This window comes from Streptomyces sp. NPDC001351 (genome assembly GCF_042896045.1).
Classification (GTDB): domain Bacteria; phylum Actinomycetota; class Actinomycetes; order Streptomycetales; family Streptomycetaceae; genus Streptomyces.
Genome location: NZ_JBIAWS010000009.1, coordinates 399,130 through 455,074 on the forward strand (window position 1 = coordinate 399,130; position 55,945 = coordinate 455,074).

Below are 55,945 nucleotides of genomic sequence, written 5' to 3' on the forward strand. Positions count from 1 at the left end.
ACAACGGCTGGTTCCTGCTTCTGACTCCCCTGGTGATGATCGCGTCCGGCTTCCTGGCCGCCGCGTGGGCCAAGTGGGTGCGCAGGTCGCCGTACTTCCGCACGGGCGACGGCACGGACGCGGACGCGCCGCAGCTGCTCGCCACCCCCAACTGACCCCCATCAGGAACGGAACATGCACGCAGATCTCCTCTTCACCGGCGGTCCGGTGCTCACTCCCGAGGGCCCCACCGCCACCGCCGTGGCCGTCACGGGCGACCGCATCACCGCCGTCGGGCACGACGAGGTCCACGATCTCGCCGGGCCGCGGACCGAGGTGGTCGACCTGGCCGGGCGGTTGCTGCTGCCGGGCTTCCAGGACGCGCACATCCATCCGATCCCGGCGGGGCTGGAACTGAGCCAGTGCGATCTGACCGGGGCACGGACGGCGCACGAGACGCTCGCCGCGGTCCGCGCGTATGCCGACGCGCATCCCGAGCGGGAGTGGATCCTCGGCGGCGGCTGGTCCATGGAGGCCTTCGAGGGCGGTACGCCGACGAAGGAGCTCCTGGATGCCGTCGTCCCCGACCGGCCGGTCTACCTGCCCAACCGTGACCATCACGGCGCCTGGGTCAACAGCCGTGCCCTCCAGCTGGCGGGCGTCGGCCGCGGCACTCCGGACCCGGCCGACGGACGCATCGAGCGGGACGCGGCGGGCGAGCCGAGCGGCACCCTGCAGGAGGGGGCGATGCAGCTCGTCGGGCGGTTCACTCCCCCGGCCACCGCGGCCGACCGGCTGACGGCGCTGCTGCACGCACAGCGCCATCTGCACGCGCTCGGCATCACGGCCTGGCAGGACGCGCTGGTCGGGGACTTCCTCGGCATGGACGATCCCTCGGGTGCGTATCTGGCGGCCGCTCGGGACGGTTCACTGACCGCTCGTGTGGTGGGTGCGCTGTGGTGGGACCGCGAGCGCGGGGCCGAGCAGATTCCCGAACTCGTCGAGAAGCGGACCGCGTTGAGCCACGGCCGGTTCCGTGCCGGCACCGTGAAGCTGATGCTGGACGGGGTCGCCGAGAACGGTACGGCCGCCCTGCTCGATCCCTATCTGGACAAGTGCGGCTGCGCCACCGCCAATCGCGGCAAGAGTTTCATCGACCGCGGTCAACTGCCCAAGTACGTGACCGAATTGGACGCCCTCGGCTTCCAGTGCCACTTCCACGCACTGGGCGACCGGGCCGTACGCGACGCCCTGGACGCGATCGAGGCCGCGCGCACGGCGAACGGGCCCAGCGACACCCGGCCGCATCTGGCACACCTTCAGGTCGTGCACCCCGACGACGTGGCGCGCTTCGCCCGGCTCGACGCGACGGCGAACATCCAGCCGTTGTGGGCCGCGCACGAACCGCAGATGGACGAGCTGACCATTCCCTTCCTGGGGGCCGAACGGGCCGCGTGGCAGTACCCGTTCGGCGCGCTGCTGCGCTCCGGGGCCCGGCTCGCGGCCGGCAGCGACTGGCCGGTCAGCAGCCCCGACCCGCTCCAGGGGATCCATGTCGCGGTCAACCGCGTGACACCCGGCGCCGACGACGCCCCGGTGTTCCTGCCGGGTGAACGCCTCGGACTCGCCGAGGCGTTGACCGCGTACACCGCGGGATCGGCCCATGTGAACCACCTCGACGACACCGGCCGGATCCGGGTGGGCGCGCTGGCCGATCTGGTGGTCCTGGACCGTGACCCGTTCGACGGGCCGAGCGAGGCGATCGCGCATACGGGTGTGGCACTGACCTATGTGGGAGGGGAGGCAGTGTACGCAGCTCATGAGGCGTAAGCAGTAACGCACATCACGGTGAGGTCACGCGTAGATCATTTACGCTCTGGGCAGCCTCGTATCGCTTCTCGGTTCAACTTTCGGCCATAGAAGCTCAGTTCGAGGGCACGGGTGGCCATTTCGGCCACCCGTTCGCAGGGCCGGGGGGACTCTGCACCGCCGTCTCCCGGAAGGAAGCGCATGCCTCAGGACGTCACGTTCGATCTCCCCTTCGACACCCCCATCAGCAGACATCGTGGGATTCTCTGCCCTTCCCCGAGCTGCGGCGCACCCCGGATCCGGAGGTTGCGCAGCGCCTGACCGGCCACGCAGGCGACCAGCGAGGCCGTCGCAGAAGGCACAGAAAACTCTCGGACACGACCGACCGGCCACCACGGCCGATCGCTTTTGTCATGTCCACAGCTTAAATGTCCGCAGCTTGATGGGAGACAGGTGTGAAATCCCGAGTAGTAGGTACTGTTCCGCAGGCGTCCGCCGACAGTTCGGTCCCGGCGCAGCCGAGCGCCCCGCTCCAGCCCACGGAGGCGGCGAACGCCCTGGCCCGCCTCTTGGAGAAACGCATCAAGGGAAGCACGGAGGAGTACCGAAGGAGCCAGAACGCCGCGCGGCAGCGGCTGGACGCACTCATATCCCCGCACTCCAGTACGACACTGCGTCTGGAGGGCGCTCTGCATCGGGCGCGGCCCGCGTCCCTCCCGCCCGACGAGGAGGGTTACGCCAGGTTGAGGCACCTCGATGCCAGCCTGAGCGTGATAGAAGCGGCCTTCCCCGAGGTCGGCACCGACATCGAGCTCTGCCGACTGACCTGCGCGATGCTGGAAGGGGCCTGGAGGAGCCGGGCACTCACCCCGCCGCGCGAGGCGGAGCAGACCACCGACTGCGCCTGCCCTCTGTGCCGTCGGCTGCCGACGCCCCCCGCCCGCACGCTGGACGACTACCGCTGGCGGCAGAGTGCCGGTCGTCCTCTCATCGACAAGACCTGGCCGTACCGCCGGGAACTCGACAGCGTCCTGACCGGTGGATGGTCCTGGACCCGGCAGATGAACGACCTCGAACGAGACCTCGGCCACCGCCACCGCTTCGAGGACGACATCCTCGTCTTCCACGAATACAAGCGCGTGATCAACACCATCGACACCACGCGTCTGACCCAGCACGTCGAAGAGCGCCTGGCCGAGAACTTCAGCACCAACAGCGCACGGGCCCTGGTCTCCGGGCTCTTCGCCGCCCACAAGCGGTCCGTCGACGAATACTGGCTCCAACAGCACCACGCGGGCGGCGTCACGCTCCCCCAGACCAGCCCCCTCAGCCACAGCACCTACTCCATGCTGCAGATGCTGGACTGCCTGTTCTGGCACGTCGCACCCGACACCGAACTCTGGCAGGAGGAGAACCTCGCCTCCCTGCTGCTGTGCCGCGTCATCGACGACATGGCCGACGTCCGGGCCGACGCCCTCACCGGCGAGATCAGCAACTTCTGGCTCGCCGACATGCCCGCCCACACCAAGGCCCTCTACGCCGCCTGCGCCATAGCCATCGTCAAGTACGGCTGCACGCCCGAGGCGCACGACCCCATGTGGAACACCTGGCTGATGACCACCACGGTCGTCTGGATGGGGCTCACGGGCCGCCACGCCCTGTGGTTTGACGGCATCACCCAGGGCCTCCCCCCGGCCGATGACTGCGCGCTGTGCGACCTGCAGCCCAACCCGTGCACCGGCATCCTCACCGACGGCACCACGCTCACCATCGCCCCCAGGCCCACCGCGCCGGCACTCAGCACCCGGGCCGCCGAACTGTCCGCACGCTGCAGAGCCGAACACCCCCAGGCCTGGACCCTCTTCGACGGCGAGCTCCATGCCTTCGAAGCACTGCACGGACCCTGGCACGGCAACATCGACAGTACGTGGGAGATCCTGCGCCGCACCTACATCGCCGCCGTCGAGGCATCCGGCGCCGCACCGTCCCCTGACCGCGCCCGGCAGGTCCAACAGGACTCCGGCGTGGTCGGATCGGAGAAGTTCCACACCCTCCACGACCCCCGGACCGGGAGGGAGGACACCGCGCTGCTCGCCTACATGTTCGGCGCCGCCCACCCGCACTTCCTCTGGAACGCCACGGGATACCGTCCCACGGGCGTCGAGGGCGACTGGCTCGACGGCTGACACGCCGCTGCCCGGCCGGAGGCTCCGGCCGGGCAGCGGCGGTGTCAGACGGAGAACTCGACCGGCAGGCTGTCGAGCCGGGACTCCCAGGTGGAGGCGGTGGAGGAGAGTTCCTCCGACGGTACGGCCAGGCGCAGGCCCGGCAGCCGGTGCAGCAGGACGTCCACGCCGATCTCGATGATGGACTGCCCGATGTTCTGCCCCGGGCACTCGTGCGGTCCGGAGCTGAACGCCAGGTGCGACTGGTTGCCCTGCACGGCGACGGCCGAGTCGGGCCGTACCTCCGGGTCGAGGTTGCCGGCGGCCAGGCCCAGGACGAGCAGTTCGCCCTCCTGGATGTGATGGCCTCCGAGCTCCAGGTCGGCGGCCGCGAACCGGCCCGGCAGCACGGCCAGCGGCGGGGTGTCCCACATGACCTCCTCCACCACCGAGGAGATGTTCAGCTGCCCGCTGACCAGACCGGACAGCCGGGCGGCGTCGCTGAGGACCAGTTGCAGGACCCGGGCCAGCAGGTTGCTGGTGGTGGTGTGCGCGGCGATCAGCACCAGCCGCAGATGGCTGACGACCTCGTCGTGGTCGAGGCCGGCCGGGTGCTGCAGCAGGGCCGTGGCGAAGTCGGAGCCCGGCTCGGCCCGCTTGCGCTCGGCGAGTTCCGAGAGGATCTGCATGATCCGGCCGTTGTGCTCGAGGGCGCCCTCGCCGCCCTTGAAGATCTCGGCGCACGACTCGATCAGGCGTTGCGCGTCCGCCGTGGGAAGGCCCAGGATCCGGGTGAGCACGAGCATCGGCAGGTTCTCGGCGTAGTCGGCCACCAGGTCGGCGCGCCCGGTGTCGACGAACGCGTCGATCTGCTTGTTCGCGAAGTACGTGGCGTGCCGCCGCACCCCGCGGCTGGACGCCGCGAGCAGCCCGTCGGTGACCGCGCCGCGCAACCGGCGGTGCGGTTCGCCGTCCTGGGAGACACAGTCGGGCCGCCAGCCGACCATCGGGATCAGCGGATGCGTCTCCGGGATGTGCCCCTCCCGCCAGTCGCGCCAGATCCGCGCGTCCCGGCTGAACTGGCGCGGATTGTCCAGCACCCGCCGGTTGTCGCGGTAGCCGAGGACCAGCCAGGCGGGCACGTCGCCCTCGAGCAGCACCGGCGCCACCGAGCCGTGCTCCTTGCGCAGACGCTCGTAGATGGCGTACGGGTCGGTCGACGCCTCCGGCCCGAACAGCCGGGTGAGGTCGCCCCCGTGGGCGACCGGGCAGCCGCGCGGGGCGTCGGGATCGTTTAAGGGCTGGGCGTTCATCGGGACTCCAGTGCGACGGCGGAGCGGTCCTTCAGGTGGCGTATCAGCGCGACGAGCACGTCACGGCTGGAGGCACGGTCGCGGGCGTCGCAGGCCACGACCGGGATGCTTTCGGGGATGTCGAGGGCGTCGCGGATCTCCTCGACCGGATAGTCCTTGGAGTCGGGGAAGACGTTCAGGGCGACGACGAACGGGACGTTCTGCCGCTCCATCTCCTCGATGGCCCGGAAGCTGGAGGCCAGGCGCCGGGTGTCGACCAGGACCACCGCGCCGAGCGCGCCCTTGAACAGTCCGTTCCACAGGAACCAGAAGCGCTCCTGGCCGGGCGTGCCGAACAGGTACAGCATCAGGCTGTCGTTGAGGCTGATCTTGCCGAAGTCCAGGCTGACGGTGGTCTCCGTCTTGTCGGCGACGCCGATGAGATGGTCGACGTCGGCGCTTGCCTGGGTGAGCGTCTCCTCGGTGGTCAGCGGCTTGATGTCGCTGACCGAGCGGACCATGGTGGTCTTCCCGGTGCCGAAGCCGCCGGCGATCATCACCTTCACCGAGCGGGTGCCGCCGGCTGCCGGGCGGCCGGGGTGATCAAAGCCGTTCAAGTCCACTGAGTACCTCCTCAAGGAGCGCGAGGTCGGGCCCGCGGCCGGCGCCGTGCGCCGGGATGGGGTCACGGGCTTCGACGCGGCCTGCCTCGAGCAGATCCGCCAGCAGCACCGCAAGAATGTTGAAGGGCAGTCCCAGATGGGCGCCGAGTTCGGCCACCGACAGCGGTTCGCGGCAGCGCCGGAGGATGTCCTCGTGTTCGTGCTGCATACCCGGTGCGGGGGCGGCCAGGGAGACGATGAGGGTCGCCACGTCGAGACTCGACGCCGAACCGCCCGGTCCGCTGCGCCCCCCGGTGAGGACGTAGTAGCGCTCGAGACCGGACGGGTCCGTGGGCCTGCGGGGAGCACTCATCCAGAGTGCTCCTCCAGGCGCGGAGTGGTGCCGAGGAGCTCGCCCATCCTCCGGGCCAGGTCCCTCATCTGGTGTCCGAGCAGCCCCTGGTCGAGGCCTTCCCGGGCCAGGACCCCGAGATACGTCTCCACACCGGCCCGTACGACGAAGAGGTGGCCGCCGTCGACCTCGATCATGGCCAGCCGCAGCTGCCCCGCGTACCTGGGGAACTGCTCGGCGACCGGCTGGGCCAGCGCCTGCAGGCCGGCCACCACGGCCGCGAACCGGTCCACGTCGTCGGGGTCTTCGGCGCCAAAGGAGGTGATGGCCTTGCCGTCGCTGGAGGCCACGAGGGCGAAGCGGATCTCCGGGATGGACTCCACCAGATCGCGCAGCGCCCAGCTCACGTCGGTTCCCTGTTGCGTCATGTGGACTTGTCGCTCTCTTCAGTGCGGTGCTCGGTGGACCAGCTGCCAAAAGGCGGCGTGTCCTCCGTGGTGGACTCCTCGTCTGCCTCGCGGCCGGCGGTGGCAAAGGCAGCCAGGCCGGTGAACGAGGCGTCCGGCGGGACGGCGGAGACCCTGGTCTCCTCGGTGCGCTCGGCCGGCTGGGGCCGCGCCGCGCCCTCCCCCTCGTGCCGTTTGCTGCGGCGCCGGGGCAGTCCGCCGGGAGTGGTCTCCACCGCCTCGGAAGGCTCGGCCACCGGCTGGGCGCCCGCGGCCGCCGACACCGGCGTGGCCGCCGCGGGCTGGGCCACCGAGGCCGTCGCCGTGGTCGTGGCAGTCGTCGCGGCAGCCGTGGGAAGCGGGCTGAAGTACTTGTGCGGGACCACGACCACCACCGAAGTGCCGAGCCAGGGCGAGTCCGCGAAGGTGACGCGGATGCCGTAGCGGCGAGCGAGGGCGCCCACCACGCGCAGACCGATGTTGGCGTCCTCGGAGATTCCGCCGATGCCGGGTCCGGCCGCGGTGCCGGTGAGAGCCTCCTCGGCCTCGCGCTTCTTCTCCTCGTTCAGGCCCTTGCCGGAGTCCTGGATCTCGATGCCGACGCCGTTGGGCACCTCCTTGCCGGAGACGAGCACGGGCTCGCTGGGCGGCGAGTAGCGGGCCGCGTTGTCCAGCAGCTGGGCGAAGATCAGCGTGAGGTGGTCCACCAGGCCGCCGTCGACGCCGAGTTCGGGCAGATGACGGACCTCGACGCGGTGGAAGTCCTTGATCCGGCCGATTCCGCCGCGCACGACGCTGAGCAGGCGCTGCGGCTCCTGCCACTGCCGGCCCGGGCGGTCCGAGCCGCCGAGCACACCGATGCTCGCGGCGAGCGAGTCGGCGGGGCCGAGTTCCTGGTCGAGCTCCATCAGACCGCGGGCGACGGCCGGCAGCCGTCCGTGCTCACCCTGCATCTCGTGCAGCCGGCCGCGGAGCTTGCTGGTCAGCACGTGGATGCGGTTGCCGATGCTGATCACGGCCTGCTCGGCGGTGGTGGAGCGGTTGAACTCCTCCTCGACGCCGATCAGGGCGGTGCGCAGCACCTTGCGCAGTTCGGCCTGCAGGTCGGCGCTGACCTTGGCGCACTGGCCGGGCTCGGGCAGCAGATCGTCGATGGCCTCACCGGCGCGCAGCCGCTTCAGCGCGTCGGGCAGCTGCTCGTTGGCGAGCCGGGCCACCGCGTCGTACTGGTGGGCGAGCTGCTCCTTCCAGACCTCGGCCTGGTCGGCGAGCTGGGCCTCGTAGGACGTGGCCTGGTCGGCGAGGCGCCCCTCGAAGGCCCGTGCCTGTTCGGCGAGTTGGGCCTCGTAGGTCGAGCTCTGCTCCGCCAGCCGCGCCTCGTAGGCGCCGGACTGGTCGTTCAGCTGGGCCTCCAGCGAGCCGAGCTCGGCGCCGTACTTCCGCTCCAGGCCCGCGACATGCTGCTGCCACTGCTGCGAGTGCTCGGCCTGGGCGGCGCGGAAGGTGCCCTCGCTTGCGCTCAGCTGCGTGCGAGTGCGGATCAGCAGCCGGACGCACACAGCGCTCGCGGCGGTGGCCGCGACACCCGCGACACCGGCGGCAATTCGCTCGGAGCTCATGAACGTGGCGGCAACCGTCCCGCCTCCTAAGGCCAGCGGCATCAACCACCAGCTGTACCAGGCGACAGGGGCCCGCGCCGCCGGCGGCGGGGTGGCGAGTTCCATCTGCATCCTTACAAGCAACACGAACGAACAGGGGGGTGTGCAAGGGGGAGCGCACTGATGCATCAAGCACCACGGGATGACCGATCGCGATCGAGTCAACTCGCAGCGCCGCACAGGAGCTTATCGGGTTTGAACCCGAAAGGATCAACCTCGAACACCGGGCGGAAGTGAGGGTTCCATCACTCTCAGCCAGCGGCCCACACATCGACAAATCCCTTTGCGGACCCGCGAACTTGTCAGGTGATGACAATTCACCTGTCCACGACTGTCCGCCGCTGATAAGCCCTGACGGAATACTGACGGGTATCGTCGCGGCCGTGCCGAAGAGAGCCGCTGTGCCGGTGGAGGAGCCGCGCGGCCCGTTCAATGCGTTACCGACGGGCCTGCACCACCACCTCAGACCGTTCTTCGCCGACATCACCGAGGAGGTCGTACGGGCGATCAGGACCGAGATCCCCGAGTACGCGCGCCCCGCGGACGACACGTACATGCAGGGTGTGCACCGCGGCGTGGACCATGCGCTGCAGGGCTTCCTGGAGCGGATGGCGAAGCCGGACACCGACTGGGAGCCGGTGAAGGCGACGTATCAGCGCATCGGCCGCGGGGAGGCCGAGGAGGGGCGCAGCCTCGACTCGTTCCAGTCGGCGCTGCGGCTGGGTGCGCGAGTGACATGGCGGCGGGTGAACGCGCTGGTCGACGCGGATCTGCTGCCGCGCAATGTGCTGGCGGCCTTCGGCGAGGCGCTGTTCCTGCACCTGGACGAGATGGCGGCGGCGACCACCGCCGGCTATACGGAGGCGCGGCTGCACGCGGCCGGTGAGCTGCAGCAGCGGCGTACCAGGCTGCTCGACCTGCTGACCGCGGATCCGCCCGCCTCCGCGGAGGCCATCGCGGAACTCGCGCACAGCGCACGCTGGCCGGTGCCGCGCGCGCTCGCGGTGGTGGCGATCGACCACCGCCCGCAGGCGGGCGGGCAGCCGATCGTGGCGCCGGAGTTCCTCGCCCGCTTCGACGTCCAGCCGGCCGTGCTGGTCGTACCGGACCCGGAGGGGCCCGGCCGGGCGCGGGCCGTGGCCGGAGCGCTGCACGGACGGCTGGCCGCGATGGGCCCGACCGTGGCCCTGCAGGAGGGTGCGCGGTCTCTGCGCTGGGCGTCCGAGGCGCTGGACCTGGTGCGGCGGGGCGTGCTCCCGGACGGTGAAATGGTGCGCTGCCAGGACCACTTGGCCACGCTGCTGCTCCTGCGCGATGACACCCTGATCGACGCCATGACCGAGCACCGGCTGCGTCCGCTCCAGCAGGTGCGGCCACCGCAGCGCGAGCGCCTGGCGGAGACCCTGCTCAGCTGGCTGCTGTGCGGCCACAACGCCAGCGAGGTCGCCGTCAGGCTGGCCGTGCACCCCCAGACCGTGCGCTACCGCATGCGCCAGCTGGACGAGCTGTTCGGCTCCCAACTGCACGACCCGGCGGCCCAGTTCGAGATGCAGCTGGCCCTGCGCGCGCTGGAGCTCCGCCGTGGCGCTACAGGGGCTGGCGCAGGGTGACCGTCATGGCGGCGAAGCCGCTCCGCTGGTAGAACCGGATCGCGTCCGCGTTCGCCGCGTAGGCGGTCACCTCGGCGTGCTCGGCGCCCTGCCGCCGGGCCCAGTCCAGGAACTCCTCCACCAGCCGGTCTCCGGCTCGGGCGCGCCGGTGCTCGGGGCGGACGTAGATGCTGACCAGGGTCGCGGAGATGACCGTCCGCTTCTCCGTGGGCCCGGTGACGGATGCCAGCAGGTGCCCGACGACCTGTCCGTCGTGCTCCACCGCGAGGACGAGTCGCGCCGGGTCCTCGAGCGCCGCGGCGAACGACTGCGCGCCGTGCTCGCGCGGCCAGTCGACGTTCACGCTGCTGTCCCGTGTGCCGCCGTCCTCGGCGAACAACCCGGCGCTGGAGGCGACGAGGCCCGGTATGTCCTCGGCGCGAGCCCGTCTAACGATCACCTGTCGATCAGTCATCCGCGCAGGCTATCGGCGGGCACCGACAGTGACACTTCCTGGACACCTGTCCCGCTATAGTGGACACCTGTCCAGGAAATCGACACGAGAATGACGGAGCCCTGCAATGGAGACGCTCGCGAACGTACTGGTCGGTCTGGTGGCCGCCCTGCATGCCTACATCCTGGTGATGGAGATGTTCCTGTGGCAGAAGAAGCCCGGGCGCGCTCTGCACGGGTTCGACCGGGAGATGGCGCGGGCGACCGCGCCGATGGCCGCCAACCAGGGGCTCTACAACGGCTTTCTCGCGGCCGGTCTGGTCTGGGGCCTGATCGCGGCGGACCCGACCGGCTTCCGCGCCCAGGTGTTCTTCCTGTGCTGCGTCGTGGTCGCAGGCGTCTACGGCGCCCTCACCGCCAACCGCCGCATCCTGTTCGCGCAGGCACTGCCCGGCGCGCTCGCCCTGGCCGCCGTCCTGATCGCGCAGTGACCGGCCGCGCGCCCCATGACCCACGGGCCGCGCGCACCCGGGCGCGGCTGCGGGAGGCGCTGCTCGCGGAGTGCGCCGAGCGGCCCCTCGCGGAGGTGGGGGTGGCGGCGCTGGTACGGCGGGCCGGGGTCGGTCGGGCCACCTTCTACGTCCACTACGCCGACCTGGAGGCGCTGGCCGTCGACGCCTGCGCGGACGTCGTCCGGGAGGCCGTGGAGGCACTGCACTCGTGGCAGGGCCGCCCGGACCCGGTGCACGCGCCGCCCGCACTCGCCGAGTTCTTCGCCTCGCTCTCCCCGCACGCCGGCCTGTATCGCGAACTTCTGGCCCCGGGCGGCGGCGGCCCCCTCGGCCGGGTGCTGCACCGGGACCTGCGCGCCTACAGCCTCCGCGAGCGCGAACGGGCGGGCGCCGCGGACGCACCGCTGGTCGCGTCGGCCGTGGCCGCCACCTTCGCGGGCGTCCTGGCCGACTGGCTGCACGGCCTGCTGGAGGGTGACGCGGCTCAAATCGCCGACGAGGTCTGGCAGTTGCTGGTCGCCCTGCACGCGAGCCGGTGACGGCGGCTCACGTGCGACGCAGGCCGGCCATCACCAGCGGCCAGGCGTCGACACCGTCGGGCGTGCGGACGTCGACATGCCTCACGGGTACGTGCCCACTGCAGGGCACCTTGGGAACCGCGTGCCGGCCGTCGACCACGAGGTCCTGGGCCCTCTCACTGCGGCACGCCACCGCCGCCGACGCGAGCAGCACCGCCGTTGTTCCGCTCGCCGACCTACGGCCCTGCGACGCGGCGGCGGTTCGGAACGTTCGCGTCTAGCGGGCGGCGGTCTGGAACGTGCGCCGGTAGGCCTGCGGAGAGACGCCGATCGCGGCGTGCAGGTGCTGGCGCAGTGAGGCCCCCGTCGCGAAGCCGACGCGGCCCGCGATCTGGTCGACGGACAGGTCGCTGGACTCCAGCAGGTGCCGGGCGCGGCTCACACGCTGCTGGACGATCCAGCGGCCGGGACTGAGGCCGACCTCCTCGTTGAAGCGGCGGGCGAAGGTGCGCAGACTCATCCGGGCGTGCGCCGCGAGGTCGGACAGGGTGAGCGGTTCGTCGAGACGTTCGAGGGCCCAGGCACGGGTCGCTGCCGTGCTCGCGGCCCCGCTCTCCGGGACCGGCTGCTCGATGTACTGGGCCTGACCGCCGTCCCGGAACGGCGGCACGACGCAGCGGCGGGCCACGGCGTTGGCCAGCTCGCTGCCGTGGTCGGTGCGCACGATGTGCAGGCAGACGTCGACACCGGAGGCGGCCCCCGCCGAGGTGAGGATGCGGCCGTCGGCGACGAAGAGGACGTCCGGGTCGAGGTCCACATGCGGGTAGCGCCGCCGGAACGCGTCCGTGACCTGCCAGTGCGTGGTGGCCCTCCGGCCGTCCAGCAGGCCCGCCGCCGCGAGGACGAAGGCGGCCGTGCAGATGGAGACGATCCGCGCCTGAGGCCGGATACGGGCGAGGGCAGCGGCGACCTCCGCGGGCAGCTCGGTGGGGATGCACGAGGGGGTCATGGAGGCGACCACCACCGTGTCGGCCGTGGCCAGGATCTCGGGACCGTGCTCCACACCGATGGTGAAGTCGGCGCAGGAGCGCACCGGTTGGCCGTCCACGCTGCAGGTCAGCACCTCGTACCGGCCGTCGGCGGCGCCGAAGATCCGGCTGGGGATACCCAGCTCGAAGGGGTACACGCCGTCCAGGGCCAGCACCACGACCCGTTCCACCCGCCGTTCACCAGTCATGGCACGATCTTATCGAAGGTTGGCAATCGTGCCATTTTCTTGTCGGGCGGACCCCGGCAGGCTGGGTGACCATGAGCGATGTGAACACGATGCGAGCCATCAGCCAGGACGTCCTCGGCGGTCCCGAGGTCCTGAAGGAAGTGCAGTTGCCGCGCCCCGAGCCGCGCACCAACGAGGTGCTGGTCCGCGTGCGCGCCGCCGGCGTCAACCCGACCGACTGGAAGCACCGCGCGAATGGCGGTTTCCTGGGCGAGCCGCCCTTCGTCCTGGGCTGGGACGTCTCCGGCACGGTCGAGGCGGTCGGGATCGGCGTCGCCCGGTTCAAGCCCGGCGACGAGGTCTTCGGCATGCTGTCCTACCCGTTCGGCCACGGCTCGCACGCCGAGTACGTCACCGGCCCGGCGCGCTGGTTCGCGCACAAGCCGGCCTCCATCGACCACACCCAGGCGGGCGCGCTGCCGCTGGTCTCCCTGACCGCCTGGCAGGCCCTGGTGGAGTACGCCGACGTCCAGCCGGGGCAGCGGGTGCTGATCCACGCGGCGGCCGGCGGGGTCGGGCATGTGGCCGTGCAGATCGCCAAGGCGCGCGGCGCGTATGTGATCGGCACGGCGAGCGCCGGCAAGCACGACTTCCTGCGCGAGATCGGCGTGGACGAGGCGATCGACTACCGGGAGACGGACGTCACCGAGGCCGTGAAGGACGTGGACGTCGTCCTGGACACGATCGGCGGGGACACCTCGACGAACTCGCTGCGCGTGCTGCGCCCCGGCGGGATCGTCGTCTCGATCCTGCCGATCGGTTCGAAGGACTTCGACGAGGAGGCGGAGCGGCTCGGTGTGCGGGCGCTGCGCATGCTGGTGGACGCGTCGTACAGCGGCCTGAGGGCGATCGCGGAGCTGGTGGAGACGGGGAAGCTGCGCCCCGCGATCGCCGGCACCTTCCCGCTGTCCGATGCCGCCGAGGCACACAGGCTCGGCGACACCGGCCGGACCACGGGGAAGCTGGTCCTTACGGTCGACTGAGTCAGAACGTCAGCACGGGCTTGATCGCCTTGCCCGCGCCCATGTCCCGCACCGCCTGGTCGATGTCCGCGAACGGATAGGTGCTGATCAGGCGGTGCAGCGGAAGCCGTCCCTCCTTCACCAGCTGCACCAGGGACGGAATGAACGACTGTGTCTCGGCGTCGCCCAGGGTGAGGCCGACGACCTGCTTGCCGCCCAGCAGCCCGTTGACGTCGAGGGCGACTTCGCTGCCGAAGGGCGGCGCTCCGACGACGACCAGGGTCCCGCGCGCGGCGAGCGCGTCGACGCCCTGGCGCAGCACGGCGACACTGCCCGTCGTCTCGACAACGCCGTCGGCGCCCTGGCCGCCGGTGATCTCCGCGAGCGCCTCGCCGAGGTCGGCCTCGCCGACGTTGACGGTGTGGGTGGCGCCCAACTCCTGGGCGAGCAGGAGGCGTTCGCCGACCTTGTCGACGGCGACGATCCGGGTGGCGGGGGTGAGGGCGGCGGCCATCACGGCGGACAGGCCGACGGCGCCGGCGCCGAGGACGACGATTGTGCTGCCCGTCACGGGCTTCAGCACGTTCCAGACGGCGCCCACTCCGGTCTGCACACCGCAGCCCAGCGGTGCGATCGACTCCAGCGGTACGTCCGCGTCGACCTTGACGAGGCTGCGCTCGTCCACCAGCGCCCGCTCGGCGAAGGAGGACTGGCCGAAGAAGTGGCCGCCGAGTGGGGTGCCGTCCCGGCTGATGGTGCTGGTGCCGTCGGCGCGGCGGCCGCCGATCAGGTTCAGCGGCAGCCAGGTCGCGCAGTACGCGGGGTGGCCGCCGTGGCAGTTGCGACACTCCCCGCAGGAGGTGAAGGACAGCACCACTTGGTCGCCGGGCGCGATGCCGGTGACGGCCTGGCCGACGGCCTCGACGACACCGGCGCCCTCGTGGCCGAGCACACCCGGCAGCGGGAAGGGCAGGCCGCCGCTCGCGACCCCGAGGTCGGTGTGGCACAGGCCGGTGGCCACCATGCGGACGACCGCCTCGTGGGGCCCGGGCTCGTCGAGCTCGACATCGGCGAGCGTGAAGGGCGCACCGCCGGACTCGACGACAGCGGCACGGGTGGTGATGGACATCGTACGAACTCCCTTGATGTTCAGGCGTGTTCGGGCGTGTTCGGCCGGGCTCAGTCGAGCGAGACGACGACGGACTTGACCTTGGTGTAGGCGGCGAGGGCCTCGGGCCCGTACTCGCGGCCGAAGCCGGAGTCCTTGACGCCGCCGAAGGGCACCGCGGGGTCGAGCATGGCCCAGTCGTTGATCCATACGATGCCGGCCTGGAGACGGTCGGCGATGCGGTGAGCACGGGCGAGATTGCTGGTCTGGATGCCCGAAGCCAGGCCGTACGGCGTGGAGTTGGCGAGCTCGACGGCCTCGTCCTCGGTGTCGAAGGGCTGCACGGTCAGGACCGGGCCGAAGATCTCCTCCTGGACGACGCGGGAGTCGTTGGAGAGGTCGGCGATGACGGTGGGCTTGTAGTAGTAGCCGCCGTCGAGGTCGAGCCGTTCACCGCCGCAGACGATGCGTCCGCCCTCCTTGCGGGCGATGTCGACGTATTCCTCGACCTTCTTCAGGTGCTTCTCTCCCGCCATCGGCCCGACGACGGTCTCGGGGCTGCGCGGGTCGCCGACCGGTACGCCGGGCACGGCCTCGGCGAGGATGCCGAGCACGGTGGCGTACACCGGGCGGGAGACGAGCAGGCGCGGGCCGCCCATGCAGAACTGGCCGGTGTTGAAGACGAAGGCCTTGATGATCGCGCCGACGGCCTTCTCCAGGTCGGCGTCCTCGAAGACGATGTGGGCGGCGTTGCCGCCGAGTTCCATGGTGACGGGCTTGAGGGCCTCGCCGGCGGTGGCCGCCACATGGCGGCCGATCGCGGTGGAGCCGGTGAAGGCGACCTTGTCGACACCGCGGTGGCGCAGCAGCGCCTCGCCGGCGACCGGTCCGGTGCCGGTGACGACGTTGACGACGCCGTCCGGTACGCCCGCCTGCTGGAGCAGCTTGGCCATGTACAGGGCGCTCAGCGGGGTCTCGTCGGCCGGCTTGTGCACCACCGTGTTGCCGGCCGCGAGCGCGGGGCCGATCTTCGAACCGGCCAGGATCAGCGGGAAGTTGAAGGGGGTGATCGCGGCGACCACGCCGATCGGCTCGCGCTTGGTGTAGGCGAGGGCGTTCATGGGAGTGTCGCGGACGGCGCCGTCCAGGGAGTACGCGAGGGCGGCGAAGTGCTCGTAGTCGTTGGCCGCGTTGGTGATGTCGACGGCGTGGCACAGCGAGATGGGCTTGCCGACGTCGAGGCTCTCCAGGTGGGCGAGTTCGTCGGCGTTCTCGCGGATCAGCTCGGCGACGCGGTGCAGGATCCGGCCGCGCTCGCGTCCGCTCAGCCCGGACCAGGCGCCGCCGTCGAAGGCCTCCCGGGCGGCACGCACGGCCGCGTCCACGTCGGCGGCGCCCGCCTCCGCGACGGTGGTGACGACCGCGCCCCGGGACGGGTCGACCACCTCGGTGCGCGCTCCGTCGGCGGCCTCGCGCCACTGTCCCCCGACAAACAGCCGTCCGGGTTCGATCTCGAAGGCGGTCATCACCACTCCTCAGCCTCATTGCCAAGTTTTCAACCAACAGGATTCCTGTTGGTTGGCAGTCTCATTACGGACAGGTTTCCTGTCAATGCTCTAGGCTGAACTCATGCTCGACACCCAGGCGACCAAGACCACCCCGTCCCTGCTCTACATGGTGAAGCAGGTGGAGCTGGTCGTGCGCTCGCACCTGGACGAGCTGGTCAAGCCGTCCGGGATCACCGCGCTGCAGTACACCGCACTCACCGTCCTGGAGCGGCACGACGGGCTGTCGGCCGCACAGCTCGCCCGCGACTCCTTCGTCACCGCCCAGTCCATCGCCGATCTCGTACGGTCCCTGGAGGGCCGCGGACTGGTGCGCAGGGAGCGCAATCCGCACAATCGGCGCGAGCGGCTGATCCTTTTGACGGGCGCCGGGCGGGAACTGCTGGAGCAGTTCGCGGCACCCGTGCGTGAGCTGGAGGAGCGGATGGTCCGGGATCTCACGGCACACCAGACCGAGCAACTGCGCCAGGCGCTCTCCAAGGCCTGGCACGCACTGTCGTAGGCCGGCCACACCTACCGCAGCAGCCCTTCATCGCAATTCGAAGACATATGTCAATCGAACATGCTCAAATTCACTCCATCGAGGGTAACTTGCAGGGCGGAGCAGGTTGGAGGCGATGTCGTCGTGCACGTGGAGCCCGCACCGCCGACCCGGCATCTGCGTGTCCGCCTCGACCGGGGCCATACGGTGCTGGAGTTCCTCGGCGAGATCGACATCGCCGCGGCCCTGGAGATCACCCCCGTTCTGGACCGGGTGACGGCACGCCCCGATGTCCGCCTGGTGATCGATCTGCGGCCGGTCGACTTCTTCGACTGCTCCGGGTTACGCCTGCTCTACCGGGCCCGCGCCCGGGTCCTCGACCAGGACGGCGAGCTGCGGCTCGTCTGCACGCACCCGCTCACCCTGCGCATCATGCGGGTCACCGGACTGACCCGGCTGCTGCCCGCCCATCCGACCCTGGACGCGGCCCTGGGACAGCCCGAGGCCACGTCCGAGTCCTTATGACACTGCCTACTTGAGGATCTTGGTGACCTGACCCGCACCGACCGTCCGGCCGCCCTCGCGGATCGCGAACTTCAGGCCCTCCTCCATGGCGATCGGCTGGATCAGCACGACGTGGATGCTGGTGTTGTCGCCCGGCATGACCATCTCGGTGCCCTTGGGCAGGGTCACCACACCGGTGACGTCCGTGGTGCGGAAGTAGAACTGCGGGCGGTAGTTCTCGAAGAACGGCGTGTGCCGGCCGCCCTCGTCCTTCGACAGGATGTACGCCTGACCCTCGAACTCCGTGTGCGGGGTGACCGTGCCGGGCTTGATGACGACCTGCCCGCGCTCCACGTCCTCGCGTTTGACGCCGCGCAGCAGAAGTCCGACGTTCTCCCCGGCCCGGCCCTCGTCGAGCAGCTTGCGGAACATCTCGATGCCCGTGACGGTGGTCTTCGTCTTCTGCTCGTGGATGCCGATGATCTCGACCTCGTTGTTGACGTGCAGCACCCCGCGCTCGATCCGGCCGGTGACGACGGTGCCGCGGCCGGTGATGGTGAAGACGTCCTCGATCGGCATGAGGAACGGCTTGTCCACATCGCGCTGCGGCTCCGGGACCGCCGTGTCGACGGCGTCGAGCAGGTCCAGCACCGACTGGGCCCACTGCTCGTCGCCCTCCAGGGCCTTCAGGGCGGAGACCTTGACGACCGGGACGTCGTCGCCGGGGAACTCGTACTCGGTGAGCAGCTCGCGCACCTCCAGCTCGACGAGCTCCAGGATCTCCTCGTCGTCCACCATGTCGGTCTTGTTGAGAGCGACGACGATGTACGGCACGCCCACCTGCCGGGCCAGCAGCACATGCTCCTTGGTCTGCGGCATGGGTCCGTCCGTGGCCGCCACGACCAGGATCGCGCCGTCCATCTGCGCCGCGCCGGTGATCATGTTCTTGATGTAGTCGGCGTGCCCGGGGCAGTCGACGTGCGCGTAGTGCCGGCGCTCGGTCTGGTACTCGACGTGGGCGATCGAGATCGTGATGCCGCGCTGCCGCTCCTCGGGCGCCTTGTCGATCTGGTCGAACGGCGTGAACGGGTTCAGGTCGGGAAACCTGTCGTGCAACACCTTGGTGATGGCCGCCGTGAGTGTCGTCTTGCCGTGGTCGATGTGACCGATCGTGCCGATGTTCACGTGCGGCTTGGTCCGCTCGAACTTCGCCTTCGCCACTGCAACCCCTCCTGAGCATCCCTGTGATGCCGAGCGTTGCTCGCTACCTCATGTCTATTCGCTTCGCGGCGCGTCGAACAGGGCGCTGACGGACTCCCCGTTGTGAATGCGGCGCACGGCCTCGGCGAGGGCGGGGGCGATGGACAGGATCCGCAGCTTCTCGGTGCGCTCCTCCTCCGGGACCGGCACGGTGTTGGTGCACACGATCTCCAGTACGTCGGGCTGCTCGCCGATCCGCTTGAGCGCCCCGGCCGCGAACAGGCCGTGCGTGCAGGCCACCCTGATCGACCGCGGCCCCAACTCCCGCAGCCGGTCGAGGAGTTCGAGGACGGTGCTGCCCTTGGCGATCTCGTCGTCCAGCACGATGACATCCCGGCCCGTGACCTCGCCGATCACGGTGCTGATGCTGACCTGGTCGTCGGCGAACCGCTGCTTGGCACCGGCGGCCACCTGGGCGCCGATCATCCGCGCGAACGCGGCCGCCTCCTTGGCGTTGCCGAGGTCCGGCGAGACGACGGTGGTGCGGGACAGGTCGTACTGCCGGAAATGTGCGGCCAGTTCGCGCCGGGCGTGCAGATGGTCGACCGGTACCGAGAAGAACCCGTGCACCTGCGGCGAGTGCAGCGTCATGGCGAGGACCCGGCTCGCGCCCGCCGCGACCATCAGGTCCGCGACGAGCCGTCCGCCCAGGGAGATCCGTGGTGCGTCCTTCTTGTCGGAGCGGGCGTAGGAGTAGTGCGGCATGACCACGGAGATCCGCGCCGCGGAGGCGCCGCGGGCCGCGTCGCACATCAGCAGCAGTTCCACGAGGTGCTCCTGGACCGGGCGGACCAGCGGCTGGATCAGGAAGACGTCCCGCTCGCGGCAGTTCGCCTGGAGCTGCACCTCCAGACAGTCGTTGGCGAATCGGCTGACCCGGGTGGGACTGAGCGGCACACCGAGATGCGCGCAGACCTCCGCGGCCAGGTCGGGGTGGGCGCTGCCGCTGAACACGGAGATGTCTCGCACGATCCGCTCCTCGCGTGATCATTCCGGGGGACGGGTTCATGCTACTGACCGCGGAAATTCGGTTGCGGTGTGCCAGCGGCCGCAGGCCATGATGTCCCGGTCCGAGTCCCTCACCTCAGGAGATCCCATGCGCCGACTCCTCGGAATCAACCAGCGCCCCCATCGGCCCACGGTTTTCGAGGACTCGACCCCGCATGAACACCCTGAACATCGGCATTCTCGCCCACGTCGACGCCGGTAAGACCAGCCTCACCGAGCGGCTGCTGTTCGACCACGGAGCGATCGACCGGCTCGGCAGCGTCGACGGCGGTGACACCCGTACGGACGACGGCGAGATCGAGCGGCAGCGCGGCATCACCATCCGCTCCGCGGTCGCCGCGTTCACCGTCGGCGACACCCAGATCAACCTCATCGACACCCCCGGGCACTCCGACTTCATCGCCGAGGTCGAGCGCGCCCTGGAGGTCCTGGACGGGGCGGTGCTGCTGCTGTCCGCCGTGGAGGGCGTGCAGGCGCAGACGAGGGTGCTGATGAGGACGCTGCGGCGGCTGAGGCTGCCCACGCTCGTCTTCGTCAACAAGATCGACCGTGCGGGCGCCCGGTCCGCGGGCCTGCTGGCCGACATCCGGCGCAGACTGACGCCGTACGTCGCACCGCTCACGGACGTGACGGGCATCGGCACCGCCGACGCCCGCGTCATGGCACGCCCGCCCGGGGATCCGCAGCTGGCCGAGGCTCTCGCCGAGGTCGACCCGGAGGTCCTCGCTGCGGTCGTCGACGGCCCCGTGCCCACGCCCGACGACCTGCGCAAGGTGCTCGCCGCGCGGACCGCCGACGGCTCGTTCCACCCCGTCTTCTTCGGCTCGGCCCTCGGCGGCCAGGGCATCGCCGAGCTCGTCGGGGGCGTGACCGGGCTGATCCCGCCCGCGCCCACGGCCGAGGGCACCGGCCCGCGCGGCACGGTGTTCGCGGTACGCCCCGGCGCGGGCGGCGAACGGACGGCGTATCTGCGGCTGTACGACGGCGAGGTGTCACCGCGGCAGCGCGTGACCCTGCTGCGGCGCGAGGCCGACGGCCGCACCACGGAGGTCTCCGGACGGGTGAACCGCCTCGACGTGGTGGGCCGGGCCGGGTCGTCGCTCACCGCGGGGAACATCGCGGCGCTCACCGGCCTGGCAGGCGTGCGGGTGGGCGATCGCCTCGGCGATCCCCCACGCTCGAACCCGACTCGCGCGGGGGGATCCCCATCCGACCGTGCACCGCAGTTCGCTCCGCCCACACTGGAGACGCTGGTGCGGGCCCGGCACCCCGGGCAGGCCGCGCCGCTGCGCACCGCCCTGCTCGCCCTCGCCGACCAGGACCCGCTGATCCACGCCCGCCCCGCATCCGCCGGCACCACCGCCCTGCTCCTGTACGGCGAGGTCCAGATGGAGGTCCTGGCGGCCACGCTCGCCCAGGACTTCGGCATCGAGGCCGACTTCGAGCCGGGCCGGGTGCGGTTCCTGGAGCGCCCGCAGGGCGTCGGTGAGGCCTGGGAGGAGATGCCCTGGCACCTCGGTACGCGCCACTGGGCGACGATCGGGCTGCGGGTCGAGCCGGGGCCCCGCGGCTCGGGCGGAGTGTTCACCTACGAGACGGAACTCGGAGCACTCCCCCGCGCCTTCCACCAGGCCATCGAGGACACGGTGCACGCCACCATGGAGACCGGTCTGCGCGGTGCCTCCGTCACGGACTACCGGGTCACGCTGATCCGCTCCGGCTACTGCGCCCCGATCAGCACGGCCGCCGACTTCCGCGCGCTCACCCCGATCGTGCTGCGCGCGGCCCTGGAGCGAGCGCGCACCCGGCTCTACGAGCCGTACCACGCCTTCGAGGCGGAGACCCCGCTCGACGCCCTGGCTCCGGTGACCGCCCAACTCGCCGCGTACGGTGCCGAGTTCACGGGCACGACGGGTGGCACGACGTCTTGGCTGATCACGGGGGAACTCCCGGCCCGCCGGGTACGCGAGGCCGAACTGCGCCTGCCCGTCCTGACGCACGGCGAGGGGGTGTGGTGGTCACGGGTGTCGGGGGACCGGGAACTGCGCCCTCACTGAAGGTACGACCGCGTCGGTTCGACGGGCCGGTGACGGGAGCGGTTGGCACACGATCGGCAGTGGCTTCACGGACCGCAGGGACAACTGCCTGCCCGGGCCGGAGCACTTCAGCTGCGGCATGGCGCGCCGGCCACGCTGGGAGACCGACTCGTATGCCCGCCCTGGCGGCGTTCACCACGAAACCGGCAGCCGTCGTGGGCTGCGTGTCATCTGGCCCTCCCGCCACTCGATCGTCCCGGGGGTGAACTCGGCGCGCAGGTCGGGGAAGCGGGCTGCCAGGCGGTGCAGGGCGAGGCCGAGTTCCAGGCGGGCGAGCCAGGCGCCCAGGCAGTGGTGGGGGCCCGCGCCGAAGATGACGCTGGGTGCGCTCAGCGGGGTGAACAGGTCCGGTGGGCCGGGCGGGAACACGTCGGGGTCGCGGCTGGCGGCGTTGGTCTGGACGGCGACCACGCTGCCCGCGGGGATCGTCACACCGCCGACCTCGGTGTCCTCGACGGCGCGGCGGATCAGCCCGGGCAGCACCCGGCCCTCGCTGAGCGGGACGGCCCGCAGCAGTTGTTCGGCCGCGACGGCCGCCGTCCCCTCATTCTCGGCGAGGCCGGGCCAGGCCTCCTGCCGGTCGGTGAGGAGGTAGACGACGATGTTGCCGAGCGCCGTCATGGTGGTCTCGTGACCCGCGACCACCAGCCCGCACACCAGGGTCACCAGTTGCCGTTCGTCGATGTCGAGGCTGTCGCCCGCCGCCACCAGGCCGCTCACCAGGTCGTCGCCGGGGTTCTTGCGCCGCTGGGTGACCAGGTCGGCCGCGAAGTCCCCGAACTCGCGCATGGCGGCGACGACTTGCTCCCGAGTGTGCGCGCCGCCGGAGAGCGCGTGGTCGGCCCAGTGGCGGATGCGCTCGCCGTCCACGTGGTCGAGCCCCATCAGCCGGGAGATGACGGAGACGGGCAGCGGGCGGGTGAAGCCCTCGATGATGTCCGCGGGACGCTCCTGCGCGGCGAAGTCGTCGAGGAGTGCTTCGACCACCGAGGCCACCCAGGGCCGCCAGCGGGCGATCGCGCGGGGCGTGAACGCCCGCTGGACGGTGCCGCGCAGCCGTTGGTGGGCCTCGCCGTCCTGGTTGAGGAGCCCGTTCGGGTCGTCCAGCAGGTTCGGTACGAGGAGCAGCGGCGGAGCGTCCTCGGCGTGCAGGGAACTCCTGTTGAACCGGGGGTCCATGAGCACCTGACGTACGTCGGCGTAGCGGGTCACCAGCCACACCGGGGTGCCGGTGGCGAGGGTGGCGTGACGGGGCGGACCGGGTTCGGGGAGGTCGATGCGGTGCATGGGGCAAAGGGGCCGGGACGTGCTGTGTGTACTCATCCGGGACTCCAGGCGCGCCGGTACGGAGAGTTCTCCACGCTAGTGCGCCCCGCATGCCCCCGTCAGCGGTGTCATTCGGCCAACAGCCTGGTCTGACAAGGGTTTTGAGGGGCATGCGGAGAGTAGGAAGGAGGGCCGTCGCCATGACGACTCCCATCAGGCGCATGTCCAGGCGCATGCCCGGCTGGGCGAAGGCGGTGAGCGCCGTCGTGCTGGTGCTCGTGGTGTTCTTCGCCGGGATCCGGCTGAGTGTGCTCCCTGGCCTCAAGGACCTGTTCGGCACCGAAACGCACGACCGCTCGGGACCCGCACTGCTCCAGTCCATCCAGGACATGAGCCGTTACGACGCCGCCTCCGGCAACTTCCAGGTCGTCGTGGACCTGGAAAAGGACACCAAGTACCTGCCCGACGCGATCCGCGGCTCCCGCACGCTGTACATCGGTGCGGGCACCGTCGACGCGTACGTCGACCTCGGCAAGGTCGGCAAGGACGACGTCACGGTCAACGGCGACCGTACGTCCGCCACGCTCCGGCTGCCGCACGCGGCGCTCGGCAAGCCGGCCCTCGACCCGGACCGCTCCTACGCCGTCTCCAAGCAGCGCGGTCTCCTCGACCGGCTCGGCGACCTGTTCTCGGACAACCCCAACAGTGAGCAGGCCGTGCAGAAGCTCGCGGTCAAGCACATCGGTGACGCGGCGAAGGACAGCGGCCTGACCCGGCGCGCCGAGACCAACACCACCGACATGCTCGACGGCCTGCTGCGTTCCCTCGGTTTCACGGAGGTGCATGTCGTGTACGGGAGCTGATCAGGCCCCGACGACTGCGGGCAGTACGAGCGCGCCCAGCAGCGCGGCGCCGACCAGCACCCAGGCCACGTAGTCCCCGACGTGACCGGACTGCAGGCGCCGCAGCTGTGAGGCCCGGTACGCTCCCGCGAGCAGCTTCGGCCGGATGACGGCGAGAGTCGCGAGGCCCACCGCCAGCGCGGTGGAGGCGAACCCGAGCAGGATCCCGGTCGGTGTCCAGTGCGGGGCCGGGACCACGACTCCCCCGGACCCGGCATCGTTCACGCCGTGGGCGACCAGTTCGGCGAAGCCGGGGACGACGCCGACTGCGAGGGCCGCGGCGAGCAGCACCGCGGGTACCAGCGTCATGGTGTCGGGGACCCGGCTGAGCGGGCGCTGCGTCTCGGGCTCCTCGCCGGAGCCGGTCGTCTCGTACTCGGTGTCCTCCTCGGGCCTGGGGCCGAGGCCGAAGTAGACCCGCGCGGTGACCCGCAGTACCGCCGCGCCGGTCACCGCACTCGCGAAGACGAACAGCACGGTGAGCGGGCCTCCCACGGCCTCCTCGGTGACGGCCTTGCCGAGCCCCGTGCCGAAGGGGGGCAGCCCGGCGAGGCCGAGGCCGCCCAGGCCGTAGAGTACGGCGACGCCGCGCAGCCGGCGGGCGCGTCCGTGCAGCGCGTACTCGTCGACGTTGCCGAACCGGTCGAGGAGGATGCCGGTACAGGCGAACAGGGCGGCCTTCACGCCGGCGTGGCCGAGGATGTAGAGCGCGACCCCGTCGTCGCCCTCCGGCGTCAGTACGCCGATGCCGATGAGGAACAGCCCGGTGTGGGCGATCGCCGAGAAGGCCAGCTGTCGTTTGATGTGCCGCTGGAACCAGCACATCACCGATCCGATGACCGCCGTCAGCGCTCCGAGCACCAGCAGTGCCCGCTGCGCGTCGGCGCCCGGGATGCCGCCGGGCCCGGAGAACACGCTCCCGTACACCCGCCACACGCCGTACGTGCCGAGTTCGACCATCACGCCCGACAGCAGCATGCACACGGGCGTCGGCGCGACGGCGTGGGCGTCGGGAAGCCAGAAGTGGAAGGGGACGGTGGCCGCCTTGACCAGCAGTCCGGCGAGGACCAGGACGAACCCGGCGAGGACGAGCGCGTCGGGTCCGCCGTGCCGGTCCAGGCCGCGCCCGATCTGGGGCATCGCCAGTTCGCCGGTGCGGGCGTACAGCAGCCCGATGCCCATCAGCATGGCGTAGGCGCCGAGCGAGGTGACGACCGCGAAGGTGAGTGCGCCCTGGACGGCCTTGGCCTCCTCGACGCGGGTGCCAGTCAGGGCGTAGGCGACGACGCTCATGAGCTCGAACCAGACGAACATGTTGAACAGGTCGCCGGCGAGGGCGAAGCCGCACATGCCGCCCTGGAAGACCAGCATCAGCGCGGGGAAGGAGCCCGCGTGGCGGCGGGGCGGTTCGTCGAAGTAGTGCCAGGAGTACGCCAGTGCGGCCAGGGTCAGCAGTGAGGCGAGCGCGGCCATGCCGAGGCCCGGCCCGTCGCCGGTCAGGACGATGCCGACGCTCTCGCCGTTCACGGGCTGCCAGCCGCCGACCCACTCGGTCATGGGCGGTGAGGAGTTGAGCAGCAGCACGATCGCGAGTCCGGCCGTGCCGGCGGAGACGGCGCACCCGGCGGACTCGGCGACCACGCGCGGCAGCCGGCGGCCCGCGGCGACCAGGAGGGCGGCCCCCAGCAGGGGCACGGCGACGACGAGGGGCAGCAGGTCGTTCATCAGCCGCGCAGCTCGGAGAGTTCGTCGGGGTCGACGGTGCCGTGCCGCTTGGCGATCTGCATGACGAGCGCGAGCAGCAGCGCGGTGACGGTGGCGCCGACGACGACGTCGGTGAGGGTGAGCGCCTGCACCACGGGGTCCACGACCGGCCGGGAACCGGGTTTGATGTCGGAGAACACGGGCGCGGTGGCGCCGTCGCGGTAGCCGACGGACAACAGCAGCACATAGGTGCCGGCCTGGCAAACGGACAGGCAGCCGATGGCGTGGATCAGGTTGCGGCTGGTTGCCAGGCCGTAGCAGCCGACGAGGAAGACCCAGGCGGCCACCAGGTACGGCAGTACATCCATCACGGCTCTCATGTGCCGCTCTCCTCCTCGATCTCGACGGCCTGGTCCAGGAAGCGGGCGAGCAGCACGACGACGGCGCTGGCGACCTCCATGCCGATGGCCGCGTTCAGCAGCGGGACGGTGCCGCCGGAGGACAGCGTGTTGAAGGTGCCGTACGGCAGCAGGGTGTTGGCGAGGAAGGCGGTGCCTCCGATGAGTCCCGCGATGCCCATGACCAGGTAGCCCGAGGCGGCGAGGGCGTCGGCGACCTCGTAGGCGCCGATCGGCCTGATGCGTTCCAGGGCCGCGTAGTCGGCGCCCAGGTAGAGCAGATGCAGGGCGGTCGCGGCGACCACTCCGCCCTGGAAGCCGCCGCCGGGGCTGAGCTGGCCGTGGGCGATGACATACAGGCCGCTGAGCAGGGCGACGGGCAGCACGACGAGGGCGTAGCGGCGGACCGGCAGGGCGACCTCGGCGGGCTCGGGGCGGGCGCGGTGTTCGTCGCGGGTCTGGCGCAGCAGTATCACGCAGCCGAGGACGGCGGAGAACAGGATGGTCATCTCGCCGAGGGTGTCGAAGGCGCGCTGGTCGAAGTTGACGGAGGAGATGGTGTTGGCGGTCTGCCGGGCCAGGGAGGCGTGCACGGCGCGGTCGCCGTAGGGGTGGCTGTCGCCGCCGAAGTGCGGCAGGTCCAGGCAGGCCGCGACGAGCAGGGCGGCCAGACCCGCGCCGCCCGCCAGCAGCACCCACAGCCGGGCGCGCCGGGTCACCGCTCACGCTCCTTGCCCTGGCCGCGCCGCCTGACCTTGCGGACGGTGAGCATCAGCAGCAGTGGTGTCAGCGCGGAGCCGACGGCCAGTTGGGAGAGTCCGACGTCGGGCGCCTGGAGCACGGTGAACAGGGCGGCGAGGGCGATGCCCAGGAGGGACAGGACGAGGGCCTGGCGCATGGGGTCGCGGGTTGCCACGGCCGCGGTCGCGCAGGCCGCGACCAGCAGCAGTACCACGACGATCACCGCGTCAGCCACCGCGGACCCCCCGGAATCCGCCGGCCAGGGCCCGCGAGGCGATGATGTTCCCGCTGATCAGCAAGGCGCCGATGACCAGCAGCTTCACCATGGCCCGGCCGGGCCCGGTGGCGACGCACAGGGCGATCACGGCGGCCGCGCCGAGACCGGCGACCGTCAGGGTCGGGCCCCAGGCGCGCGGTGGGTCCTCGGCGAGTTCCTCGGCGAGCAGCCGGGCGAAGACGAGGGTGCCGACGGGGCCGAGCAGGGCCAGGACGAGGCCGAGGTCGACGTAGGAGGGGCGGTGGTAGGCCTGGGAGAGGAGCAGCAGGCTCGGGCAGGCGAGTGCGGAGGACAGGTTCTGGGCCACGACCCGGCGGCGGAGCGGACCGGTGGTCACGCCCCACAGCGCGGTGCCCAGTCCGCCGGCGAGGCCGACGGTGGCGGCGAGCGTCCAGCCGTTCATGTCCCGCTCACCGCCCGTCGTGCGCCCCGGGCCGCGAGGGCGCCCACGCAGGCGCAGCTCGCGCCGACGACGAGTTCCAGGGTGTCGACGGTGCTGATGAGGACCAGCCACAGCAGGCCGAGCGCGATCCACCAGCCCAGCAGCTCGGCCGCGGTGAACAGGGCCGTTCGCAAGGTCATGCGCCACCTCCTCGGGCTCTGCTCGCACACCGTCACAGGCGGGATGTCCGGTACATCCGGTACGTGCGTCCCGCGGCATCCAAACATCGCGGCGGGTGCCTCGGGTGGCGGCGCGCTGGCTTCCACCGCCGGAGTGCCCCTACGGCAGGAAGGGAAACCGCCAGGGCGTCCGGGCCGCGTCGGCCGGGCGGCGGCATTCTCGGCCGCCGAGCGGGTAACCGCCTTATAGCGCAGGGAAGTTGAAGACTGGAGGACCTGATGGCCCGTGCAGCCTTGCGACCACGTTCAGCGTTGCGCCTGCGTACCGGCAAGACCGGCGCGTCCGAGAAGCCGAAGAAGTCCGAGAAGGGGAAGAAGCCGGAGCAGGGGAGCAAGCAGGAGAAGGCGAAGAAGTCCGCGAAGCCGCGGGGAAAGTCGCAGCAGGCTCCTCGTGAGCGGCATGTACTGGCCCTGCCGATCCGCCTGCTGGCGATGCTGTGCGCCTTCGTGTTCATGGTGGCGTTCGCCGTGGTGCTGGCCCGGCTGACCCTGGAGCCCTCCCCCGCCTCGGTGGCGATGGCCCACACGAACTTGCATCCGGGAAGCACTCTGCGGCTCTATCTGGACCAGCCGGCGTTCCGGGACGCCGTGAAGCAGATCGGCGGCAATGTGCTGCTGGGCGTTCCGTTCGGCATCCTGGTGCCGGTCGTCGCACCGCGGGCGCGCGGGCTGCTGAGGGTGCTGTTGCTGACCGCGGTGGTGATGCTGCTGGTGGAGTTCGCCCAGGGGGCGCTGGTCGAAGGCCGGGCCTTCGACATCGACGACGTCATCCTCAACACGACCGGTGCGCTGGTGGGTTACCTCCTGCTGGGGCGGCGGCTGAGCCGGGCGGTGCACGCGCGGGAGCGGCTGCCTCGGCGGGCTGCGAAGCGGGCAAAGGACGCATAACCCGACCGCTCAACTCCTGGTCCGTACCAAGGTATTGACGCTCCCTTATCTCACTCCTTAAATCAAGAGGCGACGCGTTCACCCCCCACCCCGGCCGGGCTCCTTCGCGCACCCGGCCGCCGTACGGAAGGAAGTGCCGTGGCCTCCCCACGCCTGCTGCGCAGATGTCTGTTCGCCGCCCTGTCCGCCGTGCTGGCCGCGTCCGCCGCGACCGGTGCGGCGCAGGCTGATCCGCCCGAGGCGGCCGCCGCCGCGGTGGCGTTCTCCGACACCTTCGACGGGCCGGCCGGAGCCGCGGTCGACTCCTCGAAGTGGCAGACCGAGACCGGAGACAACGTCAACAACCACGAGCGGCAGTACTACACCTCGGGCACCAGGAACGCGGCCCTGGACGGCCAGGGCCATCTGGTGATCACGGCGCGGCGCGAGAACCCGGCCAACTACCAGTGCTGGTACGGGACCTGCCAGTACACCTCGGCGCGGCTGAACACCTCGGGGAAGTTCAACGCCCAGTACGGGCACGTCGAGGCGCGGATGAAGATCCCGCGGGGGCAGGGGATGTGGCCCGCGTTCTGGATGCTCGGCACGCCCGTGAACTGGCCGGATTCGGGCGAGATCGACGTCATGGAGAACGTCGGCTACGAGCCGTCCACCGTGCACGGCACCATCCACGGCCCCGGCTACTCCGGTTCGGGCGGCATAGGCGCCGCCTACTCCCTGCCGAACGGGCAGGCCTTCGCGGACGCCTTCCACACTTTCGCCGTCGACTGGGCGCCCGACTCGATCACCTGGTCGGTGGACGGCACCGTCTACCAGCGGCGCACACCCGCCGATCTGGGCGGCCGGACCTGGGTGTTCAACAAGCCGTTCTTCCTGATCCTCAACCTGGCGGTGGGCGGCTACTGGCCGGGCGACCCGGACGGCTCCACGTCCTTCCCACAGCAGCTGGTGGTGGACTCGGTGTCGGTCACGACCAGCGGCTCGGCCACCGGAGCGGCGATCAGGGGACTGGCCGGAAAGTGCGTCGACGTCGCCGGGGCGAACCCGGCCGACGGCACCCCCGTCCAGCTCTACGACTGCAACGGCACCGCCGCCCAGCAGTGGACCGCGGGCTCCGACGGCACCCTGCGCGCGCTCGGCAAGTGCCTGGACGTCACCGGCAACGGCACCGCGGACGGCTCGACCGTCCAGCTGTGGGACTGCACCGGCGGCCCCAACCAGCAGTGGACGGTCACCGGGGCGCACGACATCGTCAATCCGCAGGCCGACAAATGCCTCGACGTGACCGGGAACAACTCGGCCAACGGCACCCGGCTGCAGATCTGGACCTGCTCGGGCGGCGCCAACCAGAAGTGGACGGTCGGCTGAACCGGGCCGTCAGTGCAACTTCCAGGTGAACTTGTCGCCGCCGACCCAGCGCACCACGTCCGGGTCGTCCAAGTCGTGCACCGTGATGCCGAAGGCGGCGGCCGCCTCCAGGACGTCGGTGACGGACTTGGCCTCACCGATCACTTCGCCGTCGATCTCCACGATCCGGAACGGCGGTGTACCCGGTTGCACACGGAGGACCATGATCCGCGGGTTGGAGATGTGGGGAGCTGCTTGTTCCGTCATGCAATAGAGCGTAGGACGCATCGGCCCCAGGTTGCTCGGGGGTGTCGGCGTCGCAGCAGCTCGAGGACCGCCGCCTCGGTGGCGCCCTGTGTCGCGGGACGGCCGAAGTTCCCGTGTTCGCCCAGCCGGGTGAGCACGGGGGCGATGGTCTCCCCCTACTCGAAGGGGCAGTGGCTGACCTCCGGTCGGCGCGGCTGGTCTGTCGGCGCCGGGCGGCCGGCGGGGCGCCTCGTTGAGGTCGTCGCCGTGCAGGTCGTGCCAGGCGTGTCGGTCCCAGTAGACCAGCGGCCGCTCCCTGCCGCTGCGGCGGCGCAGCGGGGCCCGTACGACGGCGTGAGCGTGGTCGAGCAGGCGCACGGCGCACGCGGTGACCTGGGACCGGGACAGGCCGCGGCCGGCGAGTTCCAAGACAGCCATGGCGCGCATTTCGGGCAGGGCGCGGGCGACCTCGCGGACGTGTTCGTGCCTGGCCTGCTCCGGAGATGGCCATGGGGCCAGGGACAGATCCGCACCTCCCGCCAGGCGGGCGGGACGACCAGGCCCGGATGCGGGTGAGGTGCCCGGGGGCCTTCAGCTGCGCGCCGGTCTCGTCCAGGTGGCGGAAGCCGCGGCCGCAGCGGACCGGGTGAAGCCGGGGCCGTCGCGGGAGCTGGTGCGCAGCTGGGCGGCGGCCGGCTCGGGGGCGACGCCATTCATCGCCACTGAGGTGGGAGCAGGCCTGCGGGCCCATCCGCAGCATGCCGCCGTCCACGTTCCAGGAGGCGCCGGTGGCATAGGAGGCGTCGGGGCTCGCGAGGAAGGCGGTGACGGCGGCGATCTCGCGGGCGTCGCCGGGCCGTCCCATCGGGATGCCGGGGCGGGGCTCGGTGTGTACGTCGGTGTCCTCAGGGCCGGTCATCGGGGTGGCGATCTCGCCGGGCGCGACCGCGTTGACGGTGGTGCCGTACTCGGCGAGTTCCAGGGCCATGACCTGGGTGAGCGGTCCGAGGCCGCCCTTGGCCGCGCAGTACGGGGCGGCGCCGACCCAGGCTGCTCGTGGACGGAGGTCACGTTGACGATCCGGCCGCCGTCGCCCTGCCGGATCATGGGCCGCGCCGCCCACTGTCCGCACAGGAAGGGGCCGATCAGGTCGACCTCGACGACCTCGCGCACCGTGTCGAGCTCCAGGTCGAGGAAGGGCGTTCTGGTGCCCGTACCGGCGTTGTTGACCAGCACGTCGAGGCGGCCGGGCCGGTCGCAGAGCTCGTCGACGGTGCCGGCCGCGGTGGGCAGCCGGGTGAGGTCCGTCTGGGCCACGGCGGCCCGCTGACCGTGCGCGCGGACCTCCTCCGCGGTCTCCTCGGCGCCCTTGAGGCCCTGTTCCAGGTGATGCCGACGTCCATGCCCACCCGGGCCGGCCTGACGGCGGTGGCGCGGCCGATGCCGCAGTTGGAGCCGGTGAGCACGGCGACCTTGCGGGAGCTGATGCGGGCATCGCCGAGCTCCTCCTGGACGGTGCGAGGGGGGGCGCATCGCAGTGCCCGGGTGCGGGCGGGGCAAACCGTGCGGGGTGCCCGGGGCTGGGGAACCCTGGAGGTGGAGGTCACCATGGATCCCGTCGAGGCACTGGAGCGGATCGCCTTCCTGCTGGAGCGGTCCCTGGCGCCGACGTACCGCGTCCGCGCCTTCCGTACGGCGGCCCGCGTGCTGACGTCCCTGCCCGAGGACGAGGTGCGCGAGCGGGCGGCCGCCGGGTCACTGGAGTCACTCAAGGGTGTCGGCCCGAAGACCGCACAGGTCGTCCGGGAGGCGCTGGCGGGAGACGTGCCCGGCTATCTGCGCAAGCTGGAGGGCGAGGTGGGGGCGCCGAGCGAGGACCGGGCCGGTGCGGGGCTGCGGGCCAGGCTGCGCGGGGACTGCCATCTGCACTCCGACTGGTCGGACGGCGGCAGCCCGATCGAGGAGATGGGCCGGGCCGCGCGGGCGCTCGGGCACGAGTGGGCCGTGCTGACGGACCACTCCCCCCGGCTGACCGTCGCGCGCGGCCTGTCCGCCGAACGGCTGCGGGAACAGCTGGACGTGGTGGCGGAGCTGAACACCACCTGGGCGCCGTTCCGGATGCTCACCGGCATCGAGTGCGACATCCTCGACGACGGCTCGCTGGACCAGGAGCCGGAGCTGCTGGAGCGGCTCGACGTGGTCGTGGTGTCGGTGCATTCCAAGCTGCGCATGGACGCCCGTTCGATGACCCGCCGCATGGTGGCCGCCGTACGCGATCCGCACTCCGATGTGCTCGGGCACTGCACGGGGCGGCTGGTGACCGGGCGGGGGCGGCCCGAGTCGGAGTTCGACGCCGACGAGGTGTTCGCCGCGCTGGCCGAGACAGGCACCGCCCTGGAGATCAACAGCAGGCCGGAGCGGCTCGATCCGCCACGGCGGCTGCTGCGCGGGGCGGTCGAGGCGGGAGTGCTGTTCTCGGTCGACACCGACGCACACGCGCCCGGTCAGCTGGACTGGCAGATCCTGGGTTGTGCCCGGGCCGAGGAGTGCGGGGTGCCGGCCGAGCGCGTGGTGAACACCTGGAGCCTGGACGAGCTGCTGGCCTGGACCCACGCGCGGCGCACGCCCGCAGGAGTGACAGGAACCTGACGTGGTACTCGGGGCAGCGGAAGAGCAAGGGAGTGCGCATGGAACGGGCGGCCGTGTTCGACGTCGACGGAACACTCGTCGACACCAACCACCTGCATGTGGCGACCTGGTGGGAGGCCTTCCGGCAGGCCGGGCACAAGGTGCCCATGCACGCCATCCACCGCTCCGTCGGCCTCGGCTCCGAGGACCTCGTCGCCCGGCTGCTGGGCGATCGGCGGGACCCGGACCAGGACGCCGAACTCAGCGCCGCGCACAAGGCGTTGTACGGCCAGTACTTCGACCGGCTGCCCGCGTTCGAGGACGCCGGGCGGCTGCTGCGCCGCCTCGACCACGACGGCTGGAAGGTGGTGCTGGCCACCTCCGCGAGCGGCCCGGAACTCTCCGCGCTGCGCCGCGCCATCTGTGCCGACGACGCGATCACCGCCACCGCGAGCGCGGAGGACGTCACGGAGGGAAAACCGGCCCCCGAGCCCGTCGAACACGCCCTGGAACTGGCCGGGGTGTCCGCCGAACGGGCGGTGTTCGTCGGTGACACCGTGTGGGACATGCGCGCGGGCTGCCGGGCCGGCGTGCGCTGCCTGGGCGTGCTGTGCGGCGGCATCCCGCGCGCCGACCTGGAGGAGGCGGGAGCCGAGGCCGTGTACGACGACCCCGCGCATCTGCTGTCCGCCCTGGAGAGCAGCCCACTGGCCTGAGGCACCCGAACGGGTGACGCAGATCACCACGCAAGGCGCCGAACACCGGAACACCAGGCGGTAGTTCGCCGTTGAACCAACCGTGGGTGCGGATGGGACAGTGTCCCCGGGCCTCACCATTCGCCCACAGGGACGATCGTTCGGCTGAAGCCCTGTGGAGCCCTTCGCCGAGAGGCGACCGCCATCCGTGCTCACCACCAGGCGAGCCCCGACCGGTCTCCCCCGTCCGGTCGGGGCTCTTTCCTGCCCGCGCCCGACCGCACCGGTCCGCGCTTGACTTCGAGAGCACTCCAATCCGTAGCGTTCTCGGCATGAGCACTGGCACTGCACAGCACAAGATCGGATCCGGTTTCGGCGCCACGAGCACGGCCGACGACGTCCTTCAGGGCGTCGACCTGACCGGAAAGCTCGCCGTCGTCACCGGCGGCTACTCGGGGCTCGGCCTGGAGACCACCCGCGCGCTGACCAAGGCGGGCGCCCGGGTCGTCGTCCCGGCCCGCCGCCGGGCCGCCGCCGAGGAGGCGTTGGCCGGCGTCGACGGCGTCGAGGTGGACGAACTCGACCTCGGCGACCTGGAGAGCGTACGGGCCTTCGCCGAGCGCTTCCTCGCCACCGGGCGGACCATCGACATCATGATCGACAACGCCGGGATCATGGCGTGCCCGGAGACCCGGGTGGGGCCCGGCGGGGAGGCCCAGTTCGCCACCAACCACCTGGGCCACTTCGCCCTGGTCAACCGGCTGTGGCCGGCGATCGAGCCGGGCGGCGCCCGCGTCGTCTCCGTCTCCTCCCGGGCCCACCACTTCTCGGGCATGCGCTGGGACGACGTCCACTGGGCGCAGGGCTACGACAAGTGGCAGGCCTACGGGCAGGCCAAGACCGCGAACGTCCTGTTCGCCGTCCACCTCGACACGCTCGGCCGCGACGCCGGCGTGCGCGCCTTCTCCCTGCACCCCGGCGGCATCCTCACCCCGCTGCAGCGGCACATCCCCAAGGCGGAGATGATCGAGCGCGGCTGGATCGACGAGGACGGCAACATCCTCAACCCCGAGGGCTTCAAGACCCCGCCGCAGGGCGCGGCCACCCAGGTGTGGGCGGCGACCTCGGCCCAGCTGGACGGCCTCGGCGGTGTCTACCTGGAGGACTGCGACATCGCCGAGCTCGCGGTCGACGGCGGGACCAGCGGCGTCAAGGACTGGGCGATCGACCCCGAACAGGCCGCCCGCCTGTGGGAGTTGTCGGCGGAGCTGACGGGCGTGAACGCCTTCGCCTAGGAATCACCCGGTTCCGTGGGCCCGTACAGGGCGGCGGGTGCGCCGGCGGCCAGGGCCCAGTAGCGGTCTCCGTAGGACCAGTGCCACCACTCGGTGGGGTAGTTGACGAGCCCGGCGGCCGTCAGCACCCCGCCGAGCAGGGCACGGTTGGCGCGGGCCTCGTCCGTGATGTTCGGGGCATCCGTGTAACAGGCGCTGTCGCTCTGTTCCGGGTTGGCGTTCATCTCGGTGCCCAGGTCCAGTTCGCGGCCGTCGGCGTCGGCGAGGGTCAGATCGACGGCCGCGCCCGCGCTGTGCGGGGCGATCTCGGGCGGGGAGACATAGCGGCTGGCGGCACTGCGGACGCGGTCGGCGGGCCAGTCGGGGTGTGCGGCGCGCAGTTCGTCGGCGTACCGCTCGAAGTAGCGGCGCTGGAGGGCCGGCGGCCGGTATCCCTCCACGAACAGAAGACGCAGGCCCTCGGGGAGCAGGGCCTGCGCGGCGAGGAGGCGGTCGAGGACGCCCCGGCGCAGATGCGTCTCGGCGCCGTGGGAGTCCTCGTGCTTGCGGTCGTCGACCAGAAGCTTCTCTCGTACGTCGACGAGGGGCTCGCCGTTCTCCGCCACCGGTACGGCGGCGACCCGGGCGTCGGACATCAGGATGATCTCGCTCATGTCCTGATCATCTCCCCGCCGCCCGGCCCGGAGCCGCCGGGGCTCAGCCGGCCATGAACTCCCGCAGGTCGGCGGTGAGTTGTCCGGCGTGGGTGACGAACAGGCCGTGGCCCGCGTTCTCGTAGACCTTGAGGGTGGCGTCGGGGGCAAGGGCGGCGGCGCGCCGGCCGGTCGTCTCCAGGGGTGCCGAGACGTCGTGCGTGCCGTGCACGACGAGCAACGGCACCTCCAGCTTGGCCAGTTCCGGGGCGACGTCGAGGGTGACGATCGTCTCCTGGACGGCGCTGGAGGCCCGCGCGGTGGACACCAGGCAGCGGTCGCTGAGGTGACGGACGTAGGCGGGCGAGACCTCGTTGCCCGGCCGGTCCAGGGCGAAGAAGCCGCTCAGTGCGTCGGGGTCGTTGAAGAACGCCGCCCGGTCGCGCAGGAAGGCCGCGTTGCCGGCCCGCATGACCGCGGGGTCCCAGCCGTCCGGGTTGTCCGGCGTGCGGACCACGCCCGGGGTGATGCCCGCCACGAGCGCGACACGGGCCACCCGGCCGCTGCCGTGCCGGGTCAGGCAGCGCACGATCTCCGCGCTACCCACGGAGTGGCCGATCATGGTCACCGCGCGCAGGTCCAGGTGGTCCAGCAGCCCGTACAGGTCGTCGGCGAGAGTGTCGAGGTCAAAGCCGTTCCACACGTCCTCGGAGCGGCCGTGCCCGCGCCGGTCCAGGCCCACGCAGCGGTAGCCCTCGGCCGCCAGCGGCAGCATCTGGAACTCCCACATCTCGGTGCCCAGGTAGGCACTGTTGACGAAGACCGCCACCGGGCCGTCGGCCGGTCCGTAGTCGACGTGGTGCAGCTGCGCGCCGTCGGCGGGGCTGGCGAAATACGGCATGGGACGTCCTCCTGCGATCCGGTGGGGTGGGTACGTCCTCCATCGTTCCGGGGGCCGGTACGGGCGTCGATTACCTCCGAGGTCATACGGCGGAGTCCGCGTGCCCTCACCCCGGCCGGGTACTCGGTGACCCCGTTTCGGACCGTGCGGCCGGAAGGAGACGAAGGTGAGCAGCGCAGTGGGCAGCAGAATCGTGGTCACGGGTGCCACCGGCAACGTCGGCACCAGTGTGGTGCGCCTCCTCTCGGAGGAAGCGCAGGTGGGGTCCGTGCTGGGTCTGGCCCGGCGGATTCCCGAGTGGTCGCCGGCCCGGACGGAGTGGTCCGCGGTCGACCTCGCGTACCAACATGCCGATCTGGTCAAGGAGTTCGCGGACGCCGACGCGGTCGTCCATCTGGCGTGGGCCTTCCAGCCCACGCACGATCCGGCGGCGACCTGGCGCACGAACGTGCTCGGGAGCATCCGGGTGTTCGAGGCGGTCGCGGCGGCCCGGGTGCCGACGCTCGTGCACGCGTCGTCGGTGGGCGCCTACTCTCCGGGGCCGAAGGACCACGCGGTGGACGAGTCGTGGCCGACGCATGGCTGGCCGGATGCCGCGTACTGCCGGGAGAAGGCCTATCTGGAGCGCACCCTGGACACCTTCGAGCGCGACCATCCGGAGGTGCGGGTGGTCCGGATGCGGCCCGCCTTCCTCTTCAAGCGCCAGTCGGCGAGCGAGCAGCGCCGGATCTTCGGCGGCCGCTTCCTGCCGGGCCCGCTGGCCCGCCCGGAGCTGCTGCCCTTCCTCCCCGACATCCCGGGCCTGCGGGTGCAGGCGCTGCACACCGACGACGCAGCCAGGGCGTACGTCCTCGCGCTCGGTTCCGAGGTCCGCGGCGCCTTCAACCTGGCGGCCGAACCCCCGGTCGACGCCGAACTGCTCGCTCAGCTGCTGGACACCCGCCCGCTCCGGCTCCCCCGTGTCGCGGCCCGCTCGGCGATCGCCGCCGCCTGGGGGCTGCATCTGCTGCCCGCGTCGCCGCATCTGTTCGACGCGGTGCTGCGGCTGCCGCTGATGGACTGCACGCGCGCGCGTGCCGAACTGGGCTGGCACCCGGAGCATGAGGCGACCGAGGTCCTGGAGGAGTTCCTGCAGGGCCTGCACCACGGCAAGGGGGCAAGGACCGAGCCGCTGTGGGGCCGCAAGGTCGGCTGACCGCCCTGAAGGGGCATAGGCCGCCTGCTCTATGTGATTGCTCTATGTGATCTCGTCGAGCCGTTCGCGCTGCGGGACCACCGTGTACCTGGGGTCCTGGGCCGAGGCGATGCCCGCCGCGAAGACGCCGAAGCGGGTGCAGGCCGATCCGGCGAGCAGGGCGAGCCCGGAGGCGACCGCGGCGCCGCGCCGTCGGCCGAAGAGGGCGCCGGTGACGGCACCGCCGGCGGTGAGCACCTGCGCCGCCCGCAGCAGCGCGCCCGCGCGGCCGACCCGCCAGGTCTCGGCGACCATGCCCAGGCGCTGCTCGGCCGCCTTCGTGACCGCCGCGTCGGCCAGCGCCGCCAGCCCGGCGGCGCAGCGGGCCGGGGCGTTCTCGCTCGTGGGTCCGGCGACGAGGGCCATCCCGGAGGCCGCCGCGGTCGCGGACGCCGCGAACAGGTACGGCAGCTCCCGGTGGACGCCGTGCCAGGCCGGTACGGCGGTGTCGGCGGCCAGCACCCCGGTGTAGGTGGCGACCGCGGGCCCCAGCAGTGCGGCGGCGCCGGTCGCCGCGCCCCCGAGACGCGGCGCCCGGCCGGTCACGGCGCTCGCGGCGGCCGCACCCGCCGCGGGCCCGTAGGCGCCGAGCAGCCAGGACCCGACGCTCATGGGCGAGGTCGGCTTGAACACCCGCAGCATGTTCGCGAACCGGCTCGGCTTTCCGAGGTCGTGGATGAGTGCGGCGGCCGACAGGGAGACGGAGACCAGCGAGGACACCTTCAGTGCCGTCGCGGTCGTCGTACGTCCGGTCAGCTGCGCGCCCGCGGCGAGCACCGAGCCTGCGCCGGCGAGCCCGCCGAGGAAGAAGTACCCGGCGATGTCGGGGGCGGCCCAGGAGGGCGCCTTGATGACCGGGCGGCCGTAGTAGGACTCGAACTCGGCCCGGGGGACGACGGGTTGCTCGCCGCGCCGCCGCCTGCGTCCCGCGCGTTCGGTCGTGCTCATCGCCGGTTCCTTCCCGTGAGCGCGAAGCAGGCCGCAATTCCGCCCAGCAGGGACAGGGCCGCCGCGCCCGCGTGCTTCCACATCTCCGGCAGGTCCCGGGTGGTGACCACGGGGTCCGGGGGCAGCCCGTACACCTCGGGCTCGTCCAGGAGCAGGAAGAACGCGCCGTCGCCGCCCACGCCGTCGTCCGGGTCGTGGCCGTACAGGTGGGCGTCGGCGACACCCGCCTCGTGCAGCTGGTCGACGCGCAGCGCGGCCCGCTCGCGCAGTTCGTCGAGCGGGCCGAACTGGATGGACTCGGTGGGGCAGGCCTTGGCGCAGGCCGGTTCCTGCCCTGCACCAAGGCGGTCGTAGCACATCGTGCACTTGAACGCGCGGCCGTCGTGCGGCCGTTGCTCGATGACGCCGTACGGGCAGGCGGGCACGCAGTACCCGCAGCCGTTGCAGATGTCCTCCTGGACGACGACCGTGCCGAACTCGGTGCGGAAGAGCGAGCCGGTGGGGCAGACGTCGAGGCAGGCGGCGTGGGTGCAGTGCTTGCACACGTCGGAGGACATCAGCCAGCGCAGTTCCCCGTCGCCGCCGACCGGTGTCTCCTGCGCGGTCGACCCGCCCTCGACCAGCGGGAGTCGGGTACGGCCGTCCGGGCGCGGCTGCTCGATGAAGGCCACGTGCCGCCAGGTCGAGGCGCCGAGCGCCTGCGTGTTGTCGTACGACATGGCCGTGAGCGACAGCCCGTCCCCCGGGATGGCGTTCCACTCCTTGCAGGCGACCTCGCAGGCCTTGCAGCCGATGCAGACGGAGGTGTCGGTGAAGAAGCCGACGCGGTCCTCGCTCACTTGCGTGCCTCCGTTCCGGTGTCCGGGGTGATGCCGGCCCGGGTGCGGTACTCGGCGACCAGCCTCGGCAGGTCAGGGCCGCGCGGGCGGCGGCCGGCGCGGATGTCGGCGGTCAGCGCCTTGTCCTCCTGGATGTGGGCGTTGGGGTCGAGGGCGATGGCCAGCAGTTCGTTGGCCGCGTCGCCCTTCGCGACGCCGTTGGGCCCCCAGTGGAAGGGCAGGCCGATCTGGTGGACCGTGCGGCCCTGCACCCGCAGGGGCCGGATCCGGTCGGTCACCAGCACCCGCGCCTCGACCGCGTTGCGGGCGGTGACGATCGTCGCCCAGCCGCCGTTCTCCAGGCCGCGCTCGCGAGCCAGCGCGGGCGAGACCTCGCAGAAGAACTCCGGCTGCAGCTCGGACAGATACTCCGACCAGCGGCTCATGCCGCCCGCCGTGAAGTGCTCCGTCAGGCGGTGCGTGGTGACGACGTACGGGAAGACTTCGGCGCCCTTCTCGTCGCCGCTGGGGTGGTAGCGGTTGCCCTCGCGCGGCAGCAGCTGGCGTACCGGATTGCGCGGGGTCGACGGGTGCAGGGCGTTGGGGAACGGCGAGTCCTGCGGCTCGTAGTGGGTGGGCAGCGGGCCGTCCTCCAGGCCTGCGGGGGTGAACAGCCAGCCCTTGCCGTCGGCCTGCATGATGAACGGGTCGTCGCCGCGCAGCGCGTCGGGGCCGACCGCGTCCTCGTCGGGCCCGAAGTTTGGCGGGCGGTCGGGGACGAAGTCCGGCACGTCGCGCCCGGTCCACTTGCCCTCCTCCGCATCCCACCAGACGTACTTCTTCCGCTCGCTCCAGGGGGTGCCGTCGGGGGCGGCGGAGGCGCGGTTGTAGAGGATGCGACGGTTGGCGGGCCAGGCCCAGGCCCACTCGGCGGCCACCCAGTCCTGCTCCCAGTGCGGCTTCTTGCGGGCGGCCTGGTTGACGCCGTCGGCGTAGACACCGCAGTAGATCCAGCAGCCGCAGCGGGTGGAGCCGTCGTCCTTGAGTTCGGTGTAGGCGCTCAACGGGGTGTCGTCGGGCCCATGGCCGCTGATCTCGGCGAGCACGGCGTCGGCGACGGGTTCCTCCAGGTCCCCGGTGACCGGGTAGTCCCAGGTCAGGTCGAGAACCGGCCGGTCCATGGGGTCGGTCGAGCCGGCCAGTTTCTCCTTGATGCGGCGGCCCAGGTGGTACATGAACCACAGGTCGCTGCGGGCGTCGCCCTCGGGTTCCACGGCCTGGTAGTGCCACTGCACCCAGCGGTTGGTGTTGGTGAAGGAGCCGGACTTCTCGGTGTGCGAGGCGGCCGGGAAGAAGAACACCTCGGTGCCGATGTCCTCGGTGCGCAGCTCGCCGGTCTCGATCTCGGGGCCGTCCTTCCACCAGGTCGCCGACTCGATCAGGGAGAAGTCGCGCACGACCAGCCAGTCCAGGTTGGCCATGCCCAGGCGCTGCAGACGGGTGTTGGCGGAGCCGACGGCCGGGTTCTCGCCGAGCAGGAAGTAGCCCTTGCAGTCGCCGTCGAGCTGGGCCATGACCGTGTCGTAGGTGGAGTGGGAGCCGGTCAGCCGCGGGATGTGGTCGAAGCAGAAGTCGTTGTCGGGAGTGGCCGCGTCCCCGTAGTAGGCCTTCAGCAGACTGACGAGGTACGCCCGCATGTCGGCCCAGAAGCCCTTCACCGTGCGGGTCGTCTCGACGAAGTTGTCGAGGTTCATGTCCTCGTGGGCGTGCGGCATCGGGATGTAGCCGGGCAGCAGGTTGAACAGGGTGGGGATGTCGCTGGAGCCCTGGATGGAGGCGTGGCCGCGCAGGGCCTGGATGCCACCTCCGGTGCGGCCGATGTTGCCGAGCAGGAGCTGGAGGACGCAGGCGGCGCGGATGAACTGGGCGCCGGTGGTGTGCTGGGTCCAGCCGACGGCGTAGCAGAAGGCACTGGTGCGCTCCGGGCCGGAGTTGGTCGTCAGCGCGTCGCAGACCTGCCGGAAGGTCTCGCGGGGGATGCCGCAGACCTCCTCGACCATCTCGGGGGTGTAGCGGGCGTAGTGCCGTTTGAGGATCTGGTAGACGCAGCGCGGGTGCTGGAGGGTGTCGTCGGTGGGGGCGCGGTGACCGGTACGCGCTCCGCCGGAGCCGTGCGCCTCGGCGCCGGCGGACTTGCGGGTGCGCTCCTCGTAGAGCTCGTCGGCCTCGCCGGCCGGCTGCTGGATCTCGACGCCCTCGTACTGCCAGGAGGTGGGGTCGTAGTGCTTCTTCTCCTCGTCCAGGCCGGAGAAGACGCCGTCGAGGTCCTCGGTGTCGCGGAAGTCCTCGCCGACCAGGGTGGAGGCGTTGGTGTAGTTGAGGACGTACTCGCGGAAGTCCTTCTCCTCGGTCAGGACGTGGTTGATGATCCCGCCGAGGAAGGCGATGTCGGTGCCCGCGCGGATGGGCACGTACAGGTCGGCGAGCGCGCTGGTGCGGTTGAAGCGAGGATCGACGTCGATGATGGTGGCGCCGCGCTTCTTGGCCTCCATCACCCACTGGAAGCCGACCGGGTGGCACTCGGCGAAGTTGGAGCCCTCGATGACGATGCAGTCGGAGTACTGCAGGTCCTGCATGAAGGTGGTGGCGCCGCCTCGGCCGAAGGAGGTGCCGAGCCCGGCGACCGTGGACGAGTGACAGACCCGGGCCTGGTTCTCCACCTGGACCACGCCGAGGCCGGTCAGCAGCTTCTTGATGAGGTAGTTCTCCTCGTTGTCGAGGGTGGCGCCGCCGAGACTGGCGATGCCCATGGTGCGGGCGGTGCGCATCCCCTCGTACTCCCACTGCCAGGTCTCGCGCCGGGTACGGACGACCCGCTCGGCGACCATGTCCATCGCCGTGTCCAGATCGAGCGGCTCCCAGTCGGTGCCGTGCGGGCGGCGATAGAGGACCTGGTGCTCACGGGCCGGTCCGGTGGTCAGCTGAAGGGTCGCCGAACCCTTGGGACACAGCCGTCCGCGGCTGACCGGCGAGGCGGGGTCGCCCTCGATCTGGACGACCTTCTCGTCCCGCACATAGACCTGCTGGCCGCAGCCGACCGCGCAGTAGGGGCACACGGACTGCACCACGCGCTCCGCACTGTCCGTGCGGGGACGCAGACCTTCGGTGTACGAGGATTTCGCGGCGCTCCCCCGGCCCGTGCGGTCGGTTCCGGTGAGCTGCCGGTAGACGGGCCATGCGCGGACCCGGTCGCCGATACCCATGGGGGCTCCCTGTCGCGGTCAGGCCGGGGACTCGTCCGGAGCGGGATGCTCGGGGTGGACGGTGGCCGAACGGGGGCCGTTCCGGCGCCCGGTACCGGCCTCGTCGGTGTCCGGCACCTCGTCCTCGGACATTTCGGCTTCCCTGTCCGGAACGGGGATGTCCAGCGGGTCCTCACCCTCGCCGACCTGCTGGTCGGGCAGATCCCGCGGCACGGGCTCGCCGCCCTTGCCCGCGTCGTGCCGATCGGCCACGGCGCACTCCCTTCAGTCGTTCAGGAGACTCGCGAGTACCTCCGCCGGTGACCACCGAAACCTGGGGGTGCATGCGCCGCGCCCCATAGGGGCAGGGCTGTGTCGATGTGCGGCTCCGCCGCGATGGGGGTCCCCCCCGCTCGAGCGAAGCCGAGAGTGGGGGAGCGACCAGCCACAACGCAGCAGCAGACACAAGACAGCCGCCCCCGGCACTCAGGGAGTGCGTTCCTCCAACGCCGTCCGCCACGCAGGCACCGGCCCCTCGGGCACCGGCTCCAGCCGCCGCCCGCCCCGGGTGAAAAAGTCGGCCAGCGGCAGAATCGCCGCACCGACGGTGACCGCGTCCGGCCCGAGCCGACCGAGATCGATGCTCACCTTCTCGGCCGGATGCCGCAGCGCATACGAGGCCGCATGCCGCCGCACCGCAGGCAGGAACCGCGCCCCCAGCTGAAGCCCCGCCCACCCGCCGATGAGAATCCGCTCGGGCTGGAACAGGTTGATCAGGTCGGACAGCCCGGCACCGAGATACTCGGCGGTCTCCTCCAGCACGGCCAGGGCAACCGGATCTGCCCCGCCCCCGTCGGCCGGGTAGGCCGAAGCGAGCATCGCCGTGAGCGCCGTCTCCTCGTCCGCCCCCTGGGGCGGCCGCCCACCCTCCTCGCGCCACCGCTCCAGCAGGGACTCCGCCCCCGCATACGCCTCCAGACAGCCGAGCGCACCGCACCGGCAGCGGCGCCCCCTGACCCGTACCGTCAGGTGCCCCCACTCGACCGCCCGCCCGTTCTCCACCTCCGGCGTCACGAGGCACGCGCCCACGCCGGAGCCGAACAGCACGACGATCGCGCTCCGTGCTCCGCGTCCCGCGCCGAACCACATCTCGGCCTGGCCGAGGGTCTTGGCGCCGTTGTCGATGAAGTACCGGACGCCGTCCGGGAGTTGGGAGGACGAGCAGAGCAGCGCCTCCAGCGGGACGGCGTCCCAGCCGATGGTCTGCCCGTGCACGACGGCGCCGCGCTCCGAGGTGCGCTCCACGATGCCGGGCACGCCGATGCCGACGCCGAGGAGCTGTTCGGGGCCGATACCGGCGCCCGCGAGCACCTCGGTGATCCCGTCGCGGATGTGGCCGACGATGACCTCGACGTCGTAGCGCTGCTGTTCCAGGGGCCGCTCGGTGCGGGCGAGTTCGGTGAGGGTGAGGTCGAACAGCTCGACGCGCACCCGGGTCTCGCCGACGTCGACACCGATCATGTGGCCGGCGCCGGGTGCCACGCGCAGCAGGGTGCGGGGGCGGCCGCCGTCGGAGTCGACGCTGCCGGCCTCCTCGACCAGGCCGTCGGCGACCAGGTCCGCGACGACGTTGCTGACCGAGCCGGAGCTCAGCCCGGTCACCGGGCCGAGCTCGAAGCGGCTGAGGGGTCCGTCGAAGTAGAGCCGCTGCAGCACGACCGCGCGGTTGGCCCGCCTGAGGTCGCGCACCGTGCGCCCGTTCCGCCCCGCCATGTGGTTCCTTTCGCGCCCTGTCCGACCTGCAACATACCCCTGCGGACAGGCTTGGCGCGACATTCCTCCAACCCTTAGTTCACGGTGTGAGCTAAGAGGTGGCCTCCTCGATCTCGTCCAGGGCGGCCACGAGCTCCGGCGCGACCGCCTCCTCGCGCCACCGGATGTCCCCCTCCCCCATCGCCCGCGGGACGGTCTCGACCAGCATGATCAGGTAGAGATAGGCGCGGTAGAGGGCGAGACGGAGGAGGGCCGGGCGGTCGAACTCGGCATGTCCGCCGCCCTCCCGGTAGCCCGAGAGGAACGCCTCGTCCTTCCTGATGTCCCCCAGCAGCGCCAGGGAGACGAACTCGGCCAGCGGGTCGCCCCAGAACATGCGCTCCCCGTCGATGAGCCCGCCGATGCGGACGGAATCCGCCGAGCGTTCCACGAGGATGTTGCCGTCCCACAGGTCGAAGTGGACGAGTGCGGGGACGGTGACCTCGTCGAGGGTGTCGTAGGCGGCGCGGAGCGTGCCGGCGATCTCGTCGACGGACCTGGGCAGCCGGGCCGAGAAGCGGCGGGCGTCGTCGAGGACCGCCTCCAGCATCCCGCCGAAGGCGGTCCCCCAGCCGGGAGCGAGGGGACCGAGCGCGCCGGACGGGTAGCCGAAGGCGGTTCCGGTGACGCGGTGCAGGGCGGCGACCTGGCGGCCCAACTCCCCGCGCAGACAGGCATGTTCGGCCTCGGCGAGGGATCCGTCCCACGGGTCGCCGGGACATGCGGTCATCAGGAGTACGGAGCTGGCGTCGTCGAGGGCGACGAGCCGCGGCGCCCGCACCCCGGCCCTCTCGGCGCCGCGGTAGAACTCCGCCTCGGCGACGAGGAGCCGACTCTCGTAGCGCAGTCCGGGGGTGTCCGGCGCGACCTTCAGTACGTAGCGGCTGCCGTCGGTGAGCCGGAGTTCCTCGACGGTGTTGTAGGTGCCGCCGGTGAGGGGGCGCAGGTGGGCCAGCCGGCCGGGCGGGATCTGTGCATGCTCCAGGATGCGTCGGGCCCTCTGCCAGGAGTCCACCACCCTGCGCCCACCCCTCCCCCTCGGTCAGCCGGCCGCGTACACGTCTTCGACGTAGCGGCCGTCCGCGATCAGTGCGTCGAGCCACTCCTCGGCCGCCGCCGTGTCGGCGCCCGTGCGGTCCCGGTACAGCGTACGGAACGCGTCCCGCACGCCTGGCGCCATTTTCGAACCGTCGCCGCAGACGTACACCCGGGCTCCGGTGCCGAGCAGCTGCCAGACCTCGTCGGCCTCGGCGGCGATGCGGTGCTGTACGAAGGTCCCCGCGGTGCTGAAGGCCGGGCGGAGCGACACCGCCCCGGAGGCCTCGGCAGCGCGCAGTTCCTCGGCGTGCAGGAAGTCCGCGTCGGGTGCGTCGCAGCCGAAGTAGCAGAGGGCGGGTGCGAGTTCGGTTCCCATGGCGAGGGCTGCCGTACGGTCGGCGACGGCTCCGCGGAAGGGGGCCAGGCCCGTGCCCGCCGCGATCATGATCACGGGGGCGGAGTGGTCCAGCCGAAAGGCCTCCCGGCACGGCTGGACCCGGGCGAGGATCGTCTCGCCGGGCCGGACGTCGGCGAGGTGACCGGAGCCGGTCCCCCGGTAGACGCCCTTGCCGGAGCGCGCGGGGGCTTCGAGCAGGGAGACCATCAGGTCCACGTGGTCCGCGTCGACGGCGGGCGAGGAGGAGATGGAGTAGTGCCGTGGCCGCAGCGGCGTGAGGATCTCCAGGAGCTGAGGCCAGTCGAGGGCGCCGCGCAGGGCGGGGTGGTCCTCGATCAGCTCGACGAGGGTGCGCGGGTCGTCGGCCGGGAGGGCGGCGAGGGCCGCACGCTCGGGCGGGCAGGGGTTGGCGGCGGCGAGCGCGGCAAGCTGGGCGGGCATCGGCCGCTCCTGCAACTCGACGTGCTGAGCCAGTAGTTGACGGACCGTCAAGGGACGGTCGATCGCCAGGCCGTCGCGGCGGGGGCGGGTGGCGCGGATGTCGAGAACGGTGTCGGGGTCGACGCCGAGTGCGGTGGTAGCGCGGTTCACGAGGGCGGGGGCGTTTACGGGCAGCACGGTGAGGTGGTCGGCGGTGCGGTAGGCGGCGCCGTCCGGCAGGGCGACGCGGACGAAGCGCTTGCGGCGCGGGTGGCCGGGGGCGGTGAGGTCGTACGCCTCGGTGACGGTCATGGGGAGGAGTCCGTGCCGTTCGGCGAGGGCGTCCAGGGGGCCGCCGGTGAGGGTGCGGACCTCGTACGCCGCGGTGGGCTCGTCGTCGGCTGGGGCGGTGGCGTCCGGGTCGCCGTACTGTTCGAGGAGGGCAGTGCGCAGTCGGGCCGTGAAGTCCCTTACGGTCCCGGTGAGGTCGCCCGAGGCGTCGGCGGCGGCGCGGTCGACGAGCCGGGTGGCGCCGAGTTCGGCGAGGCGGTCGTCGATGCGGGTCGGGACGTGCTGGTAGGTGGCGGCCCAGTTGCGGTCGCCGACGCCGAGGACGGCGTAGGTGACGTCCGTCAGGTCGTGGGTGTCCTCCAGCCAGGCGGCGAAGGCGGTGGCGTCGTCGGTGGGTCGGCCGTTGTAGGAGGCGGCGGTGATGACGACGGGCCGGTCGGTGGGCAGACCTTCCGCGTAGGCGTCCAGTGGTGCGATCTCGGTCTGGCAGCCGATCCCGGCGGCCTCGTCGGCGAGCCCCGCGGCGAACTCGCGACAGGTGCCGTAGTTGCTGCCGTGCAGGAGGAGGACTCCGGTGCCGGGGCGGACGCGGGCCGGGAGGGTGTGCAGGTCGGGGCTGGGCGAGGTCTCGGCCGGGCGGGTTCCGGGGAGGACGCCGTGTTCGCGGTCGGCGGTGGTGCGCGGGGTGAGGGTCAGGGTGAAGCCCTCGGGCTTGAGGGTGAGGGTCTCCTTGACGTGGAGCGCGTAGTCGGCGTGGTCGTGCAGGCGGTAGCGGTGGACGAGCATCGCCAGCAGCATGGTCGCCTCGTGCAGCGCGAACTGCCGCCCGATGCAGGCGCGTTCGCCGGTGCCGAACGGCTTGAAGGCGTGCACCGGGCGAGCCGTCTCCGCCTCGGCGGTGAACCGGGAGGGGTCGAACAGCTCGGGGTTGTCGCCCCAGACGGGCTGGCGGTGCAGCATCGGGGCGAGCACGGTGACGGCCTGTCCGGCGCGCAGCGGGATCCGGCCGCCGAGCAGGGTGTCCTGGAGGGCGTGCCGGCTGAAGGCTGCGGCCGTGGGCCACAGCCGCAGGGCCTCGTTGAGGACCTGGCGGGTGTAGCTCAGCCTGCCGATCTCGTCGTACGTGGGCTCGGGGTCGGCGCGGTCGCCCCACAGGGCGTCGGCCTCGCGCTGGACGAGCTGGAGCGCGGTGGGGTGCTTGGCGAGGTAGTACAGGGCGAAGGACATGGCGCCGGAGGTCGTCTCGTGGCCGGCGATCAGGAAGGTGATGACCTGGTTGCGCATGTTGGCGGTGTCCAGGGTGGTGCCGTCAGCCGGGTGCCGTGCGGTGAGCATGAGGCCCAGCAGGTCCTCGGCGCCGGTCTGGTCGGTGCCGGTGCGGGAGGCGATGACGTCGTCGACGACCTGGGCGAGGTAGGCGGAGTCGTCACGGAAGGCGGCGTCGGCGGCCGAGTGGTCCCGGCCGGGGGTGCGGGCGAGCCGGGTCATGCTCCACTCCAGGCAGCGGACCATGGACTCGACGAAGGGGTGGGGTTCGTCCCGTCCGAAGGACCCGAAGTCGTAGCCGAATCCGGCGAGTCCGATGGTGTCGAGGGTCATCCGGGTCATGTCGTCCGGCACGTTGACGGGCTGCCCCTCGCGGGCGGCCCGGTCCCAGGACGCGATGAGCCGCTGGGCCACCTTCAGCATCGCGGGGTGGTAGGTGCGCATGGAGCCGAGCGCGAAGGCGGGCATCAGGATGTCGTGCGCCTTGGCCCAGTTGGGCTCGTCGTCGTATGCGGTGAACAGGCCGTCGGCGGTGAACTCGCGGACGTTCTCCAGCGCGGGCCCGACATGCTTGGCGAACCGGGTCTCGTCGGCGAGGTCGGCCACCAGGTCCAGGTCGCCGACGAACAGCGTGTCGCGTCCGTGCAGCCGCCGCACGAGGACCGGGCCGTGCTCGCGCATGAGGTCCATGACCTGCTGGATGGGGGTGCGGCCGGGTCCGGTGGCGGTGATGTCGACGAGGGGGACGCCGGGGAGGGTGGCCGCGGTGTGGGGGTGGAGGGCGGTGGGGGGCATGGCGCGACAACTGCCTTTCGCGGTACGGAAGTACTGCGATCAAGGTTGGTCGAGCGGATCCGGCCGTCCACGCCACCGGACTACATGATCGTGTAGTCAAGAACGTCCCCGGGGGCTTGCGGAAGCGCTCAGGAGGGGTTCTCGTCCTCCGTCGCGGGACCGGGCGGCCGGGCGGTGGTGCCTCGCGGGATCAGACTGGTCGGCAGGACGATGTGCCGCTCGTGGTCCGCCTCGGGGTCGTTGATCAGGCGCAGCACCAGCTCCCCGGCGACCCGGCCCATCTCGGAGGGCGACTGGGCCACCGTGGTCAGGTCGAACCACTCGGCCAGCGGCTGGTCGTCGAAGCCGAGGACGGACATCGCCTCGGGCACCTCGATCCTGGCCTTGCGCAGGGTCCAGATGAGGGTGGCGGCGAGCTCGTCCTGTTCGGCGAAGACCGCGGTGGGCGGCTCCCGCAGGCCCAGCAGCTGCCCGAGCGCTTCGGCGACGGCGCGCTTGTCCTCGGCGGGAGCGGCCACCACGAGCGAGTCGTCCACGGGAATGCCCGCCTCGGCGAGCGCCTGCCGGTAGCCGTGCAGCCGCGCGTGCGAGCTGAAGGAGAAGCCGGTGGCGCCCGGGCTCTGCATGAAGGCGATGCGGCGGTGCCCCAGGTTCAGCAGGTGCCGGGTGCCGCTCAGGGCGCCGGCCGCGTCGTCGACGTACACGCTGGGGCGTCCCTCGGCGTGCTGACTGACGTAGATGACCGGCATCCCGAGGTCGTCGAGGCGGGCGCTCTCCTCCTCGGTGAGGTCGAAGCAGTGGACGAGCAGGGCGTCGGCGTTGCGCCGGGCCGGCAGCTGTTCGAAGAACGCGGCGCGTTCGGCCAGGTCCGGTATCACGTAGAGGGCCAGTTCCATGTCCGCGGCGCGCAGCAGCGGGCCCAGGCTGGACAGGGCCGAGCCCATGAACCACGACTTGAGCGTGGGCACCAGCACCGCCACCACGCCGGTCCTGCCGGTCACCAGGCTGGAGGCCTGCCGGGAGACCGCGAAGTTCAGCTCGCGCGCGGCCTGTTCGACGCGGGCGCGGACGTCCGGCGAGACGCTCGACAGCCCGCGCAGCGTGCGGGAGACGGTGGACGTGGAGACCCCGGCCCGTTCGGCGACATCGGCCATCGTGGGGTGCCGTTGGGCTGCTGGCATGGGCGGACGTTAGCACAAGCGTGCACCCGTCCGCCCCTCTTCGTGACAGCGCTGTCACGGCATTACTTGCGCGTAACGCATTGACGTGTCGCCTGGCTTGCTCCTAGCTTGCAAGCGTTGTCTCAACAGGAACCAAATACTTGAGCAAATCTCACCTATATACGATCTGACCTGCATATTTTCCCCTGCAATCGCTGCCCGGGAGTGACCTTGAAGAACAGGAAGGCCAGAGCACTGCGACGCTCCGGTGCGCTGTGCGCGGGGCTGGCCGCCGTTGCCGCGTGCGGCACCGGCGGCGGCTCGGTGTCCAGTACGGGCCGCGGCCCCATCACCTATGTCGCCGGTGCCGACAACACCGGGACCGTGCAGGCGGTGCTCGACCGCTGGAACAAGCTGCACCCGGGCGAGAAGGTCACCTTCGTCCAGCTGCCCACCGATCCCGATGCCCAGCGGCAGCAGATGATCCAGAACGCGGCGACGCGGTCGGACGCCTTCACCGTGCTGTCCCTGGACGTCGTGTGGACCTCGGAGTTCGCGGCGCACCGGTGGGTGGACCGGCTGCCCGAGGCCCGCTTCCCGCTGAGCCGGATGCTGAAGCCGATCGTCGCGACCGGCATGTACCGCGGCGGCCTCTACTCCGTGCCGGCCAGCTCGGACGGCGGCATGCTCTACTACCGCACCGATCTGCTCCAGCAGGCCGGTATCGGCCGGCCTCCGGTCACCTGGGCGGAGTTGAAGGCGGACTGTGCCAAGGTGCGCAGGCTCCCCGCGGCCAAGGGCGTGTCCTGTTACGCGGGTCAGTTCCAGAAGTACGAGGGCCTGACGGTGAACTTCGCCGAGGCGGTGAACTCCGCGGGCGGGGTCGTCACCGACGCCCGGGGACGCCCGCACCTCGACACCCCGCAGGCCAGAAAGGGCCTGGACTTCCTGGTCAGTTCCTTCCGGGACGGCACGATCCCCAAGGAGGCCGCCACCTACCAGGAGGAGGACGCCCGCCGCGCCTTCCAGTCCGGCAGGCTCGTCTTCGAGCGGCAGTGGCCGTACATGTATCCGCTGGCGAACAAGAAGGACGGCTCCAGCAAGGTCGCGGGGAAGTTCGCCGTCGCACCGCTGCCCGGTCTGAACGGGCCCGGCGCCTCCAGCCTGGGCGGCCACAACCTGGCGCTGTCCGCCTCGGCGAAGAACAAGGCCACCGCCCTGGACTTCATCCGGTTCTTCACCAGCCAGGAGACGCAGCGCTTCACGCTGGCCTACGCGCCGGCCGCACCGACGTACCAGGCCCTGTACCAGGATCCGCGTCTGGTGAAGAAGTATCCCTACCTGCCCGTCCTCAAGCAGTCGATCCTGCATGCGGTGCCGCGGCCGCGGGTCTTCGGCTACGGCGATGTCACCGCGGCCGTGCAGCGAGAGGCGTTCGCCGCGCTGACCGGGGCCAAGAGCAGCGCGAGCGCGCTCAAGGACCTGCAGAAGGACCTGCGGCAGCAGGCGGCGGGGAAGTGAGGAGACACGACATGGTGACCACCCACAACCCGCCGGACAGCCTCGACCGGCCGGCAGCGAAGACCCGCGGCGGCGCCGGCCGGGCCCTTCGGGACCGCCGCCGCAGAGCCACCACCGGCGAGGGCAGGCTCGGCGCCCTGCTCGTCTCGCCAACGCTGCTGGTCCTGGCGGTGGTAGTGCTGTATCCGACGATCGTGGCACTGAAGGACTCCTTCTACGGCACCCCGGGCCTCGATCCGAAGACGGGGTTCGTGCGCGACCACGACCCGTTCGTCGGCGCCGACAACTACACCGCGATCTTCGGGGCGGCGGGCGACCGCTTCTGGAACGCCTTCTGGAACACGACCTTCCTGACCGTCACCACGGTCACGCTGGAGACGGTGCTCGGCATCGCGATGGCGCTGATCATGCACCGTGCGCTGCGCGGCCGGGCGGTCGTCCGTGCGTCCATCCTGGTGCCGTGGGCGATCCCGACCGCCGTCACGGGTCTGCTGTGGCGCTGGATCTTCAACAGCGACGGCGTGGCCAACGCCCTGATCGGCCGTCAGATCCTATGGACCACCGAGGGGTTCCACGCCAAGGTCGCGGTCATCGTGGCCGATGTGTGGAAGACGGCTCCGTTCATCGGGCTGCTGGTGCTGGCCGGGCTCCAGGTGATCTCGAAGGAGGTGTACGAGGCGGCCAGGATGGACGGGGCGGGCGCGCTGCGCCAGTTCTGGAGCATCACGCTGCCGCTGGTCAAGCCCGCGCTGCTGGTGGCCGTGCTGTTCCGTACGCTCGACGCGCTGCGCATGTTCGACCTGCCGTACATCCTGATCGGCGCGCAGAAGACATCCGTGGAGACCCTGTCCATGCTCGCCCAGGACCAGGCCGCGAATGTGCGCTTCGGGCCGGCCGCCGCCTACGCGGTGATCCTCTTCGTCTACGTCTTCCTCATCGCGTTGGCGTTCGTACGGCTGCTGGGCGCCGACGTGGTGCCGCGCCGCCACAAGGAGGTGGCTCCATGAACTCCGCCGCCCTGCACCCGGTCCTGCGCAGAGCACTGCTCTGGCTCGGGGTCGCCGCGGTCGTCGCCTACTGTCTGGCCCCCTTCTACTGGATGCTGGTCTCCAGTCTGCGCCGCACCTCGGACATCTTCGACAACTCCCTGTTCCCCGCGCGGATCTCGTTCGAGAACTACCGTGCCGTGCTCGACCCGTCCGAGAACTTCACCCGTGCCCTGTTCAACAGTCTGGTCGTGGCGGGCATCACGACCGTATGCGCACTGCTGCTGGCGACGTTCACGGCGTATGCGATGGCGCGGCTGGAGTTCCGCTTCAAACGGTTCGTGCTGACGCTGATCATCGCCACGTCGATGTTCCCGGTGGTGTCGATCGTGGTGCCGCTGTTGAAGATGTTCGTCGGCTTCGGCTGGATCAACACCTACCAGGCGATGATCGTGCCGAGCCTGTCCTTCACACTGCCGCTCGCGGTGTGGAACCTGACGGCGTTCTTCCGGCAGATGCCCGACGAGCTGGAGCACGCGGCCATGATCGACGGCTGCACCCGTGCCCAGGCCTTCCGCCGCGTCATCATCCCGCTCGCCGCGCCCGGCATCCTCACCACCGCGATCATCACCTTCATCGCCGCCTGGAACGAGTTCCTGATCGCGCTGTCGATGACCAACAAGCCGGACATCCAGACCGCGCCCGTCGCGATCTCCAAGTTCGCCGGGGCGACCCAGTTCGAGACGCCGTTCGGCAGCCAGATGGCCGCCGGGGTCCTGGTCACGGTGCCGCTCGTGGTGGTGGTGCTGCTGTTCCAGCGCCGGATCGTCGCCGGCCTCACGGCGGGCGCGGCGAAGTAGCCCCTTTCCCGACTGATGTACCCCCACTGATGTACGAGGAGTACACACCCATATGTCCACCAGCACCGCACCTTGGTGGCGCGACGCCGTCATCTACCAGGTCTACGTCCGCAGTTTCGCCGACGGCAACGGCGACGGCGTCGGCGACATCGCGGGCATCCGCTCCCGGCTGCCGTATCTGAAGTCGCTCGGCGTGGACGCCATCTGGATCAACCCCTGGTACAAGTCGCCGATGGCCGACCACGGTTACGACGTCGCCGACTTCCGCCGGATCGATCCGCTGTTCGGAACGGTCGCCGAGGCGGAGCAGCTCATCGACGAGGCGCACCGGCACGGCATCCGCGTGATCCCCGACATCGTGCCCAACCACACCTCCGACCAGCACGCCTGGTTCCAGGCGGCCTTGGCTGCCGGGCCCGGCAGCCCGGAGCGGGAGCGCTACGTCTTCCGGGCCGGCCGCGGCGCGGACGGCGCCGAGCCGCCCAACGACTGGGTGTCCTGCTTCGGCGGCCCCGCCTGGACCCGGCTGCCCGACGGGGAGTGGTACCTGCACCTGTTCGCCCCTGAGCAGCCCGACCTCAACTGGCAACACCCGGAAGTGCGGGCGGAGTTCGAGTCGATCCTGCGGTTCTGGTTCAGCCGGGGCGTGGACGGCTTCCGTATCGATGTCGCGCACGGGCTGATCAAGCATCCCGAGCTGCCCGACCTGCCGCCCCGCCCGGAGGTGGAGCCCGAGGGGCCGCGGCGGCATCTGGACCATCCGCACTGGGACCGGGACGAGGTGCACGACATCTACCGCGCCTGGCGCCGGGTGGCCGACGAGTTCCCCGGTGACCGCTCCTTCGTCGCCGAGGCCTGGGCGGACACACCGGAGCGGCTCGCCGCCTACGTCCGTCGGGACGGTCTGCACACGGCGTTCAACTTCGACTTCCTGATGTCGAGTTGGGACGCGAAGGACCTGCGGTCCGTCATCGACGACTCCCTGGCCATGCTCGGCGCGGTGGGCGCCCCGGCCACCTGGGTGCTGTCCAACCACGACGTGATGCGCCACCCCAGCCGCTACGGCCGCAAGGTGGTCCGGCGGTGGGTCGCCAACGAGCCCTACCGCCCCGAGGGGCCCGTGGATCTGGCCCTGGGCACCCGGCGGGCCCGGGCCGCCGCCCTGCTGATGCTCGCGCTGCCCGGCGGTGCCTACATCTACCAGGGCGAGGAACTCGGCCTGCCGGAGGTCGAGGACCTGCCCGAGTCCGTCCTCCAGGACCCGGTGTGGGAGCGGTCGGGGCACACCGACCGCGGGCGCGACGGCTGCCGCGTGCCGATTCCGTGGTCGGGGCGCAGTGCTCCGTACGGCTTCAGCCCGGAGGGCACGACGGCCGAGCCCTGGCTGCCGCAGCCGGACAGCTGGGCGGATCACAGCGTGGCCGCGCAGGACGGTGTCGAGGGCTCGATGCTGGAGCTGTACCGCGCCGCCCTGCGTCTGCGCCGCGGCCATCCGGCCCTCGGCGACGGCGGCCTGAGCTGGCTCGACGCCCCGGCCGGCGTCCTCGCCTTCCGTCGCGAGCCCGGCTTCGTGTGCGTGGTGAACCTCTCGGCGGAGCCGTACCGGCTGCCCGAGCACACCTCGGTCCTGCTGGCGAGCGGCTCACTCGACGACGGTCTGCTGGGACCGGATCAAGCGGCCTGGCTCGCCACATGATTGTGTAGTGCATGTAGTGCGTGTCGCCGTCGCGCGTGTCGCCGTCGTGCGGGGGCAGGAGGTCTTGGTGGAAGAGGGCCGTCGGGAGGCCGTGATGTGGCGCAATCGCGCCCTGACGCTCTTCGACCGGGTCTCCGTGCCCGTCGCGGTGTGCGACGCGTTCGGCGCCGTCCTGCTGGCCAACCCGGCGATGGCGGCCGAGTGCGGTACGACTCCGGGGCGGCTGCGCGGCCGTGATGTGCTGGAGCTGTTCCGGCCGCAGGACGCCACGCAGGTGGAGCGGATCGCGCAGGCGCTGCGGCTGCGGCACCGCTCGCGCTATCAGGTGTCGGTGTGCTGGGAGGGGCCGGGCGGCGGCGAGCGGTTCGGGGAGCTGACCGCCGACCCGGTCAGCGACACCGTGGAGGAGACGCCCGCCCTGCTGGTGATGCTGCGGGTCCGGGGCGAGCGCGAGCCGCTGGGTGAGGAGCCCGCGCGGGTGGCGCCGGTGGAGGCCCGCATCCTGGCGCTGCTCGCCCAGGGCGCCACCACCTCCAGGGCCGCCAAGGAATTGGGGCTCAGCGCGGACGGAGTCACCTATCACCTGCGGCGGCTGTCGGCGCGCTGGGGCGCGTCGAACCGTACCGAACTGGTGGCGCGCGCCTATGCGCTAGGCGTCCTGACTCCCGGGGTGTGGCCGCCGGGCGCATAGGCGGTGCCCGCCCCTTCGGGCGCGCCGAAGCGGGCGAGGGTGTGCCAGATCATCTTCAGGTCCTGCAGTTCGTGGCGGCCGGTACGGGCGGCGTCGCCGATGATCCGCGGGTCGACGTGGCCGTCCTGGGCGATGCGGGCGGCCAGCTCCATGTACTGCGCCCCGCGGTAGTCGGCGTGCTCCCGCAACTCCTCCACGCTCAGCCGGTAGCCGGGGTGCCACTCGACGGGGCAGGGCAGCAGACGGGCGGCGGCCTCGACGGGCGTGCCGCGGTAGCCGGCGTCCAGGACGAGCGCCTCCACGTGCGCGGCGAGCAGTACGCCGCCGTGGACCTGGGCCTCGATGTAGTCGTTGAGGGCGTCCTGCTCGTCGGCCTCGGCGAGCGCGATCAGCGACATGCCGGCGGCCACCCCGAAGTCGGTCGGCTCGGCCGCGCTGTCGGGGTAGCAGAAGGTGGTGCGGGCGAGGGCGTCGGCGGTGAGCCGGAAGTGCGAGGAGCCGAAGCGCGGGGCGGCGCCGACCACTTGGCGCCGGAAGTTCAGCGCGCCGTACACCGGCCTCTCGTGCGGGTCGGCGTCGTCGTAGGCGCCGCCG

At 71.4% G+C, this 55,945-nt stretch carries 53 protein-coding genes and 1 pseudogene (2 of these 54 running past the window's edge); 22 read left to right on the plus strand and 32 right to left on the minus strand.

Going from position 1 to position 55,945, the window contains the following annotated elements; all coding sequences use genetic code 11:
* The 3 genes from ACFY1U_RS32400 to ACFY1U_RS32410 form a co-directional block, all read left to right on the plus strand.
* Window positions 1-155: the final stretch of an APC family permease gene (locus ACFY1U_RS32400; RefSeq protein WP_390697690.1), read on the plus strand. 1,348 nt of this gene lie to the left of the window's left edge; the window shows 155 of its 1,503 coding nt (coding positions 1,349-1,503); its start codon lies beyond the left edge, outside the window; it ends in the stop codon at window positions 153-155.
* Window positions 156-174: 19 nt separating this feature from the next.
* Window positions 175-1,809, plus strand: coding sequence for an amidohydrolase (locus ACFY1U_RS32405; RefSeq protein WP_390697691.1), 1,635 nt, complete (start codon window positions 175-177; stop codon window positions 1,807-1,809).
* Window positions 1,810-2,243: 434 nt separating this feature from the next.
* A complete protein-coding gene (locus ACFY1U_RS32410) occupies window positions 2,244-3,974 on the plus strand; it encodes a hypothetical protein (RefSeq protein WP_390697693.1) in 1,731 nt (576 codons plus the stop codon).
* 44 nt (window positions 3,975-4,018) lie between these two features.
* On the opposite strand, the gene ACFY1U_RS32415 is transcribed toward ACFY1U_RS32410, so the two are convergent.
* Genes ACFY1U_RS32415 through ACFY1U_RS32435 form a run of 5 tightly spaced genes read right to left on the minus strand, consistent with a single transcriptional unit; the run spans window position 4,019 to window position 8,369 of the window.
* Window positions 4,019-5,266, minus strand: coding sequence for a cytochrome P450 (locus tag ACFY1U_RS32415; RefSeq protein WP_390697694.1), 1,248 nt, complete (start codon window positions 5,264-5,266; stop codon window positions 4,019-4,021).
* The gene (locus ACFY1U_RS32420) at window positions 5,263-5,868 is read right to left on the minus strand and encodes an ATP/GTP-binding protein (RefSeq protein WP_389084880.1); all 606 of its coding nucleotides are present in this window, start codon (window positions 5,866-5,868) and stop codon (window positions 5,263-5,265) included. Before ACFY1U_RS32420 ends, ACFY1U_RS32415 begins: the two co-directional genes overlap by 4 nt.
* The gene (locus tag ACFY1U_RS32425) at window positions 5,849-6,220 is read right to left on the minus strand and encodes a DUF742 domain-containing protein (RefSeq protein ID WP_390697695.1); all 372 of its coding nucleotides are present in this window, start codon (window positions 6,218-6,220) and stop codon (window positions 5,849-5,851) included. Before ACFY1U_RS32425 ends, ACFY1U_RS32420 begins: the two co-directional genes overlap by 20 nt.
* The gene (locus ACFY1U_RS32430; protein WP_099933429.1) at window positions 6,217-6,627 is read right to left on the minus strand and encodes a roadblock/LC7 domain-containing protein; all 411 of its coding nucleotides are present in this window, start codon (window positions 6,625-6,627) and stop codon (window positions 6,217-6,219) included. The genes ACFY1U_RS32425 and ACFY1U_RS32430 overlap by 4 nt, the downstream gene beginning before the upstream one ends.
* A complete protein-coding gene (locus ACFY1U_RS32435) occupies window positions 6,624-8,369 on the minus strand; it encodes an ATP-binding protein (RefSeq protein WP_390697696.1) in 1,746 nt (581 codons plus the stop codon). The genes ACFY1U_RS32430 and ACFY1U_RS32435 overlap by 4 nt, the downstream gene beginning before the upstream one ends.
* Window positions 8,370-8,686: 317 nt before the next feature.
* On the opposite strand from ACFY1U_RS32435, the gene ACFY1U_RS32440 reads away from it, so the two are divergent.
* Window positions 8,687-9,913 (plus strand): PucR family transcriptional regulator, encoded by a 1,227-nt coding sequence (locus ACFY1U_RS32440; protein ID WP_390697697.1) that lies wholly within the window; start codon window positions 8,687-8,689, stop codon window positions 9,911-9,913.
* Here the strand turns inward: ACFY1U_RS32440 and ACFY1U_RS32445 are convergent.
* Window positions 9,891-10,367, minus strand: a complete 477-nt coding sequence (locus ACFY1U_RS32445; protein WP_390697698.1) for a GNAT family N-acetyltransferase — start codon at window positions 10,365-10,367, stop codon at window positions 9,891-9,893. The genes ACFY1U_RS32440 and ACFY1U_RS32445 overlap by 23 nt on opposite strands.
* A 106-nt stretch (window positions 10,368-10,473) precedes the next feature.
* Between ACFY1U_RS32445 and ACFY1U_RS32450 the strand changes: the two genes are divergently transcribed.
* Both ACFY1U_RS32450 and ACFY1U_RS32455 read left to right on the plus strand, forming a co-directional pair.
* Entirely contained in the window at window positions 10,474-10,836 is a 363-nt protein-coding gene (locus ACFY1U_RS32450) for a DUF1304 domain-containing protein (RefSeq protein ID WP_390697699.1), read from the plus strand.
* A complete protein-coding gene (locus tag ACFY1U_RS32455; RefSeq protein ID WP_390697700.1) occupies window positions 10,833-11,396 on the plus strand; it encodes a TetR/AcrR family transcriptional regulator in 564 nt (187 codons plus the stop codon). The genes ACFY1U_RS32450 and ACFY1U_RS32455 overlap by 4 nt, the downstream gene beginning before the upstream one ends.
* A gap of 256 nt (window positions 11,397-11,652) precedes the next feature.
* Here the strand turns inward: ACFY1U_RS32455 and ACFY1U_RS32460 are convergent, their stop codons facing one another.
* Window positions 11,653-12,612 carry a GlxA family transcriptional regulator gene (locus tag ACFY1U_RS32460; protein WP_390697701.1) on the minus strand — a complete coding sequence of 320 codons (960 nt, stop codon included), beginning with the start codon at window positions 12,610-12,612 and terminating at the stop codon, window positions 11,653-11,655.
* A gap of 71 nt (window positions 12,613-12,683) precedes the next feature.
* On the opposite strand from ACFY1U_RS32460, the gene ACFY1U_RS32465 reads away from it, so the two are divergent.
* The gene (locus ACFY1U_RS32465; protein WP_390697702.1) at window positions 12,684-13,634 is read left to right on the plus strand and encodes an NADP-dependent oxidoreductase; all 951 of its coding nucleotides are present in this window, start codon (window positions 12,684-12,686) and stop codon (window positions 13,632-13,634) included.
* A 1-nt stretch (window position 13,635) separates the two neighbouring features.
* Here the strand turns inward: ACFY1U_RS32465 and ACFY1U_RS32470 are convergent, their stop codons facing one another.
* Window positions 13,636-14,742: an NAD(P)-dependent alcohol dehydrogenase gene (locus ACFY1U_RS32470; protein ID WP_390697703.1), complete on the minus strand. Its 1,107-nt coding sequence runs from the start codon at window positions 14,740-14,742 to the stop codon at window positions 13,636-13,638.
* 50 nt (window positions 14,743-14,792) lie between these two features.
* The gene (locus tag ACFY1U_RS32475; protein WP_390697704.1) at window positions 14,793-16,247 is read right to left on the minus strand and encodes an aldehyde dehydrogenase family protein; all 1,455 of its coding nucleotides are present in this window, start codon (window positions 16,245-16,247) and stop codon (window positions 14,793-14,795) included.
* Window positions 16,248-16,350: 103 nt separating this feature from the next.
* Between ACFY1U_RS32475 and ACFY1U_RS32480 the strand changes: the two genes are divergently transcribed.
* On the plus strand, window positions 16,351-16,788 hold the full coding sequence (locus ACFY1U_RS32480) for a MarR family winged helix-turn-helix transcriptional regulator (protein ID WP_390697705.1): 438 nt from the start codon (window positions 16,351-16,353) through the stop codon (window positions 16,786-16,788).
* Between the two features lie 123 nt (window positions 16,789-16,911).
* Complete coding sequence (locus ACFY1U_RS32485; protein WP_390697706.1) at window positions 16,912-17,292, plus strand: anti-sigma factor antagonist; 381 nt, start codon at window positions 16,912-16,914, stop codon at window positions 17,290-17,292.
* 6 nt (window positions 17,293-17,298) lie between these two features.
* Here the strand turns inward: ACFY1U_RS32485 and tuf are convergent, their stop codons facing one another.
* Entirely contained in the window at window positions 17,299-18,492 is a 1,194-nt protein-coding gene (tuf, locus tag ACFY1U_RS32490; RefSeq protein ID WP_390697707.1) for an elongation factor Tu, read from the minus strand.
* Window positions 18,493-18,546: 54 nt separating this feature from the next.
* Complete coding sequence (locus ACFY1U_RS32495; protein WP_390697708.1) at window positions 18,547-19,500, minus strand: ribose-phosphate diphosphokinase; 954 nt, start codon at window positions 19,498-19,500, stop codon at window positions 18,547-18,549.
* Window positions 19,501-19,694: 194 nt separating this feature from the next.
* Here ACFY1U_RS32495 and otr(A) point away from each other — a divergent pair, with 194 nt between their 5' ends.
* Window positions 19,695-21,596: a tetracycline resistance ribosomal protection protein Otr(A) gene (otr(A), locus tag ACFY1U_RS32500; protein ID WP_390697709.1), complete on the plus strand. Its 1,902-nt coding sequence runs from the start codon at window positions 19,695-19,697 to the stop codon at window positions 21,594-21,596.
* A 171-nt stretch (window positions 21,597-21,767) separates the two neighbouring features.
* Here the strand turns inward: otr(A) and ACFY1U_RS32505 are convergent, their stop codons facing one another.
* Entirely contained in the window at window positions 21,768-22,958 is a 1,191-nt protein-coding gene (locus ACFY1U_RS32505; RefSeq protein WP_390697710.1) for a cytochrome P450, read from the minus strand.
* Between the two features lie 143 nt (window positions 22,959-23,101).
* On the opposite strand from ACFY1U_RS32505, the gene ACFY1U_RS32510 reads away from it, so the two are divergent.
* On the plus strand, window positions 23,102-23,764 hold the full coding sequence (locus ACFY1U_RS32510) for a DUF4230 domain-containing protein (protein WP_390697711.1): 663 nt from the start codon (window positions 23,102-23,104) through the stop codon (window positions 23,762-23,764).
* On the opposite strand, the gene ACFY1U_RS32515 is transcribed toward ACFY1U_RS32510, so the two are convergent.
* The 6 genes from ACFY1U_RS32515 to ACFY1U_RS32540 are packed head-to-tail and all read right to left on the minus strand — an operon-like array spanning window position 23,765 to window position 27,505.
* Window positions 23,765-25,528: a complex I subunit 5 family protein gene (locus ACFY1U_RS32515; protein ID WP_390697712.1), complete on the minus strand. Its 1,764-nt coding sequence runs from the start codon at window positions 25,526-25,528 to the stop codon at window positions 23,765-23,767.
* Window positions 25,528-25,875 (minus strand): sodium:proton antiporter, encoded by a 348-nt coding sequence (locus ACFY1U_RS32520; protein WP_390697777.1) that lies wholly within the window; start codon window positions 25,873-25,875, stop codon window positions 25,528-25,530. The genes ACFY1U_RS32515 and ACFY1U_RS32520 overlap by 1 nt, the downstream gene beginning before the upstream one ends.
* An 8-nt stretch (window positions 25,876-25,883) precedes the next feature.
* Complete coding sequence (locus tag ACFY1U_RS32525) at window positions 25,884-26,624, minus strand: MnhB domain-containing protein (RefSeq protein WP_390697713.1); 741 nt, start codon at window positions 26,622-26,624, stop codon at window positions 25,884-25,886.
* Window positions 26,621-26,881, minus strand: a complete 261-nt coding sequence (locus ACFY1U_RS32530) for a Na(+)/H(+) antiporter subunit B (RefSeq protein ID WP_390697714.1) — start codon at window positions 26,879-26,881, stop codon at window positions 26,621-26,623. Before ACFY1U_RS32530 ends, ACFY1U_RS32525 begins: the two co-directional genes overlap by 4 nt.
* The gene (locus tag ACFY1U_RS32535; RefSeq protein WP_390697715.1) at window positions 26,874-27,326 is read right to left on the minus strand and encodes an MrpF/PhaF family protein; all 453 of its coding nucleotides are present in this window, start codon (window positions 27,324-27,326) and stop codon (window positions 26,874-26,876) included. Before ACFY1U_RS32535 ends, ACFY1U_RS32530 begins: the two co-directional genes overlap by 8 nt.
* A complete protein-coding gene (locus ACFY1U_RS32540) occupies window positions 27,323-27,505 on the minus strand; it encodes a hypothetical protein (RefSeq protein WP_390697716.1) in 183 nt (60 codons plus the stop codon). Before ACFY1U_RS32540 ends, ACFY1U_RS32535 begins: the two co-directional genes overlap by 4 nt.
* A gap of 258 nt (window positions 27,506-27,763) precedes the next feature.
* Between ACFY1U_RS32540 and ACFY1U_RS32545 the strand changes: the two genes are divergently transcribed.
* Together ACFY1U_RS32545 and ACFY1U_RS32550 are read left to right on the plus strand one after the other, a co-directional pair.
* A complete protein-coding gene (locus tag ACFY1U_RS32545; RefSeq protein ID WP_390697717.1) occupies window positions 27,764-28,432 on the plus strand; it encodes a VanZ family protein in 669 nt (222 codons plus the stop codon).
* 138 nt (window positions 28,433-28,570) lie between these two features.
* Window positions 28,571-29,800 carry an RICIN domain-containing protein gene (locus ACFY1U_RS32550; protein ID WP_390697718.1) on the plus strand — a complete coding sequence of 410 codons (1,230 nt, stop codon included), beginning with the start codon at window positions 28,571-28,573 and terminating at the stop codon, window positions 29,798-29,800.
* Between the two features lie 9 nt (window positions 29,801-29,809).
* On the opposite strand, the gene ACFY1U_RS32555 is transcribed toward ACFY1U_RS32550, so the two are convergent.
* From ACFY1U_RS32555 to ACFY1U_RS32565, 3 genes and pseudogenes are all read right to left on the minus strand, one after another.
* Window positions 29,810-30,046, minus strand: coding sequence for a hypothetical protein (locus tag ACFY1U_RS32555; protein WP_390697719.1), 237 nt, complete (start codon window positions 30,044-30,046; stop codon window positions 29,810-29,812).
* A gap of 155 nt (window positions 30,047-30,201) precedes the next feature.
* Entirely contained in the window at window positions 30,202-30,738 is a 537-nt protein-coding gene (locus tag ACFY1U_RS32560; RefSeq protein ID WP_390697778.1) for a hypothetical protein, read from the minus strand.
* Window positions 30,726-31,512, minus strand: a pseudogene (locus ACFY1U_RS32565) (SDR family oxidoreductase); the annotation flags it as partial. The pseudogene ACFY1U_RS32565 and the gene ACFY1U_RS32560, both read right to left, overlap by 13 nt.
* A gap of 121 nt (window positions 31,513-31,633) precedes the next feature.
* Between ACFY1U_RS32565 and ACFY1U_RS32570 the strand changes: the two are divergent.
* The 3 genes from ACFY1U_RS32570 to ACFY1U_RS32580 all read left to right on the plus strand — a co-directional run bounded on the left by ACFY1U_RS32570 (window position 31,634) and on the right by ACFY1U_RS32580 (window position 34,643).
* Complete coding sequence (locus ACFY1U_RS32570; RefSeq protein ID WP_390697720.1) at window positions 31,634-32,674, plus strand: PHP domain-containing protein; 1,041 nt, start codon at window positions 31,634-31,636, stop codon at window positions 32,672-32,674.
* A 38-nt stretch (window positions 32,675-32,712) separates the two neighbouring features.
* Window positions 32,713-33,369 carry an HAD family hydrolase gene (locus ACFY1U_RS32575; protein ID WP_390697721.1) on the plus strand — a complete coding sequence of 219 codons (657 nt, stop codon included), beginning with the start codon at window positions 32,713-32,715 and terminating at the stop codon, window positions 33,367-33,369.
* A gap of 311 nt (window positions 33,370-33,680) precedes the next feature.
* Window positions 33,681-34,643: an SDR family NAD(P)-dependent oxidoreductase gene (locus ACFY1U_RS32580; RefSeq protein WP_390697722.1), complete on the plus strand. Its 963-nt coding sequence runs from the start codon at window positions 33,681-33,683 to the stop codon at window positions 34,641-34,643.
* On the opposite strand, the gene ACFY1U_RS32585 is transcribed toward ACFY1U_RS32580, so the two are convergent.
* Complete coding sequence (locus ACFY1U_RS32585; protein WP_390697723.1) at window positions 34,640-35,296, minus strand: M15 family metallopeptidase; 657 nt, start codon at window positions 35,294-35,296, stop codon at window positions 34,640-34,642. The genes ACFY1U_RS32580 and ACFY1U_RS32585 overlap by 4 nt on opposite strands.
* Before the next feature lie 43 nt (window positions 35,297-35,339).
* Window positions 35,340-36,176, minus strand: coding sequence for an alpha/beta fold hydrolase (locus tag ACFY1U_RS32590; protein ID WP_390697724.1), 837 nt, complete (start codon window positions 36,174-36,176; stop codon window positions 35,340-35,342).
* A gap of 166 nt (window positions 36,177-36,342) precedes the next feature.
* On the opposite strand from ACFY1U_RS32590, the gene ACFY1U_RS32595 reads away from it, so the two are divergent.
* Complete coding sequence (locus ACFY1U_RS32595) at window positions 36,343-37,371, plus strand: SDR family oxidoreductase (protein WP_390697725.1); 1,029 nt, start codon at window positions 36,343-36,345, stop codon at window positions 37,369-37,371.
* Between the two features lie 42 nt (window positions 37,372-37,413).
* Here the strand turns inward: ACFY1U_RS32595 and nrfD are convergent, their stop codons facing one another.
* From nrfD to ACFY1U_RS32635, 8 genes are all read right to left on the minus strand, one after another.
* Window positions 37,414-38,358, minus strand: a complete 945-nt coding sequence (nrfD, locus tag ACFY1U_RS32600) for an NrfD/PsrC family molybdoenzyme membrane anchor subunit (RefSeq protein ID WP_390697726.1) — start codon at window positions 38,356-38,358, stop codon at window positions 37,414-37,416.
* Window positions 38,355-39,197: a 4Fe-4S dicluster domain-containing protein gene (locus ACFY1U_RS32605; RefSeq protein WP_390697727.1), complete on the minus strand. Its 843-nt coding sequence runs from the start codon at window positions 39,195-39,197 to the stop codon at window positions 38,355-38,357. Before ACFY1U_RS32605 ends, nrfD begins: the two co-directional genes overlap by 4 nt.
* A complete protein-coding gene (gene fdh / locus ACFY1U_RS32610; protein ID WP_390697728.1) occupies window positions 39,194-42,439 on the minus strand; it encodes a formate dehydrogenase in 3,246 nt (1,081 codons plus the stop codon). The genes ACFY1U_RS32605 and fdh overlap by 4 nt, the downstream gene beginning before the upstream one ends.
* A gap of 18 nt (window positions 42,440-42,457) precedes the next feature.
* Window positions 42,458-42,691, minus strand: coding sequence for a hypothetical protein (locus tag ACFY1U_RS32615; protein ID WP_390697729.1), 234 nt, complete (start codon window positions 42,689-42,691; stop codon window positions 42,458-42,460).
* Window positions 42,692-42,904: 213 nt separating this feature from the next.
* Window positions 42,905-44,191: an ROK family protein gene (locus ACFY1U_RS32620; RefSeq protein WP_390697730.1), complete on the minus strand. Its 1,287-nt coding sequence runs from the start codon at window positions 44,189-44,191 to the stop codon at window positions 42,905-42,907.
* Between the two features lie 91 nt (window positions 44,192-44,282).
* Window positions 44,283-45,248 (minus strand): phosphotransferase family protein, encoded by a 966-nt coding sequence (locus ACFY1U_RS32625; RefSeq protein WP_390697731.1) that lies wholly within the window; start codon window positions 45,246-45,248, stop codon window positions 44,283-44,285.
* 24 nt (window positions 45,249-45,272) lie between these two features.
* Window positions 45,273-48,437 carry a bifunctional cytochrome P450/NADPH--P450 reductase gene (locus ACFY1U_RS32630; protein ID WP_390697732.1) on the minus strand — a complete coding sequence of 1,055 codons (3,165 nt, stop codon included), beginning with the start codon at window positions 48,435-48,437 and terminating at the stop codon, window positions 45,273-45,275.
* Window positions 48,438-48,565: 128 nt separating this feature from the next.
* Entirely contained in the window at window positions 48,566-49,618 is a 1,053-nt protein-coding gene (locus ACFY1U_RS32635) for a LacI family DNA-binding transcriptional regulator (RefSeq protein ID WP_390697733.1), read from the minus strand.
* Window positions 49,619-49,828: 210 nt separating this feature from the next.
* Between ACFY1U_RS32635 and ACFY1U_RS32640 the strand changes: the two genes are divergently transcribed.
* From ACFY1U_RS32640 to ACFY1U_RS32660, 5 genes are all read left to right on the plus strand, one after another.
* Window positions 49,829-51,118, plus strand: coding sequence for an ABC transporter substrate-binding protein (locus tag ACFY1U_RS32640; RefSeq protein WP_390697734.1), 1,290 nt, complete (start codon window positions 49,829-49,831; stop codon window positions 51,116-51,118).
* A gap of 11 nt (window positions 51,119-51,129) precedes the next feature.
* Window positions 51,130-52,125: a carbohydrate ABC transporter permease gene (locus ACFY1U_RS32645; protein ID WP_390697735.1), complete on the plus strand. Its 996-nt coding sequence runs from the start codon at window positions 51,130-51,132 to the stop codon at window positions 52,123-52,125.
* Window positions 52,122-52,964, plus strand: a complete 843-nt coding sequence (locus ACFY1U_RS32650) for a carbohydrate ABC transporter permease (RefSeq protein ID WP_390697736.1) — start codon at window positions 52,122-52,124, stop codon at window positions 52,962-52,964. Before ACFY1U_RS32645 ends, ACFY1U_RS32650 begins: the two co-directional genes overlap by 4 nt.
* Window positions 52,965-53,016: 52 nt before the next feature.
* Entirely contained in the window at window positions 53,017-54,660 is a 1,644-nt protein-coding gene (locus tag ACFY1U_RS32655; RefSeq protein ID WP_390697737.1) for a glycoside hydrolase family 13 protein, read from the plus strand.
* A gap of 94 nt (window positions 54,661-54,754) precedes the next feature.
* A complete protein-coding gene (locus ACFY1U_RS32660) occupies window positions 54,755-55,351 on the plus strand; it encodes a PAS domain-containing protein (protein ID WP_390697779.1) in 597 nt (198 codons plus the stop codon).
* Here the strand turns inward: ACFY1U_RS32660 and ACFY1U_RS32665 are convergent.
* Window positions 55,303-55,945 carry the 3' portion of a DUF3626 domain-containing protein gene (locus ACFY1U_RS32665; protein WP_390697738.1) on the minus strand. Its footprint extends 260 nt past the window's final position, so only the last 643 of its 903 coding nucleotides appear in the window; its start codon lies beyond the right edge, outside the window — the gene reads right to left on this strand; it ends in the stop codon at window positions 55,303-55,305. The genes ACFY1U_RS32660 and ACFY1U_RS32665 overlap by 49 nt on opposite strands.

Coding starts and splice junctions, on each gene's coding strand:
- ACFY1U_RS32630 (WP_390697732.1), bottom strand. CDS start 48,437: ATGCCCCCCACCGCCCTCCACCCCCACACCGCGGCCACCCTCCCCGGC.
- ACFY1U_RS32540 (WP_390697716.1), bottom strand. CDS start 27,505: ATGACCTTGCGAACGGCCCTGTTCACCGCGGCCGAGCTGCTGGGCTGG.
- ACFY1U_RS32480 (WP_390697705.1), top strand. CDS start 16,351: ATGCTCGACACCCAGGCGACCAAGACCACCCCGTCCCTGCTCTACATG.
- ACFY1U_RS32475 (WP_390697704.1), bottom strand. CDS start 16,247: ATGACCGCCTTCGAGATCGAACCCGGACGGCTGTTTGTCGGGGGACAG.
- ACFY1U_RS32660 (WP_390697779.1), top strand. CDS start 54,755: ATGTGGCGCAATCGCGCCCTGACGCTCTTCGACCGGGTCTCCGTGCCC.
- ACFY1U_RS32515 (WP_390697712.1), bottom strand. CDS start 25,528: ATGAACGACCTGCTGCCCCTCGTCGTCGCCGTGCCCCTGCTGGGGGCC.
- ACFY1U_RS32405 (WP_390697691.1), top strand. CDS start 175: ATGCACGCAGATCTCCTCTTCACCGGCGGTCCGGTGCTCACTCCCGAG.
- ACFY1U_RS32430 (WP_099933429.1), bottom strand. CDS start 6,627: ATGACGCAACAGGGAACCGACGTGAGCTGGGCGCTGCGCGATCTGGTG.
- ACFY1U_RS32580 (WP_390697722.1), top strand. CDS start 33,681: ATGAGCACTGGCACTGCACAGCACAAGATCGGATCCGGTTTCGGCGCC.
- ACFY1U_RS32560 (WP_390697778.1), bottom strand. CDS start 30,738: ATGGCGTCGCCCCCGAGCCGGCCGCCGCCCAGCTGCGCACCAGCTCCC.
- ACFY1U_RS32655 (WP_390697737.1), top strand. CDS start 53,017: ATGTCCACCAGCACCGCACCTTGGTGGCGCGACGCCGTCATCTACCAG.
- ACFY1U_RS32650 (WP_390697736.1), top strand. CDS start 52,122: ATGAACTCCGCCGCCCTGCACCCGGTCCTGCGCAGAGCACTGCTCTGG.
- ACFY1U_RS32645 (WP_390697735.1), top strand. CDS start 51,130: ATGGTGACCACCCACAACCCGCCGGACAGCCTCGACCGGCCGGCAGCG.
- ACFY1U_RS32535 (WP_390697715.1), bottom strand. CDS start 27,326: ATGAACGGCTGGACGCTCGCCGCCACCGTCGGCCTCGCCGGCGGACTG.
- ACFY1U_RS32570 (WP_390697720.1), top strand. CDS start 31,634: ATGGATCCCGTCGAGGCACTGGAGCGGATCGCCTTCCTGCTGGAGCGG.
- ACFY1U_RS32435 (WP_390697696.1), bottom strand. CDS start 8,369: ATGGAACTCGCCACCCCGCCGCCGGCGGCGCGGGCCCCTGTCGCCTGG.
- ACFY1U_RS32460 (WP_390697701.1), bottom strand. CDS start 12,612: ATGACTGGTGAACGGCGGGTGGAACGGGTCGTGGTGCTGGCCCTGGAC.
- ACFY1U_RS32520 (WP_390697777.1), bottom strand. CDS start 25,875: ATGGATGTACTGCCGTACCTGGTGGCCGCCTGGGTCTTCCTCGTCGGC.
- fdh (WP_390697728.1), bottom strand. CDS start 42,439: ATGGGTATCGGCGACCGGGTCCGCGCATGGCCCGTCTACCGGCAGCTC.
- ACFY1U_RS32590 (WP_390697724.1), bottom strand. CDS start 36,176: ATGCCGTATTTCGCCAGCCCCGCCGACGGCGCGCAGCTGCACCACGTC.
- ACFY1U_RS32620 (WP_390697730.1), bottom strand. CDS start 44,191: ATGGCGGGGCGGAACGGGCGCACGGTGCGCGACCTCAGGCGGGCCAAC.
- ACFY1U_RS32555 (WP_390697719.1), bottom strand. CDS start 30,046: ATGACGGAACAAGCAGCTCCCCACATCTCCAACCCGCGGATCATGGTC.
- ACFY1U_RS32505 (WP_390697710.1), bottom strand. CDS start 22,958: ATGAGTACACACAGCACGTCCCGGCCCCTTTGCCCCATGCACCGCATC.
- ACFY1U_RS32545 (WP_390697717.1), top strand. CDS start 27,764: ATGGCCCGTGCAGCCTTGCGACCACGTTCAGCGTTGCGCCTGCGTACC.
- ACFY1U_RS32450 (WP_390697699.1), top strand. CDS start 10,474: ATGGAGACGCTCGCGAACGTACTGGTCGGTCTGGTGGCCGCCCTGCAT.
- ACFY1U_RS32585 (WP_390697723.1), bottom strand. CDS start 35,296: ATGAGCGAGATCATCCTGATGTCCGACGCCCGGGTCGCCGCCGTACCG.
- ACFY1U_RS32635 (WP_390697733.1), bottom strand. CDS start 49,618: ATGCCAGCAGCCCAACGGCACCCCACGATGGCCGATGTCGCCGAACGG.
- ACFY1U_RS32470 (WP_390697703.1), bottom strand. CDS start 14,742: ATGTCCATCACCACCCGTGCCGCTGTCGTCGAGTCCGGCGGTGCGCCC.
- ACFY1U_RS32445 (WP_390697698.1), bottom strand. CDS start 10,367: ATGACTGATCGACAGGTGATCGTTAGACGGGCTCGCGCCGAGGACATA.
- ACFY1U_RS32575 (WP_390697721.1), top strand. CDS start 32,713: ATGGAACGGGCGGCCGTGTTCGACGTCGACGGAACACTCGTCGACACC.
- nrfD (WP_390697726.1), bottom strand. CDS start 38,358: ATGAGCACGACCGAACGCGCGGGACGCAGGCGGCGGCGCGGCGAGCAA.
- ACFY1U_RS32425 (WP_390697695.1), bottom strand. CDS start 6,220: ATGAGTGCTCCCCGCAGGCCCACGGACCCGTCCGGTCTCGAGCGCTAC.
- ACFY1U_RS32415 (WP_390697694.1), bottom strand. CDS start 5,266: ATGAACGCCCAGCCCTTAAACGATCCCGACGCCCCGCGCGGCTGCCCG.
- ACFY1U_RS32465 (WP_390697702.1), top strand. CDS start 12,684: ATGAGCGATGTGAACACGATGCGAGCCATCAGCCAGGACGTCCTCGGC.
- ACFY1U_RS32510 (WP_390697711.1), top strand. CDS start 23,102: ATGACGACTCCCATCAGGCGCATGTCCAGGCGCATGCCCGGCTGGGCG.